Source organism: Clostridium drakei, from assembly GCF_000633595.2.
GTDB lineage: Bacteria > Bacillota > Clostridia > Clostridiales > Clostridiaceae > Clostridium_AM > Clostridium_AM drakei.
Window position 1 is genome coordinate 1 of record NZ_JIBU02000039.1, and the last position, 57,671, is coordinate 57,671.

At 29.0% G+C, this 57,671-nt stretch carries 58 protein-coding genes (1 of these 58 running past the window's edge); 4 read left to right on the top strand and 54 right to left on the bottom strand.

The window, feature by feature from the left end; translation table 11 throughout:
• Positions 1-171 precede the first annotated feature (171 nt).
• The 24 genes from murA to EG57_RS0218275 form a co-directional block, all read right to left on the bottom strand.
• On the bottom strand, positions 172-1,431 hold the full coding sequence (murA, locus tag EG57_RS0218160) for a UDP-N-acetylglucosamine 1-carboxyvinyltransferase (RefSeq protein WP_032078566.1): 1,260 nt from the start codon (positions 1,429-1,431) through the stop codon (positions 172-174).
• A 24-nt stretch (positions 1,432-1,455) separates the two neighbouring features.
• On the bottom strand, positions 1,456-2,148 hold the full coding sequence (locus EG57_RS0218165; RefSeq protein WP_052038006.1) for a hypothetical protein: 693 nt from the start codon (positions 2,146-2,148) through the stop codon (positions 1,456-1,458).
• 257 nt (positions 2,149-2,405) lie between these two features.
• Positions 2,406-2,804: a F0F1 ATP synthase subunit epsilon gene (locus EG57_RS0218170; protein WP_032078567.1), complete on the bottom strand. Its 399-nt coding sequence runs from the start codon at positions 2,802-2,804 to the stop codon at positions 2,406-2,408.
• A 71-nt stretch (positions 2,805-2,875) separates the two neighbouring features.
• Positions 2,876-4,276, bottom strand: coding sequence for a F0F1 ATP synthase subunit beta (gene atpD, locus EG57_RS0218175; protein WP_032078568.1), 1,401 nt, complete (start codon positions 4,274-4,276; stop codon positions 2,876-2,878).
• A gap of 13 nt (positions 4,277-4,289) precedes the next feature.
• Positions 4,290-5,141 carry an ATP synthase F1 subunit gamma gene (atpG, locus tag EG57_RS0218180; protein WP_032078569.1) on the bottom strand — a complete coding sequence of 284 codons (852 nt, stop codon included), beginning with the start codon at positions 5,139-5,141 and terminating at the stop codon, positions 4,290-4,292.
• 22 nt (positions 5,142-5,163) lie between these two features.
• Entirely contained in the window at positions 5,164-6,678 is a 1,515-nt protein-coding gene (atpA, locus tag EG57_RS0218185) for a F0F1 ATP synthase subunit alpha (RefSeq protein WP_032078570.1), read from the bottom strand.
• A 10-nt stretch (positions 6,679-6,688) separates the two neighbouring features.
• A complete protein-coding gene (locus tag EG57_RS0218190; RefSeq protein WP_032078571.1) occupies positions 6,689-7,228 on the bottom strand; it encodes a F0F1 ATP synthase subunit delta in 540 nt (179 codons plus the stop codon).
• Positions 7,229-7,230: 2 nt separating this feature from the next.
• Entirely contained in the window at positions 7,231-7,710 is a 480-nt protein-coding gene (locus tag EG57_RS0218195; protein ID WP_032078572.1) for a F0F1 ATP synthase subunit B, read from the bottom strand.
• Between the two features lie 54 nt (positions 7,711-7,764).
• A complete protein-coding gene (gene atpE, locus EG57_RS0218200; protein WP_029159216.1) occupies positions 7,765-8,013 on the bottom strand; it encodes an ATP synthase F0 subunit C in 249 nt (82 codons plus the stop codon).
• 33 nt (positions 8,014-8,046) lie between these two features.
• Positions 8,047-8,730, bottom strand: a complete 684-nt coding sequence (locus EG57_RS0218205; RefSeq protein ID WP_032078573.1) for a F0F1 ATP synthase subunit A — start codon at positions 8,728-8,730, stop codon at positions 8,047-8,049.
• 16 nt (positions 8,731-8,746) lie between these two features.
• Positions 8,747-9,109, bottom strand: a complete 363-nt coding sequence (locus EG57_RS0218210; protein ID WP_032078574.1) for an ATP synthase subunit I — start codon at positions 9,107-9,109, stop codon at positions 8,747-8,749.
• Positions 9,110-9,818: 709 nt separating this feature from the next.
• Positions 9,819-10,967: a non-hydrolyzing UDP-N-acetylglucosamine 2-epimerase gene (gene wecB, locus EG57_RS0218215; protein WP_032078575.1), complete on the bottom strand. Its 1,149-nt coding sequence runs from the start codon at positions 10,965-10,967 to the stop codon at positions 9,819-9,821.
• Positions 10,968-10,985: 18 nt separating this feature from the next.
• Positions 10,986-12,020: a glycosyltransferase family 4 protein gene (locus EG57_RS0218220; protein ID WP_032078576.1), complete on the bottom strand. Its 1,035-nt coding sequence runs from the start codon at positions 12,018-12,020 to the stop codon at positions 10,986-10,988.
• A 79-nt stretch (positions 12,021-12,099) separates the two neighbouring features.
• Positions 12,100-12,588 carry a deoxycytidylate deaminase gene (locus tag EG57_RS0218225; protein WP_032078577.1) on the bottom strand — a complete coding sequence of 163 codons (489 nt, stop codon included), beginning with the start codon at positions 12,586-12,588 and terminating at the stop codon, positions 12,100-12,102.
• A gap of 189 nt (positions 12,589-12,777) precedes the next feature.
• A complete protein-coding gene (gene upp, locus EG57_RS0218230) occupies positions 12,778-13,407 on the bottom strand; it encodes a uracil phosphoribosyltransferase (RefSeq protein ID WP_032078578.1) in 630 nt (209 codons plus the stop codon).
• 14 nt (positions 13,408-13,421) lie between these two features.
• On the bottom strand, positions 13,422-13,871 hold the full coding sequence (gene rpiB, locus EG57_RS0218235; protein WP_032078579.1) for a ribose 5-phosphate isomerase B: 450 nt from the start codon (positions 13,869-13,871) through the stop codon (positions 13,422-13,424).
• Between the two features lie 81 nt (positions 13,872-13,952).
• Positions 13,953-14,411: a low molecular weight protein arginine phosphatase gene (locus EG57_RS0218240; RefSeq protein WP_032078580.1), complete on the bottom strand. Its 459-nt coding sequence runs from the start codon at positions 14,409-14,411 to the stop codon at positions 13,953-13,955.
• 23 nt (positions 14,412-14,434) lie between these two features.
• Positions 14,435-15,487, bottom strand: coding sequence for an L-threonylcarbamoyladenylate synthase (locus tag EG57_RS0218245; protein WP_032078581.1), 1,053 nt, complete (start codon positions 15,485-15,487; stop codon positions 14,435-14,437).
• 215 nt (positions 15,488-15,702) lie between these two features.
• Positions 15,703-16,425, bottom strand: a complete 723-nt coding sequence (locus EG57_RS0218250) for a ZIP family metal transporter (RefSeq protein WP_032078582.1) — start codon at positions 16,423-16,425, stop codon at positions 15,703-15,705.
• A gap of 80 nt (positions 16,426-16,505) precedes the next feature.
• The gene (locus EG57_RS0218255) at positions 16,506-17,120 is read right to left on the bottom strand and encodes a hypothetical protein (protein WP_032078583.1); all 615 of its coding nucleotides are present in this window, start codon (positions 17,118-17,120) and stop codon (positions 16,506-16,508) included.
• Between the two features lie 38 nt (positions 17,121-17,158).
• The gene (gene prfA, locus EG57_RS0218260) at positions 17,159-18,235 is read right to left on the bottom strand and encodes a peptide chain release factor 1 (RefSeq protein WP_032078584.1); all 1,077 of its coding nucleotides are present in this window, start codon (positions 18,233-18,235) and stop codon (positions 17,159-17,161) included.
• A 66-nt stretch (positions 18,236-18,301) separates the two neighbouring features.
• Complete coding sequence (prmC, locus tag EG57_RS0218265; RefSeq protein ID WP_032078585.1) at positions 18,302-19,174, bottom strand: peptide chain release factor N(5)-glutamine methyltransferase; 873 nt, start codon at positions 19,172-19,174, stop codon at positions 18,302-18,304.
• A 52-nt stretch (positions 19,175-19,226) separates the two neighbouring features.
• Positions 19,227-20,177, bottom strand: a complete 951-nt coding sequence (locus EG57_RS0218270) for a DUF1385 domain-containing protein (RefSeq protein WP_032078586.1) — start codon at positions 20,175-20,177, stop codon at positions 19,227-19,229.
• Positions 20,177-20,779, bottom strand: a complete 603-nt coding sequence (locus tag EG57_RS0218275) for a thymidine kinase (RefSeq protein ID WP_032078587.1) — start codon at positions 20,777-20,779, stop codon at positions 20,177-20,179. The genes EG57_RS0218270 and EG57_RS0218275 overlap by 1 nt, the downstream gene beginning before the upstream one ends.
• Positions 20,780-20,966: 187 nt before the next feature.
• On the opposite strand from EG57_RS0218275, the gene rpmE reads away from it, so the two are divergent.
• A complete protein-coding gene (gene rpmE, locus EG57_RS0218280; RefSeq protein ID WP_029159232.1) occupies positions 20,967-21,185 on the top strand; it encodes a 50S ribosomal protein L31 in 219 nt (72 codons plus the stop codon).
• Between the two features lie 59 nt (positions 21,186-21,244).
• On the opposite strand, the gene rho is transcribed toward rpmE, so the two are convergent.
• From rho to ypeB, 7 genes are all read right to left on the bottom strand, one after another.
• Positions 21,245-22,741, bottom strand: a complete 1,497-nt coding sequence (gene rho / locus EG57_RS0218285; RefSeq protein ID WP_032078588.1) for a transcription termination factor Rho — start codon at positions 22,739-22,741, stop codon at positions 21,245-21,247.
• 177 nt (positions 22,742-22,918) lie between these two features.
• Positions 22,919-23,260 carry a hypothetical protein gene (locus EG57_RS0218290; RefSeq protein ID WP_032078589.1) on the bottom strand — a complete coding sequence of 114 codons (342 nt, stop codon included), beginning with the start codon at positions 23,258-23,260 and terminating at the stop codon, positions 22,919-22,921.
• A gap of 310 nt (positions 23,261-23,570) precedes the next feature.
• On the bottom strand, positions 23,571-25,184 hold the full coding sequence (locus EG57_RS0218295) for a CTP synthase (RefSeq protein WP_032078590.1): 1,614 nt from the start codon (positions 25,182-25,184) through the stop codon (positions 23,571-23,573).
• A gap of 304 nt (positions 25,185-25,488) precedes the next feature.
• Entirely contained in the window at positions 25,489-25,797 is a 309-nt protein-coding gene (locus EG57_RS0218300) for a hypothetical protein (RefSeq protein ID WP_032078591.1), read from the bottom strand.
• Between the two features lie 103 nt (positions 25,798-25,900).
• Positions 25,901-26,320, bottom strand: a complete 420-nt coding sequence (locus EG57_RS0218305) for a YwiB family protein (RefSeq protein ID WP_032078592.1) — start codon at positions 26,318-26,320, stop codon at positions 25,901-25,903.
• Between the two features lie 53 nt (positions 26,321-26,373).
• Positions 26,374-27,357 carry a DUF814 domain-containing protein gene (locus EG57_RS0218310; RefSeq protein ID WP_032078593.1) on the bottom strand — a complete coding sequence of 328 codons (984 nt, stop codon included), beginning with the start codon at positions 27,355-27,357 and terminating at the stop codon, positions 26,374-26,376.
• 158 nt (positions 27,358-27,515) lie between these two features.
• On the bottom strand, positions 27,516-28,880 hold the full coding sequence (gene ypeB, locus EG57_RS0218315; protein WP_032078594.1) for a germination protein YpeB: 1,365 nt from the start codon (positions 28,878-28,880) through the stop codon (positions 27,516-27,518).
• A gap of 323 nt (positions 28,881-29,203) precedes the next feature.
• On the opposite strand from ypeB, the gene EG57_RS0218320 reads away from it, so the two are divergent.
• Positions 29,204-30,445: an MGDG synthase family glycosyltransferase gene (locus EG57_RS0218320; RefSeq protein ID WP_032078595.1), complete on the top strand. Its 1,242-nt coding sequence runs from the start codon at positions 29,204-29,206 to the stop codon at positions 30,443-30,445.
• 12 nt (positions 30,446-30,457) lie between these two features.
• On the opposite strand, the gene spoIIR is transcribed toward EG57_RS0218320, so the two are convergent.
• The 12 genes from spoIIR to EG57_RS0218380 form a co-directional block, all read right to left on the bottom strand.
• Complete coding sequence (gene spoIIR / locus EG57_RS0218325) at positions 30,458-31,108, bottom strand: stage II sporulation protein R (RefSeq protein ID WP_032078596.1); 651 nt, start codon at positions 31,106-31,108, stop codon at positions 30,458-30,460.
• A gap of 100 nt (positions 31,109-31,208) precedes the next feature.
• Positions 31,209-32,375: a Ger(x)C family spore germination protein gene (locus EG57_RS26750; RefSeq protein ID WP_032078597.1), complete on the bottom strand. Its 1,167-nt coding sequence runs from the start codon at positions 32,373-32,375 to the stop codon at positions 31,209-31,211.
• Positions 32,365-33,477: a GerAB/ArcD/ProY family transporter gene (locus tag EG57_RS26755; protein ID WP_032078598.1), complete on the bottom strand. Its 1,113-nt coding sequence runs from the start codon at positions 33,475-33,477 to the stop codon at positions 32,365-32,367. The genes EG57_RS26750 and EG57_RS26755 overlap by 11 nt, the downstream gene beginning before the upstream one ends.
• Positions 33,478-33,492: 15 nt before the next feature.
• On the bottom strand, positions 33,493-34,953 hold the full coding sequence (locus EG57_RS0218340) for a spore germination protein (protein WP_032078599.1): 1,461 nt from the start codon (positions 34,951-34,953) through the stop codon (positions 33,493-33,495).
• A 48-nt stretch (positions 34,954-35,001) separates the two neighbouring features.
• On the bottom strand, positions 35,002-35,196 hold the full coding sequence (locus EG57_RS0218345) for a CLC_0170 family protein (protein ID WP_032078600.1): 195 nt from the start codon (positions 35,194-35,196) through the stop codon (positions 35,002-35,004).
• A 143-nt stretch (positions 35,197-35,339) separates the two neighbouring features.
• A complete protein-coding gene (gene ispE / locus EG57_RS0218350) occupies positions 35,340-36,182 on the bottom strand; it encodes a 4-(cytidine 5'-diphospho)-2-C-methyl-D-erythritol kinase (RefSeq protein WP_032078601.1) in 843 nt (280 codons plus the stop codon).
• A gap of 128 nt (positions 36,183-36,310) precedes the next feature.
• Positions 36,311-38,926: a cyanophycin synthetase gene (gene cphA, locus EG57_RS0218355; RefSeq protein ID WP_032078602.1), complete on the bottom strand. Its 2,616-nt coding sequence runs from the start codon at positions 38,924-38,926 to the stop codon at positions 36,311-36,313.
• 25 nt (positions 38,927-38,951) lie between these two features.
• Positions 38,952-39,767, bottom strand: a complete 816-nt coding sequence (locus tag EG57_RS0218360; protein WP_032078655.1) for a cyanophycinase — start codon at positions 39,765-39,767, stop codon at positions 38,952-38,954.
• A gap of 497 nt (positions 39,768-40,264) precedes the next feature.
• Positions 40,265-41,824 (bottom strand): DUF3794 and LysM peptidoglycan-binding domain-containing protein, encoded by a 1,560-nt coding sequence (locus tag EG57_RS0218365; protein ID WP_032078603.1) that lies wholly within the window; start codon positions 41,822-41,824, stop codon positions 40,265-40,267.
• A 367-nt stretch (positions 41,825-42,191) separates the two neighbouring features.
• A complete protein-coding gene (locus EG57_RS0218370) occupies positions 42,192-42,428 on the bottom strand; it encodes a Veg family protein (protein ID WP_029162455.1) in 237 nt (78 codons plus the stop codon).
• Between the two features lie 203 nt (positions 42,429-42,631).
• Positions 42,632-43,498, bottom strand: a complete 867-nt coding sequence (gene yabG, locus EG57_RS0218375) for a sporulation peptidase YabG (RefSeq protein ID WP_032078604.1) — start codon at positions 43,496-43,498, stop codon at positions 42,632-42,634.
• Positions 43,499-43,666: 168 nt separating this feature from the next.
• Positions 43,667-44,683 carry a CotS family spore coat protein gene (locus EG57_RS0218380; protein ID WP_032078605.1) on the bottom strand — a complete coding sequence of 339 codons (1,017 nt, stop codon included), beginning with the start codon at positions 44,681-44,683 and terminating at the stop codon, positions 43,667-43,669.
• 114 nt (positions 44,684-44,797) lie between these two features.
• Here EG57_RS0218380 and EG57_RS0218385 point away from each other — a divergent pair, with 114 nt between their 5' ends.
• Positions 44,798-45,922 carry a glycosyltransferase family 4 protein gene (locus EG57_RS0218385; protein WP_032078606.1) on the top strand — a complete coding sequence of 375 codons (1,125 nt, stop codon included), beginning with the start codon at positions 44,798-44,800 and terminating at the stop codon, positions 45,920-45,922.
• Positions 45,923-45,980: 58 nt separating this feature from the next.
• On the opposite strand, the gene EG57_RS0218390 is transcribed toward EG57_RS0218385, so the two are convergent.
• From EG57_RS0218390 to EG57_RS0218405, 4 genes are read right to left on the bottom strand one after another with little or no spacing between them, the layout of a single operon-like run.
• Positions 45,981-46,997, bottom strand: coding sequence for a CotS family spore coat protein (locus EG57_RS0218390; protein WP_032078607.1), 1,017 nt, complete (start codon positions 46,995-46,997; stop codon positions 45,981-45,983).
• Between the two features lie 12 nt (positions 46,998-47,009).
• Positions 47,010-47,771, bottom strand: coding sequence for a spore coat protein (locus tag EG57_RS0218395; RefSeq protein ID WP_032078608.1), 762 nt, complete (start codon positions 47,769-47,771; stop codon positions 47,010-47,012).
• A 21-nt stretch (positions 47,772-47,792) separates the two neighbouring features.
• Positions 47,793-47,996: a hypothetical protein gene (locus EG57_RS0218400; protein ID WP_032078609.1), complete on the bottom strand. Its 204-nt coding sequence runs from the start codon at positions 47,994-47,996 to the stop codon at positions 47,793-47,795.
• A gap of 26 nt (positions 47,997-48,022) precedes the next feature.
• Entirely contained in the window at positions 48,023-49,030 is a 1,008-nt protein-coding gene (locus EG57_RS0218405) for a CotS family spore coat protein (protein WP_032078610.1), read from the bottom strand.
• A 166-nt stretch (positions 49,031-49,196) separates the two neighbouring features.
• Here EG57_RS0218405 and EG57_RS0218410 point away from each other — a divergent pair, with 166 nt between their 5' ends.
• Positions 49,197-50,315 (top strand): glycosyltransferase family 4 protein, encoded by a 1,119-nt coding sequence (locus EG57_RS0218410; RefSeq protein WP_032078611.1) that lies wholly within the window; start codon positions 49,197-49,199, stop codon positions 50,313-50,315.
• A gap of 141 nt (positions 50,316-50,456) precedes the next feature.
• On the opposite strand, the gene EG57_RS0218415 is transcribed toward EG57_RS0218410, so the two are convergent.
• From EG57_RS0218415 to EG57_RS0218445, 7 genes are all read right to left on the bottom strand, one after another.
• A complete protein-coding gene (locus EG57_RS0218415; protein ID WP_032078612.1) occupies positions 50,457-51,725 on the bottom strand; it encodes an ABC transporter substrate-binding protein in 1,269 nt (422 codons plus the stop codon).
• A gap of 255 nt (positions 51,726-51,980) precedes the next feature.
• Positions 51,981-53,363 carry a radical SAM/SPASM domain-containing protein gene (locus EG57_RS0218420; protein ID WP_032078613.1) on the bottom strand — a complete coding sequence of 461 codons (1,383 nt, stop codon included), beginning with the start codon at positions 53,361-53,363 and terminating at the stop codon, positions 51,981-51,983.
• Between the two features lie 167 nt (positions 53,364-53,530).
• Complete coding sequence (gene larB / locus EG57_RS0218425; RefSeq protein ID WP_414629353.1) at positions 53,531-54,226, bottom strand: nickel pincer cofactor biosynthesis protein LarB; 696 nt, start codon at positions 54,224-54,226, stop codon at positions 53,531-53,533.
• 79 nt (positions 54,227-54,305) lie between these two features.
• Entirely contained in the window at positions 54,306-55,541 is a 1,236-nt protein-coding gene (gene larC, locus EG57_RS0218430) for a nickel pincer cofactor biosynthesis protein LarC (protein ID WP_414629354.1), read from the bottom strand.
• Between the two features lie 242 nt (positions 55,542-55,783).
• Entirely contained in the window at positions 55,784-56,851 is a 1,068-nt protein-coding gene (locus EG57_RS0218435; RefSeq protein WP_029162468.1) for a mannose-1-phosphate guanylyltransferase, read from the bottom strand.
• Positions 56,852-56,930: 79 nt separating this feature from the next.
• Complete coding sequence (locus EG57_RS0218440; RefSeq protein WP_032078615.1) at positions 56,931-57,176, bottom strand: GIY-YIG nuclease family protein; 246 nt, start codon at positions 57,174-57,176, stop codon at positions 56,931-56,933.
• Between the two features lie 22 nt (positions 57,177-57,198).
• Positions 57,199-57,671, bottom strand: the 3' portion of a protein-coding gene (locus EG57_RS0218445) for a DNA-3-methyladenine glycosylase (RefSeq protein ID WP_032078616.1). 139 nt of this gene lie beyond the right edge of the window; only the last 473 of its 612 coding nucleotides appear in the window; its start codon lies beyond the right edge, outside the window; the stop codon is at positions 57,199-57,201.

Sequence of the window (57,671 nt, forward strand, 5' to 3'; positions counted from 1 at the left end):
GAGCAAAGCTCCAAAAGTTATCCACATTTTTCAACTTTCAATTCTGCAATCATCTATTTACCCAGTATATCAATATAATATTATTAGTTGTTATTAAAAATTATTACCACAAAAAAAGAGAAGATTTGTTCTAATCTTCTCTTTAACTTAATATATTAATATTGTAGGATTTTATAACATTATTCTTTGAATATCTGCTCCCAACCCTTGTAACTTTTTTTCTATAGACACATATCCTCTATCTATATGATATACATCTGTAATTTCTGTTTCACCCTCTGCTACTAAACCACAAAGTATAAGTGCAGCTCCTGCTCTCAAATCAGTAGCTCTAACCTCTGCTCCTGTTAATTTATCTACACCTTCTATAATAGAACTTCTACCATCAATTTTTATATTTGCTCCCATTCTCTTCATTTCAGCGGCGTGCATAAATCTATTTTCAAAAATTGTTTCTGTTATTACACTGGTACCTTTTATTGTACACAAAAGTCCTGCCATTTGAGACTGCATATCCGTAGGAAAACCTGGATATGGCATAGTTTTAATATCAATAGGTTTAAGCTCTCTATCTGCATCTACATAAATGCTATTTTCATCTGAAGTTATTTTTACACCTGCTTCAGTTAACTTTGCTATGATAGGTTTTAAATACTCTTCATTGACTCCAGTTATTTTAATTTTACTTCTAGTTATAGCTGCTGCTACCATAAATGTACCAGCTTCTATTCTATCACATATAGGTTTATGTGTAGTTCCTTTCATATTTTTAACTCCAATTATACGAACAGTATCTGTACCAGCTCCTATAATATTGCCACCCATATTATTTAAATACTTGCCTAAATCTTCAATTTCAGGCTCTTCAGCTGCATTTTCTATAATAGTCTCTCCTTTAGCCATAACTGCAGCCATCATTATATTTTCTGTTGCCCCCACAGAAGGAAAATCTAAATATATTTTGTTTCCTACAAGCTTTTTAGCTTGAGCTTCTACATATCCATGACCTACATTTACTTCTGCTCCTAATGCACTAAATCCCTTTAAATGCAAATCTATTGGTCTAGTACCTATATTACATCCACCTGGTAAGGATAACTTAAACTTTCCAAATCTTGATATCATAGGTCCCATAATTAAAAAAGATGCTCTCATCTTTTTCACTAAACTACTGCAAGGCTCACAATCTTTTATATTTGAACTATCTATTACTATTCTATTAGCTTTCTCATTAATATTTATATCTGTCGAAATAGTTCTAAGTACATCACTTATAACAAACACATCTTCTAACATAGGTGCATCATCAATTACACATTTTTCTCCACTTAATATACTAGCTGCTATTATTGGTAAAACAGAATTTTTAGCAGTACTTATATTTACCTCTCCTTCTAATTTTCTTCCTCCCTTTACTGATATTTTATTCATGTCTTATCCTCCATTCTATAATTGCTAATATGTCATGAGTATTTCAGGTGTACCCATAATTATATAGTTACCTGAATTATACTTGCAAACAGCATAATTAAAATCCATTAACTTGCCATTACTTTGCATTGCATCATATAGCCCTGTGTATAATGTAGAACTATATCCATTTTTTAATGCTACAGTAGTAATGTTGGATGCTCCATGATTTTTTAATACTTTTAAAATTTTATCATTTGTTGTATCAACATCATCATAAACTTCTGATTTCAAGTATTGATAATATTTAACAGTTACACTTCTATCATCTATACATTTTTCCAGATCACGCTTCATATCACTCAATAGATTGTTACTGTTTTTTTCCACTAAACTTATTGTTATAACATTATGATTTTCATATTTCATGGTTTCTATGTAACCATTTGTATTATTTTTACCAAATTCTATACAATACTTTTTTTCATTTTTCAACACAGACTTATTTTTTACATCAATAAAATTCATTTTTTTTAATATATCATTACAAATCTTTTCTCCATTTTTATCTGTTATAAATGTTGCTGTTACGCCATATTCAACTGTTTTACTATTTGTCATTTGTAAAATATCATTAAATGGATCCCAACCTTTACTAGCTAATGAAAAATCTGAAATTAAAAGTGTACTTCCAATTATAAAAAAAATAATTAAAAAAATAGAATTTTTCTTTTTCATAAAATATGCTCTAAAAAATTAATTTAAAGAGCTTGTCACCCCCCCCTTTTTCTTCCATTTACATTATGAACTAGTATTGATTAAAATATTCATCTTTTTAATTCCACATTTAACTATTATAGAATTACTTTTACTCATAATATAAGGGGGTTGTCTTAAGATACTATCAATATATAAATATACATATAGAAATGTGCAAAGTTTCCCATAAAAAAATAGCATAAAACTTAAGTTTCATGCTATTTTTATTATAAATTCTATTTTAAATCAAGTCTAGCCATAGCTCTAGCTAAAGCCAATTCTGCTCTTTTTATATCAACATTATCTTTTGGTTCAATTAATCTATTTTCAGCTCTTTCTTTAGCAGATTTTGCTCTCTCTAAGTCTATATCTTCTGGCCATTCACAAGAATCACATAAGAATTCTACTACATTATCCTTTACATCAAGTATGCCGCTAGATGTAAATGCTTTAAGTTCTTTACCATCACTTGTAGTAAATTCTGTGACAGTAGGTCTTAAAGGAGTTACTAAAGGCATGTGATTTGCAAGAATTCCTATACGACCTTGGGTAGTATCTGTTATTAATTCTACCACTTCTCCAATGTAAAATTCTTTTTCGGGAGTAAGGATAGTTAACTTAAAAGCATTTGCCATATTAATCTCCTTCTCACAAATAAATTATTAAGTTAGACAGTAATAATCTGTCTAACTTAAAACTAAAAGGATTAGCTCTCTTCCATCATAGATTTAGCTTTTTGAACAACTTCTTCTATAGTTCCAGCAAAAAGGAATGCTGCTTCTGGTAAATTATCATATTTACCATCAAGTATTTCTTTAAAACCTCTTATAGTTTCTTTTATTGGAACATAAGCACCTTTCATGCCTGTAAACTGTTCTGCAACGCTAAATGGTTGTGATAAGAATCTTTGAATTCTTCTAGCTCTTACAACTACCAATCTATCTGTCTCTGGAAGTTCATCTACACCAAGTATTGCTATTATATCTTGAAGTTCTCTATATCTTTCAAGTATATGCTTTACATTTGAAGCTATTTCATAGTGTTCTTCTCCTACAATTCTTGGATCCAATATTCTTGAACTTGATTCAAGAGGATCAACTGCTGGATATATTCCAAGTTCTGATATAGATCTTGAAAGAACTGTTGTAGCATCAAGATGCGCAAATGTAGTTGCTGGTGCTGGGTCTGTTAAGTCATCTGCAGGTACATATACAGCCTGAACAGATGTAATAGATCCTTGCTTTGTGGATGTTATTCTTTCTTGAAGAGCACCCATTTCAGTTGCAAGTGTTGGTTGATATCCAACAGCACTAGGTATTCTACCAAGTAACGCTGAAACTTCCGAACCAGCTTGAGTAAATCTGAATATGTTATCTATAAATAGAAGCACATCCTGACCTTTATCTCTAAAATACTCAGCCATAGTAAGTCCCGTTAAAGCAACTCTCATTCTAGCTCCAGGTGGTTCATTCATTTGTCCAAATACTAGAGCAGTTTTATCTATAACACCAGATTCCTTCATTTCATAATAAAGATCGTTACCTTCTCTTGTTCTTTCTCCAACACCTGTGAATACTGATAATCCACCATGTTCTTTTGCTATATTGTTTATAAGTTCTTGAATAAGAACTGTTTTACCAACACCAGCACCACCAAATAGTCCTATTTTTCCACCTCTTTGGTATGGTGCTATAAGATCTATAACTTTAATTCCTGTTTCAAACATTTCTGGTGAAACAGATTGATCTTCAAAACTTGGTGCTGGTCTATGAATAGGATATGTCATATTGGCATTACAATCTCCACATTCATCTATTGGCTGTCCTAACATATTGAAAAGTCTTCCTAAAACTTCCTCTCCAACTGGTACAGATATTGGTGCACCTGTGTCTACTGCATCTACACCTCTTCTTAAGCCATCTGTTCCTTCCATAGATACAGTTCTAACTATATCGTCTCCAACATGCTGTTCTACTTCAGTAACAAGTTTACCAGCATCTCCCATATCTATTTCTATGGCATTATATATATTAGGAAGGTGTTCTGTATTAAACTTTATATCTACTACAGGTCCTATAACCTGAACAACTTTGCCTATATTTGGCATTAGTGTCCCTCCCTTATTTTTGAACTTCTGCGCCTCCGATTATCTCGGTTATTTCCTGAGTTATAGCGCCTTGTCTTTCTCTATTAAATTTAAGATTTAGATCATCTATTAAATCATTAGCATTCTTAGTTGCTCCATCCATAGCTGCCATTCTTGAACCTTGCTCACTACATTTAGAATGAAGCATATAATTTAATATTTGTTGTTTTAACTGCATAACCACCACATCATCTATTATTTGATCAATTGGTGGTTCAAACTTAACAAAACGTGCTGTTGATTCGCCACTTTTGTTTTCTAAAGGAAGTATTTTCTGTATATTAACCGATTGCTTTACAGTTGTAAAGAACTCGGTATATACTATATACACTTCTCCAACTTCAGAATTGCGATACATATCAAGTGCTTTATAAGTTATAGCTTCTGCTTCTTTTAAAGTAGGTATATCAGGTATATCTACATATTCTGCTGCAGTTTCATATTTTAATCTATTAAAATACATTCTTCCCTTTTGACCTACTGACATTAATACAGAGTTTTCTTTATCACTTGATATTAATTCTGCAGTTTTATTTACTACATTAGCATTGAATCCTCCACAAAGTCCTGAATCAGAGCTAAGTGTAATATAAAGTTTTTTATCACTCTTATTACCATGTACATAAATACTTCTTCCTTCCACACCTCTTACAATATCATTAGCAATTTCTGCGAAAGCATCAAAGTATTTCTGATTTACCTCTAATTTGGTCCTGACTTTCCTAAGTTTTGAGGTGGCAACAACACACATGGCATTTGTTATTTTTTGGGTACTAGTTACTGACTTAATTCTTCTCTTAATTTCAACAAGTCCTGCCCCTGCCATAATTCACCTCCCGCAAAGGGAATTATACCTCTGCTAAAAATATTTTTTTGAATTCTTCTATAGCACTGCTAAGTTTTTCTTTCAACTCATCTGATAATACTTTTTTAGTTACTATTTCTTCACCAATTTCTTTGTGATGAGTATTCATATATTCTAAGAATTCTTTTTCAAATTTCTTTATACTTTCTACAGCAATATCCATCAACTTATTGTTAACTGCTGCATACATAATCATTATCTGATTTTCCACTGGTACTGGCTTGTATTGAGGCTGTTTTAGTATTTCTACTAATCTCTTACCTTTTTCAAGTCTTCTCTTTGATTCTCCATCAAGATCTGAACCAAACTGTGCAAAAGCAGCAAGCTCTCTATATTGCGCAAGATCAAGTTTTAGTGTTCCTGAAACCTGCTTCATTGCTTTAATTTGAGCATTACCACCAACCCTGGATACTGATATACCAGCATTAACTGCTGGTCTTTGTCCTGCATTGAACAATTCTGATTCAAGGAATATCTGACCATCTGTTATTGAAATAACATTGGTTGGTATGTAAGCTGTAACGTCTCCTGCTTGAGTCTCTATTATAGGAAGAGCTGTAAGTGATCCTCCACCAAGTTTATCTGAAAGCTTTGCAGCTCTTTCAAGCAATCTTGAATGTAAATAGAAAACATCTCCAGGGAATGCTTCTCTTCCTGGTGCTCTACGAAGTAATAATGACATTGTTCTATAAGCAACTGCATGCTTAGATAAGTCATCATATATTATAAGTACATCTTTTCCTTGATGCATAAAATATTCACCCATAGTACATCCTGCATATGGTGCAATGTACTGTAATGGTGCTGTTTCTGATGCTGATGATGATACAATTATTGTATAATCCATAGCCCCTGCTTCAGTAAGATTATTAACTATATGAGCGACAGTAGATTGTTTCTGTCCTATTGCAACATATATACAAATTACATCTTTACCTTTTTGATTGATTATCGTATCTGTTGCTATTGCAGTTTTACCTGTCTGTCTATCTCCTATAATAAGTTCTCTTTGACCTTTTCCTATTGGTATAAATGAATCTATAGCTTTTATACCTGTCTGTAATGGCTGTTTAACAGATTGTCTTTGAATAACACCAGGTGCCTTAATCTCAACTGCTCTTGTTTCTGCAGTTTTCATAGGACCTTTACCATCTATAGGCTGTCCAAGAGAATTTACAACTCTTCCTACTATTGCATCTCCAACTGGTACTTCAACAACTTTTCCAGTTCTTTTAACTATGTCTCCTTCTTTTATACCTTTTTCAGAACCTAGAAGAACACAACCTACGTTGTCTTGTTCAAGGTTTAGAGACATGCCATAGACATCATTTGGAAACTCTAGAAGCTCTCCAGCGATACAATCGTTAAGACCATAAACTCTGGCTATACCATCACCAATTTGAATTATTGTACCTGAATCAACTGTTTCTATTTTCTTTTCATACTTTTGTATTTCCTGTTTTATAATTGAAGTTATTTCTTCAGGTTTTATATTCATAGGCTCACCTCTAATCTCTCTTAAGCATTAATTTTTTCATTTCATCGATTTTAGATTTTACTGTTCCATCTATTACTTCATTTCCTACTTGAACATAAACTCCACCAATTATACTTTCGTCTATTTCTTCTTCCAATAAAATCTTTTTACTATATTTTTTTTCTAGTTGTAGCACTAAATTTTTCTTTTCATCATCTTGTAAAGCAATAACTGTTTTTACTTTAGCAACAGCTGTTTTATTCTTTTCAAGATAAATACTTTCCATTTGTTTAAGCTTACCTTCAAGTTGAAGTATTCTTCCCTTTTCTATAAGAACTAATAGAAAAGCTAATAAATCTTCATCTACTTTATCCTTAAACACCTTAATGAAAAGTTCTTTTTTACTTGAAGTACTAACTTGTGGGTGTTCTATTAATCCCATAAAGTCTTTATCTTCATTTATTAGAGCTACTATTTCTCTTAATTCCTGTAAATACTGCTCTACTTTTCCTTTTTCCTCTGCAATTTCATAAAGCGCAAGAGCGTATCTTCTATCTAAATATTCATACATAGTTAGATACCTACCTTAGCTATAAAGTCTTTAATAAGTCTCCTATGCTGATCTTCATCTATAGATTCTTCTAAAGCCTTTGAAGATACTAAAACAGCTAAGTCTACTACTTGGTTCTTTATTTCATCTGCTGCTTTTTCTTTTTCTCTTTCAGCCTCAACTTTAGCTCTTTTAACTATAGTTTCAGCTTCTTCATGAGCTTCTTTCAATATGTCAGAGGAAACTTTTTCAGCTTTATTCTTATATTCTTCGACAATAGTTTTTCCTTCTTGCTTAGAATTCTTTAACAATTCTTCATGTTTAAAAACTAATTGTTTAGATTTTTGTTCATTTTCATTAGTGTTTTTAATTTTAAAATCAATTTCATTCTGTCTGTTGGTGATTGTATCATCAACAGTTTTGAAGAAGAAATGTTTTAAAATAAAATACAATACTATGAAATTTATTATAGTTATTACAACTCTTCCAATATCAATACTCATATTGAATTTCACTCCTCCCCTCTAAATGTATGTAAATTGGTGAGGTAACTAGTTTTAGCTAACTTTAAATACTAACATAATAGCTATCAATAAACTATAGATAGCTGTTACTTCTGATAATGCAGCAGTTACAAAGAATGTACTTAGTATTTTACCGCTTGCTTCAGGCTGTCTTGAAACTCCTTCAACTGCCTTTCCAGCAGCAGTACCAACTCCAATACCTCCGCCTAAACATCCTATAGCAGCTAAACCTGCACCAATTGCTGCCATACCTGATACAAATGAGTGCGCATCTAAATTCATAATAAAAATCCTCCTTAAAATAATAAATTATCGTTAGTGTTCAGCTATAATTTTTATATTCATCATTGTTAACATAACAAACACTACCATCTGTATGGACGCATCAAACAAGTCAAAGAAAGCATGGAAAGGTATAGGTATTAGTAATTGAGAAAACCACGCTAAATGACCCAATCCTTGATACATCATCGAGATTATTACAGCACCTGCGGTCATATTACCAAATAGTCGTAGACTTAATGAAACTGGAAGTACTACTCTTTCCACAATATTAAGTGGTAATAGGGGCACTACCGGTTGGGCATAAGCTTTTAAATACTTTCCAAATCCAACCTTCTTTATAGCATTAACTTGCACTATAACAAATGTTATTAATGCCAAACCAGCTGCTACACTTAAGTCTTCTGTTGGTGCCTTAGCTCCAACAATTAATGGGGCAATATTCATAACCAAAATAAAAATTGCAAGGGTTCCTATGTATGGTACAAAGCCAACATACTCTTCTCCCATATTTTCCCTAACTACATTTCTTATTGTTTCAAATAACATTTCAACAACACTTTGTTTTTTGTCAGGTACTTTTTTTAAGTTTTGTGTAAAAACTTTAGCTAAAATAGCTATAAGAATAATAAGAATCCATTGTGTCATAATACTAGAGGTTATTCCTAAGTTAAATGACCCTAGATTTATTGAAAACAATGGTTGCAACTCTTCCACTTTCTCACATCCTTTCTTAATTACTTTTAATAACTGAATATATATATACCCCCACTAAATGGGATGTATATCCAAATAAATAAGGAACTACGCTGTAATTATTATGCTTAAAAACCACATATCCTATTCCAACAGCAAGTACCACTCTAAAAATAAAACTTAATATGTACAAAGATGTCGATGAGTTTTTAAATTTTTCAAATATTAATCCACCCACTACTCCATTAACACTAAAATTAATTATTGCAATTATAGTTCCAAGAAGTATAATTACTCCATAATTCTTTATTATGATCTGAACACCAATAGCAATTATGCTACCAAGTATAAAATTAATAATAGATACTTTTTTAATCATATCTAAGATTTCTTCATTCAACTGAAATTCCTCCACTAAGATAAACATTCTAGCTAAATATTTCTTTGATTACACTAATACCAAATTAAAAATTTTCTAAACATGCCTTAAAAATAACCTTAGTCTTTCATTTTACTCTCTATTTTCACAAGATAACTTATTATATAATCTAAAGAAATATAAATAAAACACTACATTTTGCTTATATAATCAATATTTAGCCTTAATAGTCGATTTTTTAACAATATAATTGAATTTTACTTTCATTTCTCCTTTTTTTTTAAATTTACTACGTTTTTAGGTAATCATATTTTTCTCATTCATTTTTTTTAATTTTCTTAATATTTTCCATGCTGCTAAAACCTTCTTATTTTAGCCTATCTTATCGTTTTCAGACTAATAAGAAAATTTCAAACTTCAAGTTAATTTTGAAGATTTTATCTGTTCAAAATTTACTTTTTCTTAAAATATTTTTAAAATATATATTTATATTAAATTTATTTTAACTTTAATTCAATTATTTTAACTTTAATTCAATTATTTTACACCTATAATTATACTCTACTTTTCAAATTATAAAAGACAAATTTAAAATTTTCTTAAATTGAGAAATTGATTTTGCATCGCTAGTCAAATTTTATAGTAAAATTAACATAAATTGCTGCTATTTATAACGAATTACGTATTTAGCTTTACTTATTTGATAAAATAGCTAGAAAATTCATATTTTCTAGCTAAACTCTTCATATTCATTTTTTTCTATTTCAAAATACTTCAATATTGATGCTGCTATTCTTTGAGATGCCTTACCATCTCCATAAGGATTTATAGCTTTGCTCATACTATCATATTCCTCACAATTTGTAATTAGATCAGTAGCCTCTTTTTTTATAGTATTTATATCTGTTCCTACAAGCTTTACAGTACCAGCTTTTACAGCTTCTGGTCTTTCTGTAACATCTCTAAGCACAAGTACAGGTTTTCCAAGATGTGGAGCTTCTTCTTGAAGTCCACCTGAATCTGTCATAACCATATAACACACATTCATCAAATTATGAGTTTCCTTTGTATCTAGTGGCGCTAATAGATGAACTCTATCTACATCTCCTAAAATTTTATATACAACATTTTTAACTACGGGATTTAAATGAACAAGGTATACTATTTCTACATCTTTATTCTCATTTACAATATCTCTTAATGCATAGCATATATTTTCTATTCCCTTGCCCCAATTCTCTCTTCTATGAGCTGTTACCATTATTACTTTTTTTCCATTATAATCTATATTATTGAGTTCATCATTTTTAAATACATATTTATCGTCTACAGTAAACTCCATAGCATCTATTACTGTATTTCCTGTTACAAATATCGAGTTTTCATCTACACCTTCTCTTAATAAATTCATCTTTGATCCTGGTGTTGGTGCGAAATGCATGTCGGCTACAGCACCTGTAAGTTTTCTATTCATTTCTTCTGGAAATGGAAAATATTTATCATAAGTTCTAAGGCCTGCTTCTACATGACCTACTTTTATTTTCTGATAAAAAGCAGCTAATGCTCCTGCAAAGGTTGTTGTTGTATCTCCATGTACCAAAATTAAATCTGGCTTCTCTTGTTCAAATATTTCTTCTAATCCTTCTAAAACTCTTGTGGTTATACCTGTAAGACTTTGCTTTGTTTTCATTATGTTCAAATCAAAATCTGGCTTTATATCAAAAAGTTCTAGAACCTGATCTAACATTTCTCTATGTTGTGCAGTTACACAAACCTTGGTATCAATTTGTTCTTTTTTTTCAAGTTCTTTGACAAGAGGAGCCATTTTTATAGCTTCAGGTCTTGTACCAAATATTGTTATAACTTTAAGTTTATCCATGAGTATCCCTCCATCATCTTATTCTTTATGTTCAAAAAATCCAAATTTCCATGCTATTACTACCAACACTACCATGACCATAGCCAATAGGAAATATGACTTTTGGGTACTTATTTGCATAGCAATTATTGCAAAGCTGCCAAGAACTGCACTTATCAAATACATTATTATAACTGCCTGTCTCTGTGTAAGTCCCATATCCAATAATCTATGATGTAAATGCCCCTTATCTGCTTGCATAATTGGCTTACCATTTATTTTTCTTCTAATCATCGCAAAAAGAATGTCATATATTGGTATACCCAATGCTAATATAGGTACTGCTATAGCAAAGGCTGCTGCAGATTTTATAGCTCCTTCTATAGATATAGCTGCAAGTAAAAATCCTAAAAGTTGGGCACCTGTATCTCCCATAAATATAGAAGCTGGATTAAAATTATAAGGTAAAAACCCTAGTATTGAACCAGCCAGTATACAAGTTAGTATTGCTGCATCATGCCTAGTATTCATTAAAGCTATTATAAGAATAGTTACTGCTGATATAAACGCAACTCCTGCTGCTAATCCATCTAATCCATCTATTAAGTTAAGTGCATTAGTAATACCAACTACCCATATTATAGTTAAAGGTATATATAACATACCTATGCTTACATATGTATCTATTCCAGGTGCTGCAAAAGGATTTGTTATTCGTTCTATGCTTACACCAAAAATAACTAAGGATAAGGCAGCTGCTATTTGAAATAATAGTTTTTGCCATGGTCTTATATCAAATTTATCATCCAAAAATCCACCTATAACTATTATTGTGGCTCCTATTATTATTCCCTTCTCTGATCTAGTTAAATCCCCTGCTTTTGCAATTACTGTAATAATAAACGAAAAATATATAGCAAGTCCTCCAAGAAGAGGTATAGGTTTTTTATGTACTCTTCTATTATCTTTTGGAATATCTATAGCTTTTATTTTTACAGCAAATCTCTTCACTAGTGGAGTAAGCACTGCTGAAATTATTATTGAAACTATCGCTAAAATATATAAGTTATTCATATGTTAACCTTCCTTTATTGATTGAAACTTCCCTATTTATACTGAAAAGTTCATGTTTTACATATATTGTATATAATTATCAATATGTAGCTTCTCCATCTAAGGAATCATCATTCTCAATCCATTCAGTAACATTTATATCTCTATAAAGATCTTTAGTATCTCGTATAATAACTTTTTCAATACCTGAATTAATTATAAACCTTTTACAAAGCGCACAAGGTGACGCGTTATGCACATATTCTCCTGTTTTATGCTCTTTACCAACCAAATACATAGTTGACCCTATCATATCTTGTCGCCTAGATGATATAATTGCATTTTGCTCAGCATGAACCGATCTGCACAACTCGTATCTTGTTCCTCTTGGTACATTTAAGTGTTCTCTTTTACAATATCCTAAATCACAACAATTTTTTCTTCCTCTTGGTGCTCCAGTATACCCTGTAGCTATTATTTCATCATTTTTAACAATTATGGCTGCAAAATTTCTTCTTATACAAGTACCTCTTTCTAAAACAGTTTCACATATATCTAAATAATAATTGTCTTTACCAATTCTTATCATATTGTCCTCCATAACTTTAATAAATTTTTATATCAAACCTTTACAGATTAAGTTCGATTTTATGAAGCACATAGACTCCTCTCTTATTTTATACTAAAAAAGCCGTAATTAAAAGTCTCATTAACTATTATAATTTCAATTTGTTTTATACAAAAATAAAAAGCAGTGAAAATATCACTGCTTGCTATTTTATTTTGTACCAAATAATCTGTCTCCTGCATCTCCAAGTCCAGGTACTATATAACCATTTTCATTTAACTTCTCGTCTACTGAAGCAACATATATATCTACATCTGGATGTGCATTCATAACTACTTTTACACCTTCTGGAGCTGCTATAAGACACATTAATCTTATACTTTTAGCACCTTTTTTCTTTAATAAAGTTATAGCATCTACAGCTGACCCACCTGTAGCAAGCATAGGGTCAGTAACTATAACTTCTCTATCGCCTATATCTTGTGGAAGCTTGCAAAAATATTCTACTGGTTTTAATGTTTTTTCATCTCTATAAAGTCCTATATGTCCTACCTTTGCAGCTGGTATAAGCTTTAACATACCATCAACCATCCCAAGTCCTGCTCTCAATATAGGTACTATGGCTACCTTTTTACCTGCAAGCATCTTACATTTAGTTTTACATATAGGAGTTTCTATCTCAACCTCCTCTAATTGTAAATCACGAGTTACTTCATAAGCCATAAGCATTGCTACTTCTTCTACTAATTCTCTAAAATCCTTAGAACCTGTATTTTTATCTCTTATAAAAGATAATTTGTGCAATATTAATGGATGTGCTATTTGTGTTACTTTACTCATTTCTATTCCCCCAATTATTTAGAATACTTTTTTTCAATATCTGTAATTTTGTCTATTCTTGTCTGATGTCTACCACCTTCAAATTTTGTATCCAAGAAAATGTCTACTATATCTAATGCTAATCCTAATCCAACTACTCTTTGGCCTAATGCTAGTATATTAGCATCATTATGTTGTCTACATGCATGAGCGCTAAATGTATCACCACATACTGCAGCTCTTATTCCTGAAACTTTATTAGCAGCTATACTTATTCCTATACCTGTGCCACAAACTAATATACCAAAATCAAAATTTTTAGCAGCCACTTCTTCTGCAACCTTTAGTGCAAATTCAGGATAATCACATGATGATTCTGTATAAGTACCAAAATCCTCAATTTGAATACCTTTGCCTTCTAAATGGCTTATAATTTCCTTTTTTAAAGGCAATCCAGCATGATCACTTCCAAATGCAATTTTCATATAAATACCTCCAACTAAATTTATATAACTAATTTAAATATTTAACTGTCATTAAGCCGCAAAAAAAGAAGATAATAACATTTAACTAATGCCTATATCTTCCTTTAATTTTCTCAATAGTAAAATAATACTACTCCTCAATTGAGTATAAGTTTTTTTATAAACTCGTATATCACTGCCAAAAGGATCAAGTATATCACTATTCACTGAAACATATTCATTTAAAGTAAATATTTTATATTTAAACTCAGGAAAGACTTCATATAAAACATTCCTAATACTCTCAGTCATGGTTAAAATAATTTCGGAATTTTTTACCATATCATAAGTAATTCTAACGGCTTTTCTATCACTTATATCAATTCCTATGTTTCCTTTAACAACTTCAGCAGAATTTTTAGAGGTTTTACTATTGTTTACTATAGATATTCCTGCAGAAATAGCTTTTACATTTTTAACATCACATAAATAATTGAATATAGCTTCTGCCATACAACTTCTACAAGTATTACCCGTACAAACAAATAGTATGCTTTTCATGTTTAACCTCCCAAAGATAAAACTTAAACTGTAGTAATATCAAATCCAGCAGACTTCTGCAGCCTATTCATTATTGCTACTCCAACACCAACTTCTTGAAAAGCTTCAGACACTATTACATCTACACCCTGATCATCAAAACTTCTAAGTGTTTCAAACAAATTTTTAGATATACTTATCATATCTTCTCTGCTGCCCAATGATACTACTATTCCATTTTTGTAGTATTTTTTTGTTTCATCTGTAGCCATTATACCCACAGATTTATTTTCACCTATATAATTTTGCACTATTTCATTGATTTTTGCAATAGTTTTTTGCAAATCTCCTGTAACAATTTTTACATGAGCTTTTGGTGCATAATGTTTGTACTTCATTCCAGGTGCCTTAGGTTTAAAATCTTTATCAGGTTTTTTCATTATAGCAGGATCTATATATGCACCTTCATCTACCTCTTTTAGCATTTCAAGAGTTATTCCACCGGGTCTTAAAATACACACTGGCTGTACAGTACAATCTATAACTGTTGACTCTACTCCAATATCACACATTTCTCCACCAATAATATAATCAATTTTGCCATTCATATCCTCAATACATCTCTCTACATCTGTGGGACTTGGTCTTCCTGAAATATTAGCTGATGGAGCTGCTATGGGAACACCACAAGCTCTTATAAATTCTCTAGCTATTACATTTGAAGGCATTCTAATCCCAACACATTTTAACCCTGCAGTTGTAATATCCGGTATAATTTCCGACTTTTGTAGTATCAACGTCATAGGACCTGGCCAAAATTTTTCCATAAGCTTTTTTGCCACTTCTGGTATTTCTTTTACCAATGCATTTATTTCTTTAAAATCTGCTATATGTGCTATCACAGGATTGTCCTGAGGCCTTCCCTTAGCTTCAAAAATCTTTTTTACAGCAGAAGAATCTAATGCATTACCTCCAAGTCCATAAACAGTTTCTGTTGGAAAAGCTACAAGTCCACCTTCTTTTATAACATTAGCTGCCTCTATTATAATATCTCTATCTAAATTTTTTTCATCTAGTATTTTTATTTTTGTATTCATCCCTATATTTACCACCCTTTTTATAAAGTTATTTTTACAGTAAACAAAAGTTAAAATATGTTTTTTATATAAGCACTAATTCTAAACGCAGGCTTAATTGATAATTATACCTTAATAGCACTTAAATTTCAAACGCCTTACAACTTGCCTTACTATTTTTTTATAGAAAAAAAGACTGGAAACTTAATTTTAAATTTCAACAGTCAATAAATAACTTATAGTATATTTACTATCGTAAATCCTACTATTAATCCTGCTAATATTCCAATAGTACTGGTTAATCCTTCCCATAATTTAGAGGATTCTGGTATCATCTCTCCACAAACTACATATAACATTATACCAGATGCAAAGGATAAACACGCAGCTAAGACATTTACTGATATATTACCTATGTATGCACCCACCCAAGTACCTATAGCTGTAGGAAAAGCCGTTACAAAAGCATAAAATAATATTTTTGGTATTTTTACCCTAGATACCATAAGCGGAGCCGCAACGGCAATACCTTCTGGTATATCATGAACTGCAATTATTAAACTCATCTTAATACCAAGTGTAGTTCCTGCCGCAAATCCACATCCCATAATTATTCCTTCAGGGAAATTATGAATCATAAGTCCTAATGCAGCCATAAATGCAACTTTTAAATGTCCGCTTATACTGTCTATGTTTATTTTAGTATCAATAAACGCTATAACCATAATTCCAATTATACAAAATATCAACGTCCATGCAAAACTCCACTTTATAAGAGCTTCTGGAATTAAATCAAATACAACTACAGATAACATAAGGCCTCCAGCAAACCCTATCATTGCTCCTAACATTTTATCAGATGGTTTCTTTACTATAACTCCCAGTGAAGCACCTATCATAGTTCCTATTAATGATACAATACTTCCAATAACTACAACATAAATTGTATTATACCCCAAAAAATCACTCTTTTACTTATTACTATATAAACTAGTTTATTTATCTTACCTATCATATATGCTATTAATTTTATCTACATTTAAATTTTATATTTCTCAGAATTTTCACGATAAAACTTTATTTTTTCCACTGCTTCTTCTGTAAATTCAGCATAAACACAATTTTTATATATAAGATCTAAAAGAGGATATTTATTTATGCTTCCTCTTTTTACTATAGTATAATAATATTCATTTTCTGGATGCATAATTTTAATTCTATTATATTCACAAGCTACATACGGATGGTTTTTTAAAAAATTAATACTAACAGGCAGCATTCTATCACTTCTAAATTTGGATTTAGAAAGCAATATAATTTTAAAATCTTTTTCTCTAGTATCTTTTAACACAACATTTTCCACATGAACTAGGACAATCTTATCACCAGCTATATTAACTTTTTTACCTGTTAACCCCAAACTTATTTTCAATTTATATTCTTCATACTGAAATGTAAGAGATTCTTTATTAATTTTTATACAAATTGCTAGTAGTATAAGTAGCTCTATAACTACCAAATAAATTATATAGAATATATAAAATTTTTTTAAAAAAATCAGTATTGCTGGTAATATAAAAAAAATAAAGCACATAGACAGCATGAATCTTTTATAAGACTTTTTCCGCTTTCTAATGGCTTTATCTATATTCATAGTTTCCCTCTTTTCATAAAATTAATAAACAAAGTTAATTATTCATTATTTCCCATAGCCTTCATTTTTTCGGCTTGATCTGTAGTTATAAGCGCATCTATAACTTCATCTATATCTCCATCTAAATAGGAATCTAATTTATATAAAGTAAGTCCTATTCTATGATCTGTAACTCTTCCTTGTGGATAATTATAAGTTCTTATCCTTTCACTTCTATCACCAGTACCAACTTGACTCTTTCTATCTTCAGCTATGCCTGCACTTCTCTCTGCTTCTGCTCTTTCAAACAATCTAGATTTAAGCACCTTCATAGCTTTTTCTTTGTTCTTAAGTTGAGACTTTTCATCTTGACAAGAAACTACAAGTCCTGTTGGTAAATGAGTAATTCTTACTGCTGAATCAGTAGTATTAACACACTGTCCACCATGTCCTGACGCCCTAAACACGTCTATTCTTATATCATTAGAACTTATAACTAAATCAACATCATCAACTTCAGGTAAAACCGCTACTGTAGCCGTTGATGTATGAATTCTTCCACTAGATTCTGTGTCTGGAACTCTTTGAACTCTATGGACTCCACTTTCATATTTTAATCTACTATAAGCTCCTGCACCCTTTATCATAAATACAATTTCTTTGAATCCACCTATATCTGTGGCATTTAAACTTATAGTTTCAACTTTCCAACCTTTTCGTTCCGCATATCTAGTATACATTCTTGTAAGATTCGCAGCAAATAATGCTGCTTCTTCTCCACCTGCTCCGCCTCTTATTTCTACAAATACATTTTTATCATCATTAGGATCTTTAGGTAAGAGCAGTATTCTTAATTCTTGGTGTGCCTCATCCATAGAAGCTTCAAGTTCTTTTATATCTTCTTGTATCATATCCCTCATGTCTTTATCTGTTTCATCTTTTAGCATTTCTTTGTTACTTTCCAGTTCTTCTTCAGCTTTTCTATATTGTCTATACTTCATTACTAATGTTTCTAATTCCGCATGTTCTTTACATAACTTCTGCCATTCTTTTTGATCTGCCATAATTGACGGATCACTTATTTTTGCTGATAATTCCTCATATTTATTTTCTATAAACTCAAGTCTTTCTAACATACTTTTTTATCACTCCGTATAAATATTTTCACAATTAATAATTATATCACAATACTTTTATAACTATCAACTGATTTCCATTTTTCCTTTTATAACTCTATCCATGCCTGCTAAATCTTTTATGCAACTTATATCAGTAAAACCATTCCGTTCCAATATGCTGCCTACAGAATCTTTTTGGTCATATCCTATCTCAAACAACAAAAATCCTCCGCTATTTAACAACTTTAAACTTTGTAATGTAATTTCCCTGTAAAAATCCAAACCATCTTGTCCCCCACTTAATGCCTCATAGGGTTCATAGTTCTTTACATCCTCCATTAGTGTTGGAATAACATCATTTCTTATATATGGTGGGTTTGAGACTATTATATCAAATTTTTCTTTATTATCTATAAAATAATTTAACAAATCACTTTTTACAACTTCCACCTTATGTTTAAGTTGAAACCTTTTAATATTTTCTAAAGTAACTTCATAGGCAATATTGGAAATATCACTGCACTTGACTTTTATATCCTCAACAAATTTTCCAATGGATATACCTATTGCACCACTTCCACAGCATACATCACATATTTTTTTTAATTTTTGTTCTTTTATACACTTTATAGCTAGTTCCACCAAAATTTCTGTATCAGGCCTTGGAATTAGTACTCCTTCTTTTATATAGAAATCAAGTCCCATAAATTCGCACTTACCTAATATATACTTTACAGGCATCCTTTGCTTTCTAATATTAACAAAGTTATAATATTCTCGCTGTTCATTAACAGTTAATTTATAATCTCTATTTAAAAGTATAAAAAGCCTATCTTTTTTTATTGCTTTTCCAAGAAGAAGTTCACAATCTATCTGATAACTATCTATTCCAACTGACCTTAGTTCTTCATATCCAAATTTTAAGAGCTTTCCAATATTAAATTGTTCCTTCTCCATACACTTTCTCCATTCCTAATTATATTACTTTATTTAATCTTAGTAAACAATTCTAATTTTCATTTTTTAATTTCTCATTTTCTCCCGTTTCTTCTATACCTTCTGCCCATTTAAGAGCCATTATAGCCACTTCTAGTTGCTCTAAATCAGGTTCCCTTGTGGTAAGCTTTTGAAGCATAAGTCCTGGATAAGAGGTTATTCTTGATAAAATGCTATCACTTTTTCCCATCCATTTAATGATTTCATAAGTAATTCCTGAAACTACAGGTAAAAGTATAATTCTGTACAATATTCTTTGCCATAAACTATTCCATCCAGTAAAAGAAAATAATATTATACTTACTATCATAACCAAAAATAAAAAATTAGTTCCACATCTCGGATGAAACCTTTGAAATTTTTTAGCATTTTCAGGTATAAGCTCCATATTATTTTCATAACAAAATATAGTTTTATGTTCTGCTCCATGATATTGAAAAACCCTGTTTATATCATCCATCTTACCTATAAGGTATATATATGTTAAAAAGATTATCACTCTTATAATACCCTCAATTATATTTAACCCTATGGTACTATAAATTCCTATCCTTTTAAAAATATTAGCTGCAAAAGTTGGAAGTATAAAAAATAATATTGTAGCTATTCCTATGGATACAATTAATGTTATTCCCATAAGCACATCATCACTTTTATCCTTAAATATACTTTGAAACCATTTATCTAACTTGCTAGGTTTTTCCTCCTCTTCAGACTCTTCAAAAAATGATGCAGAATAATTTAATGTATTTATACCTATTATTAACGATTCTATTAAGGATACAAATCCTCTTAAAATAGGCAAACCCAATAATTTTTTTCTCTTTGTGTAAGGTATACATTCTTTCCTATCTACAACAATTTCCCCATCAGATTTTCTTACAGCTGTAGCTATTCCTTTCATTCCCCTCATCATTACACCTTCAATTACAGCCTGTCCTCCAACTGAAGTCTTAACTGACATTATTTCACCCCATTTTCACATTTCATTTTATATTCAAAATAGCATTTTGGACATAACGGCTCATATTCAACATTATCTTCTTTATCAATAGCTATTTGTTTACCTTCAAATACAAATTCACCATTTATTTTTCTTCCATTTACAAGTGCTTTTTTACCACAATTACATATGGTCTTTAACTCTTCCAAACTATGTGCCAATAAAAGTAATCTCTCACTGCCTTCAAATCCATTCATTTGAAAGTCAGTTCTAAGTCCATAGCATATAGTTGGAATGTCCTTAATTACTGCTATTTTAAATAGTTCATCTATCTGATGCTTTTTAAAAAATTGTACTTCATCTATTAAAATGCAATTTATTTTTCCATTTTCCTCAACGTATTTTTCTACTCTTTCATAAATATTTTCATTTTTATCAAGTAACATATCCACCTTTCTGTTTATTCCCAACCTAGAAATAACTTTATCTCCTCCTTTAGTATCAGTATAAGGTTTTATAATTATAACCTTCATTCCCCTTTCTTCATAATTATGAGCTACTTGAAGTAAATTGGTAGATTTACCACAATTCATAGCTCCATATCTAAAATACAATTTGCTCATATTATTAACCCCTCTACATTTTAACTTTTTTTAAATTGTTTTATTAAACAAATATATTTTAACAGACCTAATATATATATTAAAGAGTTGTTTTAAACAATTTATTCATTGACTTAATCTCAGCCCTTATGTTATAATACAATAGTTAAAATAGAGGTATATCCTCAAACCGAGAGAGGTGAAAAATATGAAAAACGGCATACATCCAGAATACCATCATGATACGGTAGTTAAGTGTGCATGTGGAAACTCTTTTACAACTGGTTCAACTCAAAAGGAATTAAAAGTTGAAATATGCTCTAAATGCCATCCATTCTTCACTGGTAAACAGAAATTAGTTGATGTTGGTGGAAGAGTTGATAAGTTTATGAAGAAATTTAACTTAACTATGGAAGATGATAAGTAATTTGATTTTCTTAAAACTTATTGAAAAACCTGTCCTTTGCATTGAAAGGACAGGTTTTATTATTTATCCACGTTCTTAGTCATATCCATTTTACTGGCCAAATTTATAAACTCTTCATTATTTTTTGTCTTTGACAGAAGGTTTATTAACTGCTCTGTAACATTTTGAGTATTGTTTTCATCATATAAAACTTTTCTTATATTAAATGCAGCGTCTTTCTCTGCTTGATTTTCAAATAATAAATCGTCTCTTCTTGTTCCTGATTTATATACATCTATAGCAGGGAATATTCTTCTCTCTTGAAGTCTTCTATTAAGATGTACTTCCATATTTCCTGTACCCTTAAACTCTTCAAATATCATATCATCCATTCTGCTTCCTGTTTCTACAAGTGCTGTAGCAAGTATAGTAAGACTGCCGCCTTCTTCTATATTTCTTGCTGCACCAAAAAACTTTTTAGGCATTATTAATGCTCCTGGATCTAATCCACCTGAAAGAGTCCTACCTGTAGGAGTTATAGTTAAATTATATGCTCTAGAAAGCCTTGTTATACTATCTAGTAAAATTACTACATCCTGACCCTGTTCTACCATTCTTTTTGCTCTTTCAAGTACCATATACGCAACTTTTGTATGGTGTTCAGGTTCTTCATCAAATGTTGAATAAATAACTTCACCTTTAATATTCCTTTGCATGTCTGTAACTTCTTCAGGTCTTTCATCTATTAAAACAACAATGAGTTTAACTAATGGATGATTTGCAGATATACTTTGAGCTATCCTTTTTAGAAGAGTGGTTTTACCTGCTTTAGGTGGAGCAACTATAATTCCCCTTTGTCCTTTACCTATAGGAGATATTATATCCATAAGTCTTGTTGATAAATTTTCCCGATTAGTCTCTAGATTCAATCTTTGATTTGGATAGATAGGAATAAGAGTTTCAAATGGTTTTCTTCCAACTGCTCTTTCTGGATTTTCACCATTTACCTTTTCTACATAGAGCAGCGCCTTAAACTTTTCTCCTTCTTTAGGAATTCTAACTTTTCCTTGAACTTCATCACCAGTTTTTAAATTAAATCTTCTTATTTGAGATGGGGATACATATATATCATCTGGTCCCGTTAAATAATTTCTGCCTCTCAAGAATCCGTAATTATTATTTTCTATTATTTCTAGTACTCCTCTTGCTGTATCAGATTCATTTATCATCTCTTTAAGCTTTTCTCTTTTTTCTTCTTCATTAGTTTTATGTTCTTCATTGTTTTTATGTTCTTCAACTTTATCAGCTACTACTTTTTTATCAGCCACTACTTTTGTTTCTTGATTTTTTGTTTCTTTTTCTGACTGAACTTCATTGTCATTAGCTATTGATTCACTTTTAGGGCTTATTTTTTCTCTAAGTATTTTTCCATCCTTTTCAATAGATGCGGGAGAAACTTTTTTAATTTCTTCCATCAATTCAGATTTTTTATACCTAGATATATTCTTAATTCCAAGACTTTTTGCCAATACTTTCAATTCAGCAACAGTCATGCCCTCTATATCCTTAGTCACCAAAAAATAACACCTCACAATATTAAGTTTTCACAATTTATTATAATCTTAGGGAAACGTTTAAGAGAATTCCAATTTAAAAGAATATACCGTACAATACATTATACCCCTTTTTTTTATTTTAATCCACATTTTTCACATTAAATATTATATCTAAGTAAATTTTTAATTTAAGTATATTCACATCATAGCATATAAACTTCTATTAACATTATTACATCTATCTACTCTTTGTTTCACTTTATCATAGTTACCTATATAAAATAGAGGAATTCCTAGTATTTCACACCCTCCAACTATCACTTCACCTTTTATAAGCTCATTAAAACTATATCTATAATAATGAAAGTTATCGCAAACAGGACATTTTACTTCAATATTGATTCCTTTATTAACAGTTTTTAATTTCAAAGAAGGGAATCTTTCACTAATTTTACTTGTTTCAAATAGAGAAAATTTTTTAACATCATAAGACCCATTAAAATTTTTCAATGCAATACTTATATCCATACCTAATAACATAAAAGTCACCCCTTCCTTCACAAAGTTTTATATATATTATTTCTATACATATCATTAAAATCCTTCATGAAAATTCTACAATTATTATTTTCATACAACATTTTTCTTACGTCACTAAGAAAATATCCAGATAAAAATATTTTTAAATTGAGATAAAATAAATAAAAACCTATTTAGTGAAAAGCGTATTTTAGCATTACTATACATATTACACCTAAATTTGTGCAAATAGTAATAGTACTAAATATAACTTTTAACCAAACAGGTTTTATATTAACTTAACAATGTAAAAACAATGTAATATTTTTAATTAAAGTTCAACATCACCATTATCTAAAGATGCCTTTATAAATTCTCTAAATAAAGGATGTGGTCTGTTAGGTCTTGATTTTAATTCAGGGTGAAATTGAACTGCTACAAACCAAGGATGATCCTTTATTTCAACAATTTCAACAAGTCTAGAGTCTGGACTTGTTCCTGATAAAATAAGCCCTGCATCTGTTAATGCTTTTCTGTATTCATTATTAAATTCATATCTATGTCTATGTCTTTCATATATAACTTCTTCACCATAAGCCTCAAAGGAATTAGTACTTTTTAAAAGCTTACATGGGTAAACTCCAAGTCTCATAGTGCCACCTTTTTCATCTATATCTTTTTGGTCTGGCATTAAATCAATTACAGGATAATTTGTATCTTCATTAAATTCTGAGCTATGAGCTTCTTTGTATCCTACTACATTTCTAGCAAATTCTATTACAGCACATTGCATTCCAAGACATATTCCAAGGAAAGGCACATTATTTTGTCTAGCCCATCTTACTGTTTCTATTTTTCCTTCTACTCCTCTATCTCCAAATCCACCAGGAACTAAAATTCCATCCACATCTTTTAGATACTCTGATACATTTTCAGAGGTAACATCTACTGCATTTATCCATTTTATATTTACATTAGCATCATTAGCATATCCACCATGACTTAAGGCTTCAACTACTGATATATATGCATCATGTAATTCAACATACTTTCCAACTAAACCTATTGTAACATTCTTTGAAAGGTTTTTAATTCTGTCTACCATGCTAATCCATTCTGTATTGTCTATTGGTTTACTCTGCAAATTTAGCTTACGACAAACCAAATTATCTAATCCTTCTTTACTAAGCATTAAAGGAACTTCATATAAATTTTCTGCATCTAAATTTTGAATTACAGCATCTCTATCTACATTACAGAATAAACCTATCTTTTCTTTCAAATCATCAGAAAGAGGTTTTTCTGAACGACAAACTATTATATCTGGCTGTATTCCTATACTTCTTAATTCTTTTACTGAATGTTGAGTCGGCTTTGTTTTAAGCTCACCTGATTTTCCAAGATATGGTACAAGTGTGACATGTATGAAGCAAACATTTTCTCTTCCTACATCGTATTTTATCTGTCTTATAGCTTCCAAAAATGGTAATGATTCTATATCTCCTATAGTTCCACCAATTTCAGTTATAACTACATCTACATCTCTTTCTTTTGCAACTCTATATACTCTTGATTTTATTTCATTAGTTATATGTGGAATTACTTGAACAGTACCACCTAAGTAATCTCCTTTTCTTTCTTTTGAAATTACAGACCAATAAATCTTTCCTGTAGTAACATTACTATTCTTACTTAAGCTTTCATCAATGAATCTTTCATAATGTCCTAAATCTAAATCTGTCTCTGCACCATCATCCGTTACAAAAACTTCACCATGTTGATAGGGACTCATTGTTCCTGGATCTATATTTATATATGGATCAAACTTTTGAATTGAAACTTTGAATCCTCTATTCTTTAAAAGTCTTCCTAACGAAGCTGCTGTTATTCCTTTTCCTAATGAGGATACTACTCCTCCAGTTACAAACACATATTTTGTACTCATAAAACTTCCTGCTTAAAAAAAAGCAGTCTTCACCCCCTATGTTTTATAATATTTCTAGTTTTCCCTTTTTACTTTGAGAGAAAAACGCTCCTCAGCAAACTATAAATATATAGTCTACTGCTTATCTTAAACTTTTATTCAATTATGCTAAAATATTTGTTGACAAACTTTTTTATTAGTTTTATAATAAAAAATACCCTATATATTATATAATGGTATTTTTACGTTTTAAAACATACTTAATATACTACCACATTTTTATTTGTTATGCTACTCTTTTTTTTACCTTTCTTTAAAAAATATTTTACTCTATACTTTCCAATATATTCTCTGCTTCAAAATACATGTTTCTTATCTTTGTATTTAACAATATCTTTTCTCTTGCTTTTCTAAAATTACTATTTATATTTTTTGTATTTATGCTTGGAAAGTCTTGTTGTATCATCTTCATATCATCACATCCATATTTTTTTATCAATAGAAAAAATAGATATTTACATTCTTTATCTTTTAATATTTCTAATAATTTCTCTCTACTTATGCCTTTGTACTCACATAAAATATTTATTATCTTTTCATATTGTTCTCTCTTATCATTAAAATACTTAGACATAATACTCACCTTCCCATTTTATTTATATAGTTAATAATAATATTGCCACAATTTTCAATTTGTAAACCTTAATACATAATAAAGTAAAAAACGCAGCATAATATTATTGCTGCGTCTTTATATTTATTTCTAACAATGTATTTTGAGGTTTATGTCCAGAAATACTCATAATATAATCTATAAATACTTCTCCACCATCATCATCTAAATTAACAATTAATTTTTTTGTTTTAGTTTTCAGCTCCAATGTTCCATAAGGAGTGTCATACATGGATATATCTTCTTTGCCTTTGTGGAATTCCATTTTACTAGTAGTACTTCCTGACCTTATAAGCAAAAATTTATCCTCGCTTATCTTTAATGTAGTTGTAGTACCTTCCATTCCTGAAATTTTAGTTTCTTTATAAATAGCATAGTATGTGTTATCCTTTTTATAAAAATTTCCTGGCGTTACTACTTCAATAATATCATCTGTATCTTCAGTTTGCTTACTTAACACAGATATAATAGCTTTTTTTTTCATAAAATCCCCCCCATAGTACTGACGGTTAAAATATAAGCTTAGTCTTTATAATTTTATGGTAATATATATTTATTTAGTTCTTCTTCAGTAGCAGCTTTAACTTCCATGAATTTATCCAGAGGTTGCTTATAATATCCATATTTAATTTCTATTTTTTCTTCATTTTTTCCTTTGCAATACCTTCCAGTAACTTTTGCTGCAAATTCTATATCTTCTTCAGTTGCTTCTCCTATTATCATAACCATAGATCCATTAAAATCACTTGCCAAAAATATCATATCTTTTTTAGTTAAGTATTGCTTTATTTCTTGTGCTTCTTCTGCAGTTCTCGTGGAAATAATTTTAGCTTTTTCTGACACCCTAAAATGTCTTCCATATTTTAAAACTCCCAAATCCCTAGCAATTACATCTTCCTTTTTATCTAAAAGATCTTTTAATCTTTTTGCATAGTTAGGCTCAGTAAGTTTACAACCTCCTGCTGGTGATGGATAATCCTTTATACCCCATTTTTCTGCTAACTCCATTTGAACTTTTCTACTTCTTCCTGATATGTCCATAAGTTTTTCTCTGTCAACTAATCCTTCTAATTCCATCTTTGTTGGAGCAAGATTTTTAGCACATAATGGTCTCAATATCTTATCACTAAATCCAGATTCTTTTTTTACTACATCCAATGAACTTTTATTTTGAGACATAGGCCTTTGATTTAAAACCTCACCTGTTATTATAAAATCGGCTTCATACTTTTCTAGCATTTTACCTGAATAATTCATCATCATTGCATGACAGTCAATACAAGGGTTTATATTTTTCCCATATCCATGCTTTGGGTTTTTAACCATTTCAAAATGCTCTTCTGAAAAATCAACGACTTCTAAAGGAACATCTATCTGTTTAGCCATTCTTATGGCATTATCAGGTCCAAAAAAATAAGATTTAAAACATATTCCTATTACTTCTATTCCTTGATCCTTTATAAGTTTTGCTGCTAATACACTATCTAGTCCCCCAGACATCATTGCAAGTGCTTTTGTCATATTATCACCTTTCCTGTAGACTATAAAATTAGTCCTGCTTTTATTTTTAAAACTTCTAAGTAATAGTTTAGTTAATTTTCAGCACTTTATCAATAGATTAATTTTCTTAATCGTATATTTTTTGCAAAACTATAAAGAATTTTGATCTATATCATTGTTTACATTGTAAGTTTACCATTTGGAGTATTTATAATTTGAATTATTTTTTGTTCATATCCAGTTTCTGCATTTATATACACTACAAAATTATCATCTTTATAATTTCCCGAAAATTCATAGCATAATGCTTCATTATTTGTTTCTGTTGGGACTATAGCGAGTCTTATATTATTTATATTAAGCCTTTTCCCTACTCTTTCTCTAGCTTTATCTTCACTTACCTTTGGTGTAGGTATATTTCTGTTTTCTTCATGTGCTACAAGATACTTTTCTGATTCTATTCCTATTATACTACCGTCATCTAAAGCTATTTTCAACTTTATTTGATCAGGATACATTCTAACATTTTGCTGTGTATATATATAATTTATTAGCGCAGTATCTCCGTAATTTAGCGTATACGTAGGAATCATATTTTTATATCCTATGTTTTGTAAATACTTACTTCCAATATCAACAGATTTATTAAAGTCTACATTAGTTTTATTTATAGCTCTATTATCAATCAAATATACTACCTTTCCACCATGTTTACTTATTTCACAAATTATATCACTATTCTTTCTTCCCTTGATAGCTACTTGGAATCTATATGTATCTATATTTTGTTTTCCTGTACTAGCTTTTGATTGTATAGTTTGAATTTTGTCCTTGCCTATAATTTTGGTAACTACTTGTTCTGCTTCTTTTTGTGAAATTTGCTTTTGTAAATTTATTTTAGGATTTATTTTTAAAGTATTATCTGAAAATGGTCCATCATAAATTAATGCAGGATATTGAGTTACTTGTTTTTGTATACCTTGGAACTGATCATTTATTAACGGTTCTTTATTACTAGCAAGAACACTACTAGTTTTCTTTCTTATATCTCCCCACTTAACCTTACCATTATTTATTTCATCAGATGCTAGTTTTAATTGCTTCTCCAACGAAAAAGATTCATTTTTCAACCTATCTATAGTATTATAATCTTGCTCAGTTAATTCTCTTCCTTCGGAAGATACTTTAGCTAAAGTATAACAAAAGTCTCCTACTTGAGATACAAATTTACTTGTATCTCCTATAACCTGCTGAGATATTGGCAAGGAATGAAGTTTGTCATTTGCTATAGCTGAATATCTGAATATATTTTCAAATACAACTATACTTTGTTCCTTCGATCCAACTACATTTGCTTTTCCTAAATCTACTCTTATGTTTTGCACTGAACTTATAAGGTCATACATATTTTTACTATATTCTCCTTGAAGATAATTCCTATAATCCGTCCTTTCAAGAGTCATAAGGATTGCAAAAGTGCTTGAAAAAACTACTATTAATGCAACTACAGATGTATATATTATTCTCTTTCTAGTAAATTTCATAAAAATTCCTCCTAAAATGCTTATTTTAAATACAACTTATTTATATTATCCATATTTAATTAATTGTTATTCATTATGTATCCATTTTCTTAAATATTATGAATAAAACCATATCTTAGAGTCAAAAATAAATTAAATAATAATAAAAAATTACAACTATAAAATAAACTTTTGAATTACAATATATAGTATGTAAACATATTATCTTAACATTAAATTTTTCTTACTTATATTAATTTTTTCTTAAATGTTATCTAAACTTGTTTATTATTGCTCTTATATTTTATATAATGTTATTACATACTTAACCAGAAGGTGATTAAATGAAATTTTTGATTCTTTCAGTTTCTGCAGGTGGAGGACACGGTCATGCTGCAGAAGCACTAAAAGATTATATAAATTTAAAAATTCCTGAATCTGAAATAAAAATTATAGATACGTTAAAATATATAAATCCAATAATTGATAAGGTAGTAATTGGAAGTTATTTGAAAACTTTAAAAGTTACTCCTTCTCTTTATGGGAAATTATACAATTATTCAGAAGGGGATTATGGAATTACTAATACTATTAGTGCTAAATTTAACGAAATCATGACTTACAAACTAATACCACTAATTGATGAATTTTCTCCTAACATTTTAATATGTACTCATCCATTTACAACAGAAATGGTATCTATAATGAAATCTAAATATAATTTAAATATACCTGTTATGTCCATAATCACGGATTATTATCCCCATGGATCTTGGTTACATTCTTACATAGATGCTTATGTAGTTTCAAACAAAGACATGGTTGAAGACATGGTATCCAAGGGAATACCAAAAAACACAATTCACGATTTGGGCATACCTGTAAACCCTAGCTTTATGGACAAATATAAGAAAGATGATACCTTAAAGGAATTGAACTTGGACCCTTCCAAATTTACTATCCTAGTTATGGGTGGAAGTTTAGGTATGGGTAAAATTACAGATGTATACCATGAGCTTAATAAAGTAAATAAAGATATTCAAATAATTGTAATAACAGGTAAAAACGAAAAACTTTATAATGAACTATCAATATTAGAACAGACTTCAACAAAACCTACTAAGATAATAGGATTTACTGACAAAGTCAATAAATATATGCAAGCTTGTGATTTACTTTTAACTAAACCTGGTGGGCTTACAATAACAGAAGCTCTTATATGTGGAATCCCTTTGGGAATCTTTTCTCCAATTCCAGGACAAGAAGAAAAAAATGCAGAATTTCTTTTAAATCATAATTTAGCAATTAATCTATCTGATACTAACAAATGTCAAGAAACTATAGAAAACCTATTACAATTTGAAGATAAATTGGAAGTTATGAAATCAAACTGCAGTAAATTTTCAAAGCCTGATAGCGGAGATAGAATAGTTGAACTAATAAAATACTTAATAAAAAACAAAAGCATTTCAAGTTTAAAAAACTTTGATAAAGATTATGAAAAGGATAATAATATTAAAACATTTTTTAAATCTGTTGAAGAATACTTCCTGAAAACAGCAATTAAAATTTTTGCAAACAACTAAAAAATCCAGTATTTATTTCACTGGATTTTTCTTATCTTTTAATAATTCTAAAATCTTAAATTTAACTTTTATACTATTTTTATTACCAGAATTACTTATTTGATTATCTATCATTTTATACTCTTCAGGAGATAGAACCTTTTTCATATCTTTCTCTGTTTCCTTATAAGAAACTTCCCCTTTTGTAATATCAACAAAACATAAAGGCGGAAACATTACACACCACCAATTCTGACCTTCACCATCTCCTATAATTATTCTATAGGCTTCATATTTTCCCTGTGGCAATGTTATATTGCCATAGGTTTTTATAGGAAAGTTTTCATTAGATAATGTGGTTTTAACAACATAATTATATCCATTTTTGCTTATTACATCTTTTGCTATCGTTATTATTTCATTGTTATCTTTTCTAATTATTTCTCTAGATTCCTCTATACTTTTTGAATTTTTTAACTTAGGCTGCATATACTCTAAAACTTTATCTCTAACTTTTAACTTAAGAGCTTGGTCACTTTTTGAGTCACTGTTTGCTATTACATGAAATCTTATAATTTTAGAAGCTATATCTTCTTGAACAGAATCACCACTTACTTTTGTTCTATTAACAGTTAAGGCAAATATACCTAAAATACAAATAAAAATAACTAAAACCTTTTTCATAACTTTTATCCCCCATTTATAATTTGTTATTAGTATTATTGACACATATTTTAGTTATATTCACCCTAAATATATTTATTAGTCTTTCTAAGAATTATAGTTATTTTGATACCCCTATTCTCCTTATATTTGTAGTTACATTAACATTTATTACTGAATTTTTATATGCTTCAGGCCAATTATTCTTCTTTTGATTCCAGATTTGAGGATGATACTTTTTTATGTATTCTCCTAATTCCGCTGGATCAACTTGATATTCATTTTGAGTAATTCTAATTAACTGTTCACATTCTTCCCTTAACGATTTATTAAAATCATTTTCTATAATATTCAATTCATTTTTGGAATCTAAATTACTATCTATATAGTACTCCTTTAGTTCACCTTCTAAATTAATATACACATTAAATATAAGTTTTCCATCAACATCCTTTACTCTTATTTTTCTACCTGTACTATTAAATGAAACATCTACGGGATGCCCATCTTTATATATTGCTTTCTTACCCTCATGAAGTTTACCCTTTAGTATTTGTAAATTAACAGTTTGTATAGGTGATAAATATCCCTTCAATTTATAACCTTCTATTATCCCAGCTCCACTCATTTTCAGTTCTTTTTTATCTTTATCTATCTCCATAACTGGCAATGCTATATTCCCATTTTCATTTAATGATACAAGAAATTTATTTAACGTTACAGGTAATACAGCATTTCCTGCATCATTTTCAATCAAACCAGTTATATAACTTTCAACATTTTTTTCTGTTTTGGGTTTATATTTTATATAATCTTCTGTCTTTCCTTTTGCTATAGCTACATCCATCATCCTATCTAATGAAGCTTGCCTTTGCAAATAGTCTACTATCTCTTTTAAAGTATCTGGGTGTTGTAAAATTTCACTGCTTAATACTAAAAGCTTTGTATGACTAAATTTTACAATCCTACTAGTTTTAGCACTAGCCTTGCTTATAGCATCTTCCATTGAATAAGCATCTGTATCTATATATATATCTTCAGCAGTTCCACCTTTATCTGGCCCTAATTTACTTATATCTGGAGATCCTAAAATAACATGTATCCTTTTAACATTGACACCATTATAAGGATCGTCTGACTTTACTTCTTTAGGTTTTTTATCTATTTGTTCTCCAACATCCACACCTACAACAGATATAAAGCTTTTTCTATCTATTTCAACTTTGTCCCAACATCCAGTAAAAGTGCAACAAATCAATACTAATGGTAGAAATTTTTTAAGTTTCATTTTGCTCAACTCCCCTTTCTTGATTACTCCTAACTTTATTTATTAAAAGTAATAATAAAGGAAGTACAATCAACACATATAATGCAAATGCATGTGTCCCTGTTTTTCCCATCTCATAAAGCTCAGCTATATTTTGTGGGTACATTGATATAGCATATATAAAAGGAATTATAATCAACATTGATAATTTTACATCTTTTAACTTAAATACATCTTTAACTATATCTGCAGAAAAATAATAATAATTAATAAAAGTTGTAAAATAAAATATTATCCACATAGCCATTACTATACCTTCCCATCTTTCTATAAAAGCTCCAGGTATATTTATAGATTTTATCATGGTTATAGTTGGCCATATTAAAGTTTCCGTTTGCTCATTTGAAAAAATTGATATACAAAATATTACTATGATTGTATAAAATATTGTCACAAAACCAATACTTTTTAAGATACATTTTTTTATTCCTGCTTTGTTGCCTACAAATGGTAAAAATAAATACATCAATTCAAATCCTGTAAATGTAAATACTGCAGTATTCATTCCTTTCAAATAATTGATAGGTGCATTGTTGAATACTGGAAAAATATTTGTAAAATCTAAATGATTTAAAGTCAACAAAAGTACTAAACCTATAGGCAAAAACATTATTCCAAAGGCAATTTCATTAAATTTTACTAAATTATCAATTTCACCTCTTATAAGATAACTTCCTGTAATTATAGTCACTACAATCAAAAATTCAGTAGGTGTTTTTTCTAGAAGATACATTTTTATTACTTCTACAAAAGATCTCATTCCTATTGCCATTGAAAATGTAGTATAAGCTACAAAAATTATTGATAAAATCCCACCAAATATCTTTCCAAAATTATTTTCCATTAAATCAAGAAATTTATTAAAATTATTGATTTTAACCACTTTATATATAAGATATGCTAATGCATAAGCTATAAACCCAACCAATAAGGTTACAATCCATCCATCATTACCAACAACAGTGGCTAATTCACTAGGATAAGCAAATATTCCTATTCCTACAATGCTCACAACAACTGTAGAAAATAATCCAAAAGATGTAATAGAATTTTTATTAATCATAAAATGTACTCACCTCTATTTTTGTCGTACTTTATCTTCTGTATTCATATATTCTGGTCTTTTCTTAAAACATTTTAACGGAAATCTTATATACATATCTTTAAAATCACTCATTCGAGGATTAACCAGTGGTGCTAAATAAGGTACCCCAAAACTTCTAAGTCTTACTAAGTGTACAAGTATACATATTAGTCCTATCATAATTCCATAAAGGCCTAATATTGATGATGCTATTATAAGAAGAAACCTCAATATTCTAAAAGCAGATGTAATTTGATAATTAGGAGTCGTAAAACTTGTTATTGCGGTGACAGATACTATAATTATCATTATCGGACTTACTATTCCAGCCGTTACAGCTGCCTGACCTATTATAAGACCACCTACTATACCAATAGTTGCTCCTATAGGCTTAGGTAATCTTGCTATAGCCTCAAGTAAAAAAGCAAGACTTACCTCCATGATTAGTGCCTCTACAAATGCTGGAAAAGGTACACCTTCTCTAGATGCTGCAATAAAATAAGCCAATTTCGTAGGGATTATAGATGTATGAAATGATGTAACTGCAACATATAACGGTGGAAGTATTAATGATATAATTATTGAAAAAAACCTTATAAGTCTTACTACTGATCCATTAATCCATCTCTGGTAATAATCATCTGGTGCTTGAAATAAATTAGGCAGAGTTGTAGGCACTATAAGTGCAAATGGAGAATTATCTACCAATATAGCTATTCTTCCTTCATATAATGCTGCTGCTACCACATCTGGCCTTTCTGTACTCTGTATTTGTGGAAATACAGAAAATGTACTATCTTCTATGAGTTGCTCTATATATCCGCTATCTAATACAGCGTCTATATTTATTTTATTTATCCTACTTAAGAGCTCCTCTAGTGCACCCTTATTTACAATATCATCAATATACATTATTACTACATCAGTTTTAGATCTTGTTCCTATGCTTTTAGGTGATATCTTTAATCTAGTATCTCTTATTCTTCTTCTAACCAATGCAGTATTGAATCTTACAATTTCTGTAAAGCCATCTCTACCTCCCCTTATTGCTGTTTCCCCAGATGGTTCTGATACACCTCTGGTAGGCCAAGCACGAGTGGCTATAATATAACAAGTTTCAAGGCCTTCAATGAACATTAATGTATCACCAGAAAGCACTGCATTAACACCTTCACTAAGCTTTTTTACGTCTCTCAAATCGGAAACTGTTAGTATTCTATTTTTTATTTCCTCTACTTTTGTTATCCTACTCCCTCTAATCATAAGTGTTTCTAACACATAATCATCTAAAAGTAGTTTATCTCCCATACCATCTACATACACTAATGCAGACTTAAATTCTCCTATGTAAAATTCCCTATAAACTATATCAGAACTTCCTTCTAATAAATCTTTTATATAAGAAATGTTATCGCTAACTTTTTTAACTATTTCATCTCTTATTTGTTCTTTCAACGATCACCACTTCCTTAAATTAATTAATACAGAAACTTTAATATTCCTCTATACTGTAAATACATTAACTAAATAAAGACAAACAGATATTATAATAAAACCTATGCCTAAAAATCTTGCCTTTTTACTTACATCTCTTAAGTTTCTTTTACTAAAACTTCTTGAATCAAAAAAAGCTAGTACCAATCCTTGTATAACCATCAACATTAAAAAATAGCCATTAAATATTTTAATTATTCTCACTGTATCACCTCTAACTTTTTAGGTAACCTTAGCTTATTTTTAACTTTTATAAAACTATTTATTCATAATACAAGAATAAAAAAGATATATAAAATTAGAAATTAATTTCTAATTTTATATATCTCTTTACTGAGTATTAACACCTAAATTGTCCTTGTTATAAAAGTTTCCCTATATTTTTTCTTCATTTTATCATAACACAATTGAGCTTTTAACATATCACTAAAAAATGCAAATATCGTAGGCCCACTACCACTCATTAGTGTTCCTTGTGCCCCCATATTAATCATCTCTTTCTTTATGTCTTTCAATACTACATGTTTATATAAGGTAACATTTTCTAATACATTTTTCATATTCCTTGCTAATGAATTTAAATTATTAGCTTCTATACTTGATATTAATAAATTTGTATCAGGATGTCTCTTTATTTTATTTATATCCAAATTTTTATATACTTCTTTGGTAGATACTCCAAAAGCTGGCTTCACCACAACTAAAATGTGGTTTTTAAAACTATTAAGTTTTGTAATTTTTTCTCCTATACCTTCACAAAGTGCTGTTCCTCCAACAACACAGTAAGGTACATCTGCTCCTATGTTTAATCCTAATTTCATAATTTTTTCATCACTTATATCAGGCCTATACATATTTCTCATAGCCTTTAACACTGCTGCTGCATCTGTACTTCCTCCTGCCAACCCAGCTGCAACAGGTATATATTTCTTTATATAAATATCTATGCCCTCACATACATTATAAGTTTTCATGAAAAGCTCTGCTGCTTTATAGGCAAGATTTCTCTCATCTGTAGGTATATACTGCTTATTACAACTTATATTAATACCTTTATCAGTTTTCTTAATGTTTATTAAATCATATAAATCTATAGTCTGCATTATCATTTGCAAAGTATGATAACCATCCTCCCTTTTTCCTACTACGTCCAATGATAAGTTAATTTTTGCATAAGCCTTTATTAACATTTTTATCCTCCAGAAGCACTTAAATATAATACTAAAAAATAGTATAATACAAGATTAAAATTAAAGCTATACCTTTAAAAAATAAATTTTTAAAGGTATAGCTTTAATTTATAAGATTTAATGTCTATTTAAAATGTTACTGCAAGCTGCTTTTTATCCATATTTATTTTTTCTTTTACTAGCTTTACTAAAGGATCTAAATTTTCGAAAAATATTATAATTAAATCTCCTTCTGTCGAATCTTCTATAGCTTTTTTTAAAGCTTCTTTCTCATCTAATATAACATCAATTTTTCTTTCATTAAATCCAGATTTTATAACACCCTTCTTTATTATATCTGCAATTTCACCTACTTCTCTCCCTCTTCTATCTTTATCCTCTTTAATATAAATATAATCAAAGCTTTTTCCAGAAATCTCGCCTATATACTCTGTACTACTATTAGTTCTGTCTCCCGGAACACCTATTACCCCTATTAACCTTTTATGTTTTATCTCCTTAGCTCCATTAATTACAGCCTTATACCCCTCTATGTTATGTCCATAATCTAATACAACCTTAACTCCATTTATTTCATACATATTAAATCTTCCTGGATTATAATTTTCATCTCCATAAAAATTAGTTAATCCTTTCCTTATAACAGAATACTTAATATTTAATCCTATAAGTGCTGCACAAGCAGCCATAGCATTCTCTACATTGTATGTTAACTTACCATTTAGTGTAATCATCACATCTTGAACCTTTACCATAGATACTACCTTTTGTTGTTTTTCAACATATATAGTATTTTCATGTGTATATACACCATATCCACCTTGTTTTATATTTTTTACAAGTGCAGGGTTATATTTATTTTTTGAAAACATAATTATGTTGCTTTTAATTCTATCTAAAATTTTAAGACTAACAGGATCATCTGCGTTTATAACTACATACCCATCATACTTTACTGCTTCTGCAACCAATGATTTTACATATGCTAAATCTTCTATAGTTTCTATTCCATCTATACCCAAATGATCTTCGGTAATATTTGTAATAACTCCTACATCTGCTAAATCATAAGCAAGTCCCTTTCTTATTATGCCACCCCTAGCTGTTTCCAATACTGCAGCATCTATTACTTTATTACCAAGAATAGCCCTGGCACTATTATATCCTGTAGTATCACCTTTCTCTATACATTTATTATCTACATATATTCCTCCTGTGGTGGTCATTCCAACATTATATCCTGCTAAGGTCATCACATGTCCTATAAGTCTTGTTGTTGTAGTTTTCCCATTTGTACCTGTAATAGATATAACAGGTATGTTTCTTGGACTATCCTTAAACATCATATCCACTATATTACCTGCCACATTTCTACTTAACCCTTTACTTGGATAATGATGCATTCTTATACCTGGTGCTGCATTTACTTCCATTATAGCACCATCCCCTATAGGTTCACCTATATTACTACAACATATATCTATACCACATATATCAAGTCCTATAGTTTTAGCTGTTCTTTCACATATTTCTATATTTTCTTCACACATATCATCGGTACAGTCTATTGCCTCTCCACCAGTAGATAAATTAGCCTTTTCTCTTAATTCCAATTTTTCCCCATTTTCTATAACACTATCTAAATTATAACCTTTTTTTAAAATGCTTAACTTCAATTCTTCATCTATTTTTACTTTAGTTAGTGGCTTTTCATGTCCTTCTCCTCTTTTTGAATCTTTATTTAATTCATATATAAGCTGTTTTATACTTTTTGCTCCATCTCCTATGACATAAGGAGGTATCCTTTCAGATGCTGCCACTACTTTATAATCTACAACACATACTCTATAATCTTTTCCAAATATATTTTTTTCAATAATTATGTCCTTAAAATTTTCAGATAACATTCTATAGGTCTTAACAAGTTCTTTTTCACTCTTTATGTTAACGAATACACCTTTACCTTGATTTCCATATCGTGGTTTTAAAACCACTGGATATCCTATTCTATTGGCTTTAAATAGCAATTCCAAGACATTTCTTACTACATCACCTTCTGCTACAGGTAAACATTGATTGTATAAAAGTTCTTTACACAATAATTTATCACAAGCTATATCCACTCCTACAGCTTTAGTATCACCATCAATAGTTGCTTCTATAATTTTACTATACTTTCCATAGCCCAATTGAAACATACTACCTTCCCCTAATTTTATAGCGGGTATTCCTCTCTTTTTAGCCTCTGTTATTATACTTAATGTACTTGGTCCAATTTCTTCTTCACTTAACATAATTTTTAACAATTTTAAATCATTTTCTAAATTAAATGTTGTTTCATTTATTAATGAATTTATTAATGCTACAGACATTTTACCAATTCTTATTGCAACATTTTTATACATATACTCATATATTATATAATATTTATCTCCAGATATTTCTCTAGCCTTTCCATAAGAAACATCCATACCTAAAGTGTTCTGTAATCCTATTATAATATGTTCACACACATGTGCAAGATATGTTCCTTCTTTGATTCTTTTCACAAACCCTCCATCTTCATCTATACCACATCTATGTTCTTTTAACTGAGGAATCATTTCAATCAATCTTTTATTAAAATTTTTTATTTCCTTAGTTTGAACTTCACTATATCCTTCTAAATCCACATTAATTTTTATACATTTTCTGTGAGAATATATATTTCTACCACTAAAAACTTTAATATCGTCTATTTTCATTTTTAAATATATTTTCCTCCTATATTTAAATATCAAATTTACTAATGGGTTTTTTATTTGCTAAATCAAAGATATCTCCATACTTAAGTATATGCAACTTTACATTAAAGATAGATAATATATCATCTGGATGCTGTTCTGATACATTACTATAACTTATACGGCTTCCATCTATTACATATACAGCTCCAGAGCCTATAACCTTAAATTTTCCATCATCATAAACTTCAATTGCAGTATCTTCATCTATACCTATTCCTAAACTTTCAGGATTTTCTGCTATTCCAACAAGTAACCTACCTATTCTTCCTCTTTGCGCAAAATGCTGATCTATTATTACTCCTTTAATTAAACCTAATCCGGGGGCCATTTTTAATGTACATTTTCTTGGTGATTCTTCGTTAGGGCCTGTTACTACCATAGTGTCACTCATAACTGAAGCCCCAGCCGAAGTTCCTACAAATATGCACTTTTTTTCATAAACTTCCTTCATCTTTGTACATAAAGGCGTCCCTCCTATTAAACTAGTTATTCTTAATTGATCTCCTCCTGTAAAAAAAATTAAAGAAGCACTATCTATTACTTCTATATTATCTTTATCAAAAGCACTTTTTCTATCTCTTATATTTAGAACTTTTATATTTTTTACTCCCAATTGTTGAAAAATTTTTGTATATTCATTCCCAAGTTCCTCTGGTAGTTCCGAAGCAATAGTAGCTATTACCAATGTATTTTCCTCTTTATCTAATCTATTACATACTTCTTTTAATATTATTTTAGGACCTTTTTTATCCTCTGCACCACCTATTATTATCAAATTTCCCTCTAATTTTTCTTGCAAATCCAAATTATATGCCTCCTCTTCCTCCAACAATTATTACTTTAATACTTATATTTTGTATTAAGCAGAGAGATAAATTCTTCTAAATGTTTGAAAAAACTATTAAAAATTATTTCATAGATATTTTATATATTTACCACATTTTTAATTATTATACACGTAAAAAAATCGTGAAAATCCACGATTTTATACGTACAAAATATAAATTAATAGTTTTTATTTTAAGCACAATGCGACGGAACTTTTTTAGAGGACAGAGGACAATTGACAGAGGACAGTGAAGGATGATTTTTCTCCGCTTTGCTGCAAAAAATCTTTAATTAAACTTTTGATGGCTCGTTTCGCTAAAGCGAAACATTGCTGATTAATATAAGTTTAAAGCTCATTTTGCGTTAGCAAAACAAGCTTTAAAAAATAAATTAGTTTTCCGACGTTAGGAGGAAAACTTACCTTCATTGTCCTCTGTCAAATGTCCTCTAAAAAATGCTTCGCATTTTTTATATTATAGCTCTTCCAGGTATTATAAGTTTATCTCCAATTTTTACTAAATCTGCATCTTCTATTTCATTAAGTTCCACTAACGATTCTATTGTTGTACGATACTTTTTAGCTATTTTCCAAATAGTATCCCCATGTTGTACAACGTAAATAGTAAGACTTGCATTTTTCTTAGGTATCTCTCCTTCTACAGGAACTATATCCACTAAAAGTTCTTTATGTGTTGAATAATTAACCCTAGCATATATATCTACTAAAGCTTTTATTTCTATATTATCCAATTCAATGGAAGCTTCCAAATTCTCAAGACACATTTTTGCTATGCACTGCATATCAATCTTACATCCTGGTATATCTACTCCATAATTAAATGGTATTTCTTCATTAACTGTATATACATACTTTTCCTCATCAAAAGTTTTATATAATACTTCTACATTTAAGACTCCTTCTACAATTACCTTATCTTCTACTATTTTCTTATCTGTAATACAAGCTTCTCCACAGCACATAATTATTTTTGATACCTTAGGTCTATTACTTAGCTCAATAGCGCCCTTTACTATGCTCTTGCAATCAGAATGCCCATGCATAACATTAACTTGATAATCTTTTCTATCCATATTCATAAGTTCATAAGGTGAATATGCATCTTCTATTATATCCATCTCTTCTTTATACATGACTTTCGTATTTGATTTTACTATAGCCTCTACATCAACTATTCTATTTTCTCCCAAATCATCTTCTCTTACATTAAATTCCATTGCATCTACTTTAAAAGTACTATAGCTGTCCATCATAGGATTTACATCTTTTAATTCCAGTTCTTTATTTACATCAACATCATCCTCAATATACATTATATCTTTAGAATCTTTTGCTCTGTAAAGTAACGATACTAATACTCCAGCAGAAATTGAAACTTTTTCCTCCATAATCTTAGTTTCTTTTTTATGGACCTTGACATCACATTTTAATACATCTCCTACCTGAGGATTATCCATAGGAATTTGAATATGGCTTTTTGCCACTAAATCTCCCGAAACTGTACCAACTATTTTATCCATAGTTGTAGGGTTCTTTAACATTTGTATGTCTTGAGAGCCTGTAATATCTTTTATAACTTTAAAATCATAATTTTTAAATACTTCCGCTTTTAATTTTATAATTCCTTCAATAGCTACCTTTCTTTCATTAACTATACTACATTCCATATGTTCAATATAAGAATCACAATCGCACATCATCTTATGCTCAGACCCAGGTACGTCTACATAATTAGAAAATTTACCTATATAATTCGTGCTATAAATTCCTGTACCTTCCTCCTCATTTGCCAAATAAATTACTGTATACTTTACTTCTCCTTCTACCAAAATTTTGTCTTGCATCATTTCTTTACTTACAATACATGGTTTAGCATCAAGCATTAATACCTGATTAACATCAGGATGTGTATCCGGTATAACATATTCAGATTTAACTACTGTGTCACAAAAGTTTTCTGTTAACAGCTGTTCACATTCTATATTTTCTCTAATAAGCTCCATATCCATAATTGTATCTCCCTCCCATAAAACCTACTATTTATTTATATAAGTAGTAAGTAAGAAATATGATAAAAACTTGTACTGTTTTTAAACAAATAAATGTATAGAGAGAGCCAATCTATTACAATATTCATCATTTTTATTACTTTATTTTATTAAAATTGTCGACCAATGTTTGTCTATATTGACATTTGCAAAATTTTGGGGTAATATTTAAAATGGTTGTTGACCATATAACCTCTCATAAATTCTCAATACCCTTTTATACCATAGTTGAAAGATGGAAACCCACCATCTTTCTTTTAATTGTACATGCTATACGTCAGTTCTTGTTAACTATAAAAAAAATTGGTACTAAAATTTAGTACCAATATTATACTGCAAAAACGAGTTGCACTGTCTTTGTTAAAACATCCGAATAACTATAAGTCACTTTCCTTTGGGTGTCACTTTCTAATCTAATTACAAATATGCTAGGATAGGCTTTTTCAATTACTCCACTGTTTACAAAAACTTTTCTTCTACCACCATTTGCTTTTAGAGTCACTTTATCGCCAACATGACCTTCAATATCTTTCTTTATTGAAGCCAATACATTTCCTCTTTCCACAACAAACACCCTCTTTCCACATTTTATATTATATATCCTAACATATATAATGTCAACTAAACTTTTTATTTTATCAGTTAACAATTTGTTTTGTCAATATTAATTTTTTGTTAACTATCTAAAATTTTTAAATTTTTAATACCTTAGGTATTATTCCCTTACACTTCCTCATATATACAACCATTCTTAAAAAATTATAAAATTTACACATAAGATGATTTAGGAAACCCTTCTCTATACTTACCTCTAGTTTGCAATCCTCCTATCCCCTTAGTACCAGTTATAGTATTCTGTAATGCTTCTTGTATAGACACTACCTTTCCTATATTGGCATAAGCTACTTTTTCACATAAAAATACAGGATCTAAACAATGTATTAATACTCTTCTAGGAGAACTGGCAAAATTAGCACCTGCGTCTAATATAGCTTCATAACATGATTGACAGGCTCCTGCAAATATAATTAAATCATCATAGCTAGCTTCGTAATTTCTAAGCTCTGATACACACTTAACAAAATACTTTGAATTTTTATAATTATCTAGATTCATATAATCACTAACATCCTTACTTACAGAATCATGTCCTGTAATCACAACTACATCAGGCTTTACTTTTTTTACCAAATCAACTATAAACTTAGGCTGGTCACTCTCAATAATATTTTTACCTACTACATCTAACTTAAGCTGCTTATATACCTTAAGACATACATCCAAATATTCTGGGTCTCCATCTACATGTAATACCCTTCCTGGTCTTCCAAATGTAAGTTCCTTATTAGAAGTATCAACTGTTCTTATATTTTTATATGCTCTATCAATTTCATGTCTGTTTGATAAAACATTTTTAATCGATGTATTTACTTTTCTGCTAAACACTTCTTCTGATTTTGTCTGTGAATTGTCAGGCACAATTTCTAAATCTTCTTCTGGGGAGTCTGCAATTATTCTTAAGTTTATCCCTTTTAATGTATAAATTATATTACCACCATTCTCCCTTACATCTATAATCTTAAAAGTAATATCCTTCCCATATGATTTTCTAACAACTATATCATCTATTTTCATATACAACCCCTCATAATATAAGACTATGCTTTATAATATGTTTTTTTTATAAAATGGTGAATTTTAACTATGTACGATAAAAATAAAAAACTTAGATAATACTAAAACAAAAATAGACATATTAGCATGATTATTAATTTTCAATGCTCTATATGTCTATTAAGAATTCTATATACTTTTATTTTGATCTTCAATATACATTTCATTGAATTTATTAATAAATTTAATATACTTTTCCTGTTCAGAAATCAATTCCTCCATTTTATTATTAAACGTACTTAGAGGCCAATTCACCTCACTATAGTAGTATCTATTTGCTAATCTCCAAAACCTTTGAGGAAACAGTAAAAATCCAAATAAAACCCTATATTCCTCAAGCTTTAGTGGACTGATTTCATTATAAGAATCAATTATAAGTTTAGCAAAATCAATATTCCAATCCAATCTTTTTAGCACTTTAATAATAAACGCTGATATATCATAGGTTCTTATTTCCCTTTTGCAATAATCAAAATCTATCACGTTTATTTCATCTTTCTCATCAATTATTATATTGTGATAAGTAAAATCATGATGACAAAATGATTTTTCTTCTTCAGCAGTTTTGCAAAATTCCATATAATTTGATTCTAAAATTACATTTAAAGCTCTTTTACCAAGATCTTTATAAAATTCTACCGTTTTCATATAATTTAAGTCAAAATTACTTTTGACACTTTTTTTTCTTCCCATATCACGCATTTTATCCATTGATCTTACTCTTTTTTCTATTAGATTGGGCCATCTTCCCAAATCTGTCTTTAACTTGCTATTCTCAGGTGGTTCATATCCTTTTGAAGCTATATGCATACATGCTAAACTTTTAGCAGCCTTAATTAAATGTTCTTTATTTTTAAAATCACATTCTTTTCCATCAATCCATTGTGACAGAGTATATATATCTTCATTTATAATTGCATATGGGCTTCCATCTACATTTAAACAATATTTGTCTACATTATGAAAACCATTTTCTATTAAATGTTCCTTAGCACCATAAACAAATAAAAGCTTTTGTGTTCCATAGTTTATTTTTTTTAAACATTTTGTACCTTGATCCGTTTTTAATAAATATACTCCTCTATTTGGTTTTATATTTTCAATTTTGATGTTAAATTGTCTTTCTATTTCAAACTCTCTCATCATGTTAATCACCCCTATTAAATTTATATGAAGCACAAATGTAATTTAGAAGATTATTAACATTTTTAAGAGAATTTTAATATAATAGATTATAACAAATTTGAAAGGAACAATCTTATGAAAATAGGAATTGATGCCCGAGCAGCAAAATGGTATAGAGGAACTGGAATAGGTACTTATACTTATCAATTAATTAATTGCTTAAATCGAATTGATAATATAAACAACTACTTACTTTTTACTCCTGACAACTCAAAATGTACCATATCACTTAAAAATAATTTCAAAATAAATAGCATCAGCAAAAAATTGGGCGGAGATTTTTGGAATGAAATAAACATTCCAAATATTTTAGAGCATAGAGATATAGAACTTTATCATATACCTCAAAATGGTGTTGGTATTCCTTATGATAAAAAATGCAATTTTGTTATCACTCTTCATGATATAATCCCATACAAAATGCCAGAAACAGTAAGTGATAGATATTTAAAAATTTTTTCTGATCAAATTCCTATGACTGTTTCTCAATGTGATGGAATAATTACTGTGTCTAATCACTCTAAAAAAGACATAATTGAAGCCTTTAAGTTTCCTGAAGATAAAATATATGTAACTCCTCTTGCAGCAGAAGATATATATAGGCCATTAAACAAAAAATTAAGTAAAGATATTATTAAAGAACATTATTCCATAGACACTGATTTTATCCTATATGTAGGAGGTTTTAGTCCTAGAAAAAATATTATTGGTCTTATAGAAAGCTTCAGCAAAGTATTACATTCTTATAAAAAAAATCTGCTGCTTGTCATAGCAGGTAAAAAGGGGAAATCTTATGATACTTATAAAAAAAGAGTAGAACAATTAAATATATCTGATAAAGTAATTTTTCCTGGATTTATTTCAATAGATCATTTGCCTTACTTATACAATGCATCTGAATTATTTGTTTATCCTTCTTTTTATGAAGGTTTTGGTCTTCCTCCCATTGAAGCTATGTCCTGTGGAGTACCTGTTATAGGATCTAATTGCACATCTGTTCCTGAAGTATTGGGAAATAGCGGCTTATTAGTAGATCCTAATAATATTGATGAATTAAGCAATTCCATACTCAAAATATTAAATGATAAAACTTTAAGAAATACTCTAATTGTTTCAGGGCTTATGAGATCATCAGAATTATCTTGGGAAAAAACCGCAAAACAAACTCTATCAGCATATAATAAAACTTTAAATTGTTAAAAACATACATTAAAAAGTTAAAGAAGTAAATTCATAAATAATTTACTTCTTTAACTTTTTAAACTAACTTTTTAAATTCATTTAGAAATTCCTGTCTATCTTCTTTATATCCATTCTTTTTCTTTAATCTTTCAAGAAACGTGCTTTCATCCCAATCTTTGCATTTTGTGTAATAAGCTTTAGATATATTATAAAAATCATCTGGAAAAGTTAACATCGCACTAAGTACTTCCATTTCTCTATTATTTAAAACATTTTTCATGCGGTAATTTTTTATTACTTCTCCAGCTTTTTCTATATCAAATGCAAAATTTTTTATTACTTTATTTATAAAATTGCATAAATCATGTACCTTCAAATCTATTATAGCGTAATCAAAATCTATAAAATAGGCATTAGCATCATTTATCAATATGTTGTGATGTGCTAAATCATGATGGCATACAACTATCTTATCTTCTTCTCCACAAAGTTTATAATAATAGGATTTTTCTAGCATATTAACACTTTTCTCTATTTCATTAATATAATATTCTACATTTTCTACAAATATTTCATCAAATTCACTTTTATTTTCATGAGCACTAGCTATATTATTAAAAAAGTTCATTTCTTGAATTCTTCTTTTAAAACGATCTATAAGTTTACCTGTATTATATCTATTAGATAAATTAGTTTTAAATCCCTCCGAAGCTAAGTGAAGCTCTCCAAGTCCTTGAGCTGCAATATTTAGGTCTACAGGGCTACTAAAATCACACTCTGTTCCAGCAACCATATCCATAATACAATACATATTGCCATTCCATATTGTATAAATTTCACCATTTTTATTTTTAACAAAATCCATAACTCTTGAAAATTTATTTTTTATATATTGGGATAAATTATATATAAATTTTAATTCCTCCTCTGTATACTCTACTCTTTTTAATATTTTCTGACCCTTATCTGTAGATACCATATAAACACTTCTTAATGGTACAACATCATAAACAACTAAATTAAATTCATTAAATAAATCTACACATAAATCATATCTAGCTAAATATCTCTTTTCACTATATTTTTCTATCATTTTAACACCTCTTTAAATTAGGCTATTTCCATCTTCCTTTATGGATTTTTGTAATTTTAAATAGTATTCTTTTTCATCAAAATTTTCATTCTTATCTCTATATCTACTACACCATTTCATAAATGCATAAGGATATGATATGATAGCCAAAATAAACTTAGCACTACTTATATCTAAATCTTCTAAACTACAAAATTCATTTATTAAGCTATAAAAATCAATTTCTAATCCTTTTCTTTTAACTTTATTTAAGAAATAAGCAAAATCCATTTCAACCATATTGTAACAGCAACCTTCAATATCTTTAACTTCTATATTCTGTAATTTTCTTAAATTATTAAAATAAGTATTTCCAATACACATTTCTACTCTCTTTGTACTTCTCATTATTAAATCTATATAATCATTCATATAGATTTTTTCAATACACTTTTGTGCTCTTTCTAAGTAAAGTTCTCCATTTTTTAAAAGTATCTTATCAAGTTCATTGTCTACACCATTTTGCTTTATTTTTTTTAAATCCCTATTTAATTTTTTTATATTAACTTTATATTGTTCTACTACTCTTCCAATATTGTTACTAAGTTTCTTATTCATATATCCTGTATAACCTAAGGTTCTAGCATGAAATTCACTTATTATATACCCTTGGTTTTTTATAGTTTCCACACTTATATTTTTATATTTAATTTTTTCTGAAAAGTTTTCCACATGATAAATTCCTTTTGACTGCAAATACTTTATAAATGTGTCATTAACATTATTACAATACACAAACAAACCTCCTTGGAATTATTACTTATGCTTCTTACTTTTCATATCCTTTAAAATTTTTTTCCTTTTTCTTTCCATTTTTTTTATTTTCTTATTCTTTTTTTTAATTTTTTCTAAAGATTTAACAGATCTCTTTAAATCATCTAGTTTATTTTTATATTCTTCTAAATCCATATTACTTAAGTTTCCGTTATTAAATTTATGAGATTTTTTTTTATCTCCCATAAACACTTTACCTCCCTTTATAATAATTAATGGTATTTTACAAATCTAAATTCATCTATAAACTCTTGCTTTTGATCTCTATCTCCCATTATCCTTTTTAACTTATTTAAGAAGAACTCTTCTTTCCAAGGTTGCTTTTCCCAATAATACTGTATCCCAATTTGCCAATAATCCTGTGGAAATTCCATAAATGCTGCCATTATAGGTATATCATCTTTTTTAACTTGATTAATTGAATTATAAGAATCAATTATATTTAATGTACTACTTATGTTCCATTTCCCATTTTTCATACATCTCAAAAGAATGCTACTAAGATCATGAAGATGCGAGTCCAATATACAATAGTCAAAATCTATAATATTTACTAAATTGTTATGAGATTTCAATATATTATGATCTGCAAAATCATGATGACAAAATCCTCTATTTTCTATTTCTTCGCTCATAGTTTCTATATATCTAGTTTCTATTAGATTTTGTATAGATCTTTCTGCTCTTTGAAGTTCTTCTCTCATAATACTTAAATAAATAGAATCAAATTCTGTATTACTTTGTTTTTTATCTATTATATCTTTAAAAGAACGTATTTCCTTTTTTCTAGTTTTAAACACTTCTATCCATTTAAACCATCCTATTCTAGGATTCATTCCAGCTATAACTTCAAATCCATTACTTTTTTTATGAAGTTCTGCCAGCTTACATGAAGCTATTAATATATCTTTATTATCATTGTAGTTTAGTCTTGTTGAATCAACCCATGGATTCAAATAAGCATAATTATCTTCAAGTTTCACATAATCCATTCCATTTTCTGTTTTTATTATTTCTGGAATATACTCAAAATTATTATTTTGTAAATGCTTTATAGCAGATATAATAAATAAAAAGTGTCTAAAATCATATTTAATAAATTTAAGACAATAAGCACCATTTTGGGTTTGAATCTTATATATACCTTTTATCTTCTCTATGAGCTTCACATTAAGCCCATAACTTTGTTCTACTAGCTTTCTTACTCTATCTGTATCCAAACTCTTTCCTCCAAAACAATTCTATATATGTAGTATATGAATTATTGTATATGTATGTGCTAAGTGACACATTTAGAGCGTAATATTAATAATATATAATACGATAAATTTGAAATTTTTTTAATAGCCTCGAAATTATCTGTATTAAATGGAGGTTGATAAGTATATGAAAATAGGAATTGATGCAAGGGGGGTTAACTGGTATAAAGGCACTGGTATAGGAACTTATACTGATAAAATTTTAAAATATATGATCCAAACTCATAAAGAAAACCTATATCACATGTATTGGTCTGGAGATAATTATGAACGCTTTAAAAGTGATAATTCAAAAATATTAATGACTTCAAAAAAATATTATAAATTTTTTGAGCAATATTATTTTCCTAACAATTTAAAAAATGAAAATATAGATATATATCATATCCCTCAAAATGGCATAGGTCTTTCTCAAAACATTGAATGCAGGAAAGTAGTTACAATACATGATTTGATACCTTATATTCTCCCTGAAACCGTAGGAAATGGATATTTAATTAAATTTCTAAAAGAAATGCCTAAAATAATGGAAACTTGTGATGGTATTATAACTGTATCAGAATGCTCCAAAAGGGACATACTAAAATTCTTCCCTATGGATGAATCTAAAGTTTTTGTAACACCTTTAGCTGCTGATAAAAAATATAAACCTTTAGATAAATCCAGATGCAGAAGATTTATACGTAAAAATTATGATATAGATAATCCATTTATACTTTATATAGGCGGTTTTAGTCCTAGAAAAAATGTTAAGTCTCTTTTAATGGCTTTTTCTAAGGTTTACAGGAGACTTCCTGAAGATTATGATTTAGTTATTGTTGGTGCTAGTAAAGATGATATACACCTTCTCAAAGATTTGAGTCATGATTTAAATATACGTTCACATGTAAAATTCACAGGATTTGTTGAAGAAGAATTACTACCATCATTTTACAATGCATCTAGCGTTTTTGTATATCCTTCTACGTATGAAGGTTTTGGTTTACCACCTTTAGAAGCTATGAGCTGTGGTACTCCTGTAATAACATCTAACATTTCATCCATACCAGAGGTAGTTGGAGATGCTGGAATTTTAATAGATCCATTTAATATAAAAAGTCTCCAAGATTCCTTGGAACGCTTACTAAATAGTAAAACTTTAGTTGAAAAATTAATTAATAAAGGATTAAATCAATCCTCTAAATTTTCTTGGGAAAAAACCTCAGAAGAAACTCTAAAAGTTTATAAAAACATTTTAAAAATATAAAACAAAATCTCTTGACTGCCCCGTTCCCAGCCAAGAGATTTTATTTTATATTCTAAAATTCCCTATGATTAAACCCTTACATGAACATATTATACACCTTAACAAAAACATTGTAAACGTTTTATGGATATTATTTAAACATTATTTTTTATCTAAATATTTTTGAAGAGAATCTAATACCACTTTTGTATCTTTATTTATTAAGTTGGATTGAGCTAATGAATTTTTTACATCATCTCTTATATTAAAGAAGTAAGGAGTATAATTTATTTGATAACATCCTTTCTCTGTATTTACAAGTAATTGCCATACTCTACAATTAAAATAGTCTTCACTCTTATTAAGTTTTTCTAAGTTATATATATCATTAGATACAGGTAAAACTCCATACTTTACCATGGATTCTAACGCCAATTTATTATTATTTATAATAAACTTTATAAATTCCTTTGATAATTTTGCATTGCTAGATAAGTTATTTATCATTAGATTACATCCGCCTAAAGACACATCTCTATTACCACCTGGCTCAAAAGCAGGCAATTGAATTACTCCCCACTTTCCATTTTCATTGGGTATATTTTGCATAAAATAGCTTACACAGCTAGGATCTGATACAAATGACATTATCTCTTCATTTTTAGCTGAGTTAATAAGTTCTTCTTTAGAATTATAATCATAAATTATTCCCTGAGAATATAAATTTTTTACTGTATCTACAACTCTAATCCATTCTTTATCATTAAAATTAACTTTATTGTCTTTATTAAAGTAAGAAACCCCTAGTTGATTTGCCATCAATAGGTATATATCACTATTTTCATTTTCTACATTCCCGAGAACCTTTTTCCCCTTATCTTTGATGATCTTTTTTCCCATTTCAACATAATCGCTCCAAGTTTTAATATCATCAATATTAATTCCCTCTGAAGATACTATATCCTTCCTATATAAAATTACCTTAGGAGAAGTGCTCCAAGGAAAACCATATACTTTATTTTCTTTAGTTAAGTTATCCACCTTACTTTTTGATAGTTTGTTTTTATAACTGTCTATCTCTCCTGATACATCTAAAAATCCATGTGGCAATTTATCTAAATAATATTGAACATAAGAATCATCCATTGTTACTATATCTATTGATTTATCTTTATTTTTAACACTTTCTGAAAATTTTCCATATGAATTATTATCAACCTTTAAATCTACACTTACTTTTTTATTTACCTTTTGAAAATCTTCTATAGCTGCTCTTAATGGTTGCTCATGCTTTTTATCTGTTAATACTGTAATTTTTCCTTGTAAATCCTCACTATTGTTTGATACACTATTATTTTTCTTGCAAGAAACAGCATTAGCACCTATAACTATTAAAATGATCATAACCAAAAATTTTATACTTTTCTTCATAATATCTCTCCTGCACTAAACAGTATCATATTTTTATTGTTTATTTAACATTATATTTCCAGTATATATTATCAAATTTACTTAGTTTTTTCAATTGGTTTACTAATATTGTAACTTATTCTTCGTATATAAAAAAGTACACTTGGTAAATTATATTTTAAAATTATCCATATCTTTTAAATCTTAAAATTTACTATAGATCAAAAATAAGCCCTAAAGATTTTAATGAATCATTTAAATCTTTAGAGCTTATTTCTATCCTTTTGCCATATCATAATTCCCTTTAGAATCAAAATCTTCTTTCCAAGATTTATCTGCTAAAGGTTTAAATTCTTCTGCTACCTTATCTAACGCCTTTTGAAATTCTTCATCTTCTATCATCTCTTTAGCACCTTTATCTGTAGGTCTAGCTCCTGTTTTTTTTACAACTTCCCTTATAACATTTGTGTTATCTATCATCATACAAGGTAATAATAAATTTTCATTATAAGGCTGTCTTCTTCTTAATTCTTTAAAAAAATCTGATTTAAATACATCAATAAGTTTTTTATTCTTCAAATTATCTACTGCAAAATGAGCAAAAACACATGGTTCCATATCTTCATGAGAGTTTATATGACAATAAAACTTACCTGCTATACACCCTCCTACATAAGGAGCATCATTAAAGAAATCTATCATAAAATAAGGTTTTGAATTTCTTATATGCCTAACCCTTTTCCCTAAATAAATCCTTTGCTCAGGAGTAAGCATTAAATTAACATCTTGGCTACTTCCTACTGGCATAAATATGAAATACCAGCTCATTTTAGCCCCTTTTTCTATTAGCATATTTACGAATTCATCAGATACAACTGTCTTTACATTACTTCTGCTAACAGTTGTAGATACTCCAAATAGCATTCCCTTTTCTTTAAGTAATTCCATGGAGCTCATAACCTTTTTAAATATCCCTTTTCCTCTTCTCCTATCAGTCTCTACTTCAAAGCCCTCTAAAGAAAACATAGGTATTACATTACCAAGTTCTTTTATTTTATTAGCTAATTTTTCATTAAAAAGAGTTCCATTAGTAAAAGGTGTAAACATACAATCACTATATTTTTCATATATCTTTAACATATATTCATTAAAAAATGGTTCTCCACCTAATACTACAAAATAATAAATTCCTAATTCTCTTGCTTCTTTTATAATCCTATCTACTTCTTCATAAGGTATATCATCTTCTTTACTATAATTTGCAGCATAGCAACCAGTACATTTTAAATTACATCTCATGGACGGGCTGATAAGTATTACTAATGGTATCTTTATATCCTTTTCCTTTAAGATCTTTTCCCTCTTAGGCATTCCATACCATATTGCATTTGATAAAAAATTTGAAAAAAATTTCTGTATACATTTTTTATCTGTATTTTTTAAAATATTTATTATGAACTCATGAGTAGCAGGATTATTATTATAGTACTCTTCCACTTGTTGTATTCTTTCCAAATTCTCTTTATCTTTGCAGATGGATTTTTTTGCTAGGTCAAATAACTTATCAATATTTTTTTCAGGATTTTTCTCTAGCAACTCTAATCCAGTTTTAACTAAGGTATCTCTAGCTGCCTTTTTCAACTTTTCAGTTACCTTCATTTATTATTCCCCCTGATAAGTAGTGATATATAAAGTTTCCTTTATAAAATTATATACATATTTATTTTATTTATGTCTATATAATATCAGGGTACTTTTATAGAAACTGTTAAAATACAATATTGATTTAAGCTTTAATTCTTTATTATATTTAAATATATAAAAATTTACAGCTTATTTATCATACTTGACAAATAGCCTGCTCCAAATCCATTGTCTATATTTACTACACTTATACCACTTGCACAACTATTTAGCATACATAGCAATGCTGAAAGTCCTCCAAAATTAGCACCATATCCTACACTAGTAGGCACTGCAATAACAGGCTTATCTACAAGTCCCCCAAGTACGCTAGCTAAAGCTCCTTCCATACCAGCTACTACAATAATTACTTTAGATTGTCTTATTATCTCTAACCTATCAAACAACCTATGTATACCTGCTACCCCTACATCATATATCCTTTCCACCTTGTTTCCAAATATCTCTGCAGTTACCGCTGCCTCTTCCGCTACAGGTATATCAGAAGTTCCTGCAGTAACTATGGATATATATGTACTGTTAGTTTCCATTTCTTTATTTTTTATAGTTATAGTTCTTGCTTCCTCATTATATTCTGCTTTAGGACATATAGATTTTACAGCTTCATATACCTCTTTGGAAGCTCTTGTTCCTAATATATTATTTTTCTTTGTAACCATAAATTCGATTATTCCCTTAATTTGTTCAACAGTTTTTCCAGCACAATATATAACTTCTGGATATCCAACCCTAATTTCCCTATGATTATCAATTTTAGCATAGCCTAAATCTTTAAAAGGTAAGTCTTGAAGCTTTTCTAATGCTTTTTCTACATCCATTGAACCATTTTTTACATTTTGTAAAAGTTCTTTTACTTCATTCAGATCCATAACATTCTCCTCTTTTCTATATACACTTCTATTTAATTTTGGAAAACACTTCCTTATATACTTCCAATATTGGTATATTATTTTCTAAAGCTGCTTTTTTACATTCTTCATACTCTGGTTTACTTTTTATCTTATTTCCCTTATAATAGGCACTCTTTACAGTAATCTCTCCATACTTTGTATCAACTTTATCCATTTCTCTTCTTAATATACTTCTATTAACCTTATACTTTCTAAAACCTAATGTAGTGGTATTAGTTAATATTATATCTTTTATATTATTTTCCTGTTCTATTCTACAAAGTACATTTAGCTTTACAGCTGGCCTTTGTTTTTTCATGATTATCGGAATCATATATACATCTAATGCACCTTGGTCAAAAAGAAGCTCTATAACATATTCATAAAATTCAGGGTTCATATCATCTATATTGCATTCCATTACCAAGACTTCATCTGTTAAATAATCATCTTCTTTATTTTCAGCTTCTTCACCTACAAATACTCTTAAAATATTAGGAATATCATCCACATGCTTATGTCCAATACCATATCCTATTTTAGTTATCTTAAAATTTTTTTTATCTGTAAATTCATCTACATAATTGTCTAATATACCTGCTCCTATTAGAGTTGTTGCTTCGAAAGATACTTTTGAACTTATTGGTACATTTTTCAATATTTCCGCCGTAGTAGGTAAAGGAACTGGTAACATTCCGTGTTCACACTTAACAAAGCCAGACCCAACTTCTATTGTAGATGCTTTAATTTTATCTATTTTTAAATAATCTAGACATATAGCTGATCCTACGATATAAATTATAGAATCTACTGCTCCAACCTCATGAATATTTGCATCTTTTAAAGATTCACCATGTATTTTAGCCTCTGCATTTACTAGTCTTTTAAATATTTTTAGAGAATTTTGTTTAACATTTTCTTTTAAAGTACTAGAGTTAATCATATTTTCTATATCTTTTAAATTTCTATATTTATAGAAATACTTAGACTCTTTATCATTCCTGCAATCATATGTCATTTGTTTACAACCATTGCTTTTACTAGAAAATACATTTACTTTAGTACCATAGATCCCTTTTCTTCTATCTTTATTTATTTCTATTTTATAATCATTAAAATTTAATTTTAAAAGTTCTTTTAAAAGATATTCTCTATTTACACCTATATCAATCAAGGCTGATAAATGCATATCTCCACTTATTCCTGAAAAGCAATCATAATAAAGTATTTTCAAAATATTCATCTCCTCATCCCTAGTAACTTTACATTCATCTTCTATAATTTCTTTATCCTTTAATGGATCAAGTTTCACTTGCTATTCTATCATATATAACTTTAATATTTAAATAAAAACTTAAATTTTTATGAAGGTTTGCAATTCAAAATGCTTACTAAACCTGATAAAAATTGTTAATAATAAAATAATTATATTTTTATATTAAAATACCAGTAAATAACATAGTTATTTACTGGTACTTCAATTTATTATAAATATTTATCCATGCTTTTTTCATTTTTTAATAAATTCACAAGATATTTTATTTCTTGATCTTTATTTTTATCCATAATTAATACTACATCTCCATCATCTACTATTACTAAATCCTTAGTTCCAAAAGTTATTATTAGTCTGTCATTTGCAAATACGCTGCAATTTTCACTATTTTCCATAAACACATTTCCCATAAAACTATTGCCTTTAGATTCCTTTAAAAATCGTGATAATGCCGCAAAGGTGCCCATATCATCCCAGGCAAACTCACATTTTATAACATAAGCTTTTCTAGTTTTTTGCATTATACCAAAATCTACAGATATTCCATCTATAATTTTATATTGTTCTCTTATAGTTTTTTCTTCATTATCAGTATCTAATTGATCATATATAGCCATAATGCTTTTGTGCATTTTAGGAAGATATTTTTGCATTTCCCTTAAAAATACATCTGCTCTCCACACAAATATTCCACTATTCCACAAAAAAGTACCTTTCATAACTAAATCTTTTGCAACTTCAGAATTAGGTTTTTCTAAAAATCTCTCTACTTTAAAACTCTTAATACTAGAGTTTACTTCTTCACCCATTTCTATATAACCGTATCCTGTTTCAGCCCTTGTAGGCTTCACCCCTATTGTTACTAATCCTCTTTTTTTTTCGGCAATTCCTATTGCATATGAAAGTGTAGTTTTAAATAGTTTTTCATTTTCAATATAGTGATCAGATGGTAAAATTATCATTGTAGCATTTTGATCTTTTTTAAATAACTTCGCTGCTGAAAGCCCTATACAGGTTGCTGTTTCTTTATTTTCAGGTTCTATAAAAATATTATTTTTATCTATATCCTCTAATTCCTCATATACTTTATCTATATATTCCTTATTAGTAACCACATATATATTCTCTTTGGTTACTAAAGGCATTATTCTATCCACAGTATTTCTTAAAAAACTTTTATTATCTATAACCTTCAAAAATTGCTTCGGATTTTTAGACCTAGAAAGTGGAAAAAGCCTAGTACCCTTACCACCTGCAAGAATTAATGCATATATCAATATATTCACTCCAAATTATGCTTGCTATATTGTTATAATATGTATTACTTTGCATAATGGTGAAAATATATTTATATATTTATTTCATACTATTAATAAGCTCTAATTTTCTTTTTCTTTTCATTAATTTTATAGCATATTCTCTTTTTAATGCTTCATTTTTTGTATTGAATTCCTCAGAATATACTAATTTAACAGGTAATCTTCCCCTTGTATATTTAGCTCCCTTTCCACTATTGTGTACTTGTATTCTTTTATTTAAGTCATTAGTATATCCTGTATAAAGGGTTCCATCTATACATTGTAATATATAAACATAATTCATAATTAAAGCTTCCTCTTTAAAATCACTTTACAGATACATTAGGGTTATCATCTATATAAAATCTCCATAAATACTCCCTTGCTTCCTCTGCATAATCTATTCCTACTCTTTTAGCAGTTTTTATACTAAATTTATTATCTAATCCATCTTCTATATATAGTCTATCTCCACATAAGTCCTCTTTATTTAAAACTTTATCTATACCCATAGCATTGCACAACTTTCCTGGTCCATTTGATAAATTTTTTATTTGATATTTAGTTAAACTTTCATAAGGCTTTTTATATCTATTATAAACCATATAATCCAACCCTTCTACTGCTTCTAAAGCTCTAACCAAAATAGCTTCTGGCATTCCTTTTTCTCGAGTAACTATATTAAAGCAATAGTACATACCATATATAAAATAGACATAAGCAACACCTGGTTTTCCATACATAACTTCAGTTCTTGGAGTCACCTTTCCACTATAAGAATGAGCAGCTTTATCTAAAG

Excerpts from the sequence above, each read along its gene's own strand:
- wecB (WP_032078575.1), bottom strand. The coding sequence starts at position 10,967 with ATGGATAAACTTAAAGTTATAACAATATTTGGTACAAGACCTGAAGCT.
- EG57_RS0218170 (WP_032078567.1), bottom strand. The coding sequence starts at position 2,804 with ATGGCAAATGCTTTTAAGTTAACTATCCTTACTCCCGAAAAAGAATTT.
- EG57_RS0218245 (WP_032078581.1), bottom strand. The coding sequence starts at position 15,487 with ATGAATACAAAAATAAAAATACTAGATGAAAAAAATTTAGATAGAGAT.
- prfA (WP_032078584.1), bottom strand. The coding sequence starts at position 18,235 with ATGTTAGAAAGACTTGAGTTTATAGAAAATAAATATGAGGAATTATCA.
- ypeB (WP_032078594.1), bottom strand. The coding sequence starts at position 28,880 with ATGAAATTTACTAGAAAGAGAATAATATATACATCTGTAGTTGCATTA.
- murA (WP_032078566.1), bottom strand. The coding sequence starts at position 1,431 with ATGAATAAAATATCAGTAAAGGGAGGAAGAAAATTAGAAGGAGAGGTA.
- EG57_RS0218415 (WP_032078612.1), bottom strand. The coding sequence starts at position 51,725 with ATGAAGAAAAGTATAAAATTTTTGGTTATGATCATTTTAATAGTTATA.
- EG57_RS0218275 (WP_032078587.1), bottom strand. The coding sequence starts at position 20,779 with ATGAGCAAATTGTATTTTAGATATGGAGCTATGAATTGTGGTAAATCT.
- EG57_RS0218220 (WP_032078576.1), bottom strand. The coding sequence starts at position 12,020 with ATGAATAACTTATATATTTTAGCGATAGTTTCAATAATAATTTCAGCA.
- EG57_RS0218270 (WP_032078586.1), bottom strand. The coding sequence starts at position 20,177 with ATGTCAGTTAAGACTTCAGTTGGAGGACAGGCTGTAATTGAAGGTGTA.
- EG57_RS0218390 (WP_032078607.1), bottom strand. The coding sequence starts at position 46,997 with ATGATAGAAAAATATAGTGAAAAGAGATATTTAGCTAGATATGATTTA.
- EG57_RS0218420 (WP_032078613.1), bottom strand. The coding sequence starts at position 53,363 with ATGAAGGTAACTGAAAAGTTGAAAAAGGCAGCTAGAGATACCTTAGTT.
- EG57_RS0218165 (WP_052038006.1), bottom strand. The coding sequence starts at position 2,148 with ATGAAAAAGAAAAATTCTATTTTTTTAATTATTTTTTTTATAATTGGA.
- EG57_RS0218440 (WP_032078615.1), bottom strand. The coding sequence starts at position 57,176 with ATGAATTATGTTTATATATTACAATGTATAGATGGAACCCTTTATACA.
- EG57_RS0218300 (WP_032078591.1), bottom strand. The coding sequence starts at position 25,797 with ATGTCTAAGTATTTTAATGATAAGAGAGAACAATATGAAAAGATAATA.
- atpG (WP_032078569.1), bottom strand. The coding sequence starts at position 5,141 with ATGGCAGGGGCAGGACTTGTTGAAATTAAGAGAAGAATTAAGTCAGTA.
- spoIIR (WP_032078596.1), bottom strand. The coding sequence starts at position 31,108 with ATGAAAAAGGTTTTAGTTATTTTTATTTGTATTTTAGGTATATTTGCC.
- cphA (WP_032078602.1), bottom strand. The coding sequence starts at position 38,926 with ATGAAAATAGACGATATTAAAGTTTTTAGTGGTAGAAATATATATTCT.
- rpiB (WP_032078579.1), bottom strand. The coding sequence starts at position 13,871 with ATGAAAATTGCATTTGGAAGTGATCATGCTGGATTGCCTTTAAAAAAG.
- EG57_RS0218365 (WP_032078603.1), bottom strand. The coding sequence starts at position 41,824 with ATGGATATGGAGCTTATTAGAGAAAATATAGAATGTGAACAGCTGTTA.
- ispE (WP_032078601.1), bottom strand. The coding sequence starts at position 36,182 with ATGTTAATAAAGGCTTATGCAAAAATTAACTTATCATTGGACGTAGTA.
- upp (WP_032078578.1), bottom strand. The coding sequence starts at position 13,407 with ATGAGTAAAGTAACACAAATAGCACATCCATTAATATTGCACAAATTA.
- larC (WP_414629354.1), bottom strand. The coding sequence starts at position 55,541 with ATGAATATTTTGAAAATACTTTATTATGATTGCTTTTCAGGAATAAGT.
- EG57_RS0218295 (WP_032078590.1), bottom strand. The coding sequence starts at position 25,184 with ATGAGTACAAAATATGTGTTTGTAACTGGAGGAGTAGTATCCTCATTA.
- EG57_RS0218385 (WP_032078606.1), top strand. The coding sequence starts at position 44,798 with ATGAAAATAGGAATTGATGCCCGAGCAGCAAAATGGTATAGAGGAACT.
- EG57_RS26755 (WP_032078598.1), bottom strand. The coding sequence starts at position 33,477 with ATGATTAATAAAAATTCTATTACATCTTTTGGATTATTTTCTACAGTT.
- EG57_RS0218240 (WP_032078580.1), bottom strand. The coding sequence starts at position 14,411 with ATGAAAAGCATACTATTTGTTTGTACGGGTAATACTTGTAGAAGTTGT.
- larB (WP_414629353.1), bottom strand. The coding sequence starts at position 54,226 with ATGGATGTAGAAAAAGCATTAGAAAAGCTTCAAGACTTACCTTTTAAA.
- EG57_RS0218310 (WP_032078593.1), bottom strand. The coding sequence starts at position 27,357 with ATGACAAAAGCACTTGCAATGATGTCTGGGGGACTAGATAGTGTATTA.
- EG57_RS0218380 (WP_032078605.1), bottom strand. The coding sequence starts at position 44,683 with ATGATGAGAGAGTTTGAAATAGAAAGACAATTTAACATCAAAATTGAA.
- EG57_RS0218410 (WP_032078611.1), top strand. The coding sequence starts at position 49,197 with ATGAAAATAGGAATTGATGCAAGGGGGGTTAACTGGTATAAAGGCACT.
- prmC (WP_032078585.1), bottom strand. The coding sequence starts at position 19,174 with ATGGAGAAGGAACAATTTAATATTGGAAAGCTCTTAAAATTTGGATAT.
- atpD (WP_032078568.1), bottom strand. The coding sequence starts at position 4,276 with ATGCCAAATATAGGCAAAGTTGTTCAGGTTATAGGACCTGTAGTAGAT.
- rpmE (WP_029159232.1), top strand. The coding sequence starts at position 20,967 with ATGAAAAACGGCATACATCCAGAATACCATCATGATACGGTAGTTAAG.
- EG57_RS0218255 (WP_032078583.1), bottom strand. The coding sequence starts at position 17,120 with ATGAATATAGATAAAGCCATTAGAAAGCGGAAAAAGTCTTATAAAAGA.
- EG57_RS0218290 (WP_032078589.1), bottom strand. The coding sequence starts at position 23,260 with ATGTTATTAGGTATGGATATAAGTATTGCATTGAAAAATTTTAATGGG.
- EG57_RS0218195 (WP_032078572.1), bottom strand. The coding sequence starts at position 7,710 with ATGAGTATTGATATTGGAAGAGTTGTAATAACTATAATAAATTTCATA.
- EG57_RS0218320 (WP_032078595.1), top strand. The coding sequence starts at position 29,204 with ATGAAATTTTTGATTCTTTCAGTTTCTGCAGGTGGAGGACACGGTCAT.
- EG57_RS0218305 (WP_032078592.1), bottom strand. The coding sequence starts at position 26,320 with ATGAAAAAAAAAGCTATTATATCTGTGTTAAGTAAGCAAACTGAAGAT.
- EG57_RS0218225 (WP_032078577.1), bottom strand. The coding sequence starts at position 12,588 with ATGATAAGAATTGGTAAAGACAATTATTATTTAGATATATGTGAAACT.
- atpA (WP_032078570.1), bottom strand. The coding sequence starts at position 6,678 with ATGAATATAAAACCTGAAGAAATAACTTCAATTATAAAACAGGAAATA.
- EG57_RS0218190 (WP_032078571.1), bottom strand. The coding sequence starts at position 7,228 with ATGTATGAATATTTAGATAGAAGATACGCTCTTGCGCTTTATGAAATT.
- atpE (WP_029159216.1), bottom strand. The coding sequence starts at position 8,013 with ATGAATTTAGATGCGCACTCATTTGTATCAGGTATGGCAGCAATTGGT.
- yabG (WP_032078604.1), bottom strand. The coding sequence starts at position 43,498 with ATGAAAATAGATGATATAGTTGTTAGAAAATCATATGGGAAGGATATT.
- EG57_RS26750 (WP_032078597.1), bottom strand. The coding sequence starts at position 32,375 with ATGAAACTTAAAAAATTTCTACCATTAGTATTGATTTGTTGCACTTTT.
- EG57_RS0218400 (WP_032078609.1), bottom strand. The coding sequence starts at position 47,996 with ATGGGAGATAAAAAAAAATCTCATAAATTTAATAACGGAAACTTAAGT.